The 57,671-nt window shown below is 58.6% G+C and carries 41 protein-coding genes (2 of these 41 cut by a window edge); 33 read left to right on the top strand and 8 right to left on the bottom strand.

What is annotated here, in order from left to right; genetic code table 11:
- The 4 genes from ACFQZG_RS04350 to ACFQZG_RS04335 form a co-directional block, all read left to right on the top strand.
- Nucleotides 1-922: the 3' portion of a GerAB/ArcD/ProY family transporter gene (locus ACFQZG_RS04350; RefSeq protein ID WP_378150262.1), read on the top strand. Its footprint begins 179 nt before the window's first position; only the last 922 of its 1,101 coding nucleotides appear in the window; its start codon lies beyond the left edge, outside the window; the stop codon is at nucleotides 920-922.
- On the top strand, nucleotides 912-2,366 hold the full coding sequence (locus ACFQZG_RS04345) for a spore germination protein (protein ID WP_378150260.1): 1,455 nt from the start codon (nucleotides 912-914) through the stop codon (nucleotides 2,364-2,366). The genes ACFQZG_RS04350 and ACFQZG_RS04345 overlap by 11 nt, the downstream gene beginning before the upstream one ends.
- Nucleotides 2,363-3,523, top strand: coding sequence for a Ger(x)C family spore germination protein (locus ACFQZG_RS04340; RefSeq protein ID WP_378150258.1), 1,161 nt, complete (start codon nucleotides 2,363-2,365; stop codon nucleotides 3,521-3,523). Before ACFQZG_RS04345 ends, ACFQZG_RS04340 begins: the two co-directional genes overlap by 4 nt.
- Nucleotides 3,524-3,770: 247 nt before the next feature.
- Entirely contained in the window at nucleotides 3,771-5,294 is a 1,524-nt protein-coding gene (locus ACFQZG_RS04335) for a malate:quinone oxidoreductase (protein ID WP_378150256.1), read from the top strand.
- A 52-nt stretch (nucleotides 5,295-5,346) separates the two neighbouring features.
- On the opposite strand, the gene ACFQZG_RS04330 is transcribed toward ACFQZG_RS04335, so the two are convergent.
- Both ACFQZG_RS04330 and ACFQZG_RS04325 read right to left on the bottom strand, forming a co-directional pair.
- Nucleotides 5,347-6,978, bottom strand: a complete 1,632-nt coding sequence (locus ACFQZG_RS04330) for a response regulator transcription factor (RefSeq protein ID WP_378150254.1) — start codon at nucleotides 6,976-6,978, stop codon at nucleotides 5,347-5,349.
- Nucleotides 6,978-8,696 carry a sensor histidine kinase gene (locus tag ACFQZG_RS04325; RefSeq protein WP_378150253.1) on the bottom strand — a complete coding sequence of 573 codons (1,719 nt, stop codon included), beginning with the start codon at nucleotides 8,694-8,696 and terminating at the stop codon, nucleotides 6,978-6,980. Before ACFQZG_RS04325 ends, ACFQZG_RS04330 begins: the two co-directional genes overlap by 1 nt.
- 236 nt (nucleotides 8,697-8,932) lie before the next feature.
- Here ACFQZG_RS04325 and ACFQZG_RS04320 point away from each other — a divergent pair, with 236 nt between their 5' ends.
- From ACFQZG_RS04320 to ACFQZG_RS04255, 14 genes are all read left to right on the top strand, one after another.
- Nucleotides 8,933-10,447: an extracellular solute-binding protein gene (locus tag ACFQZG_RS04320; protein ID WP_378150251.1), complete on the top strand. Its 1,515-nt coding sequence runs from the start codon at nucleotides 8,933-8,935 to the stop codon at nucleotides 10,445-10,447.
- A gap of 127 nt (nucleotides 10,448-10,574) precedes the next feature.
- Complete coding sequence (locus ACFQZG_RS04315) at nucleotides 10,575-11,687, top strand: ABC transporter ATP-binding protein (protein ID WP_378150249.1); 1,113 nt, start codon at nucleotides 10,575-10,577, stop codon at nucleotides 11,685-11,687.
- A gap of 15 nt (nucleotides 11,688-11,702) precedes the next feature.
- Nucleotides 11,703-14,678, top strand: coding sequence for an extracellular solute-binding protein (locus tag ACFQZG_RS04310; RefSeq protein ID WP_378150248.1), 2,976 nt, complete (start codon nucleotides 11,703-11,705; stop codon nucleotides 14,676-14,678).
- Nucleotides 14,675-15,646: a carbohydrate ABC transporter permease gene (locus ACFQZG_RS04305; RefSeq protein ID WP_378150247.1), complete on the top strand. Its 972-nt coding sequence runs from the start codon at nucleotides 14,675-14,677 to the stop codon at nucleotides 15,644-15,646. The genes ACFQZG_RS04310 and ACFQZG_RS04305 overlap by 4 nt, the downstream gene beginning before the upstream one ends.
- Before the next feature lies 1 nt (nucleotide 15,647).
- Nucleotides 15,648-16,520: a carbohydrate ABC transporter permease gene (locus ACFQZG_RS04300; RefSeq protein ID WP_378150246.1), complete on the top strand. Its 873-nt coding sequence runs from the start codon at nucleotides 15,648-15,650 to the stop codon at nucleotides 16,518-16,520.
- A gap of 40 nt (nucleotides 16,521-16,560) precedes the next feature.
- On the top strand, nucleotides 16,561-18,627 hold the full coding sequence (locus ACFQZG_RS04295; protein WP_378150244.1) for a YIP1 family protein: 2,067 nt from the start codon (nucleotides 16,561-16,563) through the stop codon (nucleotides 18,625-18,627).
- Complete coding sequence (locus ACFQZG_RS04290) at nucleotides 18,620-20,812, top strand: DUF5696 domain-containing protein (RefSeq protein WP_378150242.1); 2,193 nt, start codon at nucleotides 18,620-18,622, stop codon at nucleotides 20,810-20,812. The genes ACFQZG_RS04295 and ACFQZG_RS04290 overlap by 8 nt, the downstream gene beginning before the upstream one ends.
- Entirely contained in the window at nucleotides 20,809-21,705 is an 897-nt protein-coding gene (locus ACFQZG_RS04285) for a carbohydrate ABC transporter permease (RefSeq protein WP_378150240.1), read from the top strand. The genes ACFQZG_RS04290 and ACFQZG_RS04285 overlap by 4 nt, the downstream gene beginning before the upstream one ends.
- A 1-nt stretch (nucleotide 21,706) precedes the next feature.
- Nucleotides 21,707-22,696, top strand: coding sequence for a carbohydrate ABC transporter permease (locus ACFQZG_RS04280; RefSeq protein ID WP_378150238.1), 990 nt, complete (start codon nucleotides 21,707-21,709; stop codon nucleotides 22,694-22,696).
- 131 nt (nucleotides 22,697-22,827) lie between these two features.
- Nucleotides 22,828-24,225 carry an ABC transporter substrate-binding protein gene (locus ACFQZG_RS04275; RefSeq protein ID WP_378150236.1) on the top strand — a complete coding sequence of 466 codons (1,398 nt, stop codon included), beginning with the start codon at nucleotides 22,828-22,830 and terminating at the stop codon, nucleotides 24,223-24,225.
- Between the two features lie 120 nt (nucleotides 24,226-24,345).
- On the top strand, nucleotides 24,346-25,629 hold the full coding sequence (locus ACFQZG_RS04270) for an alpha-L-fucosidase (protein WP_378150235.1): 1,284 nt from the start codon (nucleotides 24,346-24,348) through the stop codon (nucleotides 25,627-25,629).
- A gap of 28 nt (nucleotides 25,630-25,657) precedes the next feature.
- On the top strand, nucleotides 25,658-31,201 hold the full coding sequence (locus tag ACFQZG_RS04265) for a LamG-like jellyroll fold domain-containing protein (protein WP_378150233.1): 5,544 nt from the start codon (nucleotides 25,658-25,660) through the stop codon (nucleotides 31,199-31,201).
- A gap of 87 nt (nucleotides 31,202-31,288) precedes the next feature.
- The gene (locus ACFQZG_RS04260) at nucleotides 31,289-35,167 is read left to right on the top strand and encodes a LamG-like jellyroll fold domain-containing protein (RefSeq protein ID WP_378150232.1); all 3,879 of its coding nucleotides are present in this window, start codon (nucleotides 31,289-31,291) and stop codon (nucleotides 35,165-35,167) included.
- Between the two features lie 33 nt (nucleotides 35,168-35,200).
- On the top strand, nucleotides 35,201-36,493 hold the full coding sequence (locus ACFQZG_RS04255; protein ID WP_378150230.1) for an alpha-L-fucosidase: 1,293 nt from the start codon (nucleotides 35,201-35,203) through the stop codon (nucleotides 36,491-36,493).
- A 137-nt stretch (nucleotides 36,494-36,630) separates the two neighbouring features.
- Here ACFQZG_RS04255 and ACFQZG_RS04250 read toward each other — a convergent pair whose 3' ends face one another.
- Complete coding sequence (locus ACFQZG_RS04250; protein ID WP_378150229.1) at nucleotides 36,631-37,461, bottom strand: helix-turn-helix transcriptional regulator; 831 nt, start codon at nucleotides 37,459-37,461, stop codon at nucleotides 36,631-36,633.
- A gap of 161 nt (nucleotides 37,462-37,622) precedes the next feature.
- On the opposite strand from ACFQZG_RS04250, the gene ACFQZG_RS04245 reads away from it, so the two are divergent.
- The 4 genes from ACFQZG_RS04245 (at nucleotide 37,623) to ACFQZG_RS04230 (ending at nucleotide 41,154) form a co-directional block, all read left to right on the top strand.
- Complete coding sequence (locus tag ACFQZG_RS04245) at nucleotides 37,623-38,447, top strand: phytanoyl-CoA dioxygenase family protein (protein ID WP_378150227.1); 825 nt, start codon at nucleotides 37,623-37,625, stop codon at nucleotides 38,445-38,447.
- An 87-nt stretch (nucleotides 38,448-38,534) separates the two neighbouring features.
- Nucleotides 38,535-38,819 carry a late competence development ComFB family protein gene (locus ACFQZG_RS04240; RefSeq protein WP_378150225.1) on the top strand — a complete coding sequence of 95 codons (285 nt, stop codon included), beginning with the start codon at nucleotides 38,535-38,537 and terminating at the stop codon, nucleotides 38,817-38,819.
- A 121-nt stretch (nucleotides 38,820-38,940) separates the two neighbouring features.
- Entirely contained in the window at nucleotides 38,941-39,900 is a 960-nt protein-coding gene (locus ACFQZG_RS04235; protein ID WP_378150223.1) for an acetylxylan esterase, read from the top strand.
- A 165-nt stretch (nucleotides 39,901-40,065) separates the two neighbouring features.
- Entirely contained in the window at nucleotides 40,066-41,154 is a 1,089-nt protein-coding gene (locus tag ACFQZG_RS04230) for an RCC1 domain-containing protein (RefSeq protein WP_378150222.1), read from the top strand.
- Nucleotides 41,155-41,236: 82 nt separating this feature from the next.
- Here ACFQZG_RS04230 and melA read toward each other — a convergent pair whose 3' ends face one another.
- Nucleotides 41,237-42,538 (bottom strand): alpha-glucosidase/alpha-galactosidase, encoded by a 1,302-nt coding sequence (gene melA, locus ACFQZG_RS04225; RefSeq protein WP_378150220.1) that lies wholly within the window; start codon nucleotides 42,536-42,538, stop codon nucleotides 41,237-41,239.
- Nucleotides 42,539-42,680: 142 nt separating this feature from the next.
- Here melA and ACFQZG_RS04220 point away from each other — a divergent pair, with 142 nt between their 5' ends.
- Entirely contained in the window at nucleotides 42,681-43,538 is an 858-nt protein-coding gene (locus ACFQZG_RS04220; RefSeq protein WP_378150218.1) for an AraC family transcriptional regulator, read from the top strand.
- Between the two features lie 25 nt (nucleotides 43,539-43,563).
- On the opposite strand, the gene ACFQZG_RS04215 is transcribed toward ACFQZG_RS04220, so the two are convergent.
- Nucleotides 43,564-44,436 carry a helix-turn-helix transcriptional regulator gene (locus ACFQZG_RS04215; RefSeq protein WP_378150216.1) on the bottom strand — a complete coding sequence of 291 codons (873 nt, stop codon included), beginning with the start codon at nucleotides 44,434-44,436 and terminating at the stop codon, nucleotides 43,564-43,566.
- A 145-nt stretch (nucleotides 44,437-44,581) separates the two neighbouring features.
- Between ACFQZG_RS04215 and ACFQZG_RS04210 the strand changes: the two genes are divergently transcribed.
- From ACFQZG_RS04210 to ACFQZG_RS04195, 4 genes are all read left to right on the top strand, one after another.
- Nucleotides 44,582-46,564, top strand: coding sequence for a beta-galactosidase trimerization domain-containing protein (locus ACFQZG_RS04210; protein WP_378150215.1), 1,983 nt, complete (start codon nucleotides 44,582-44,584; stop codon nucleotides 46,562-46,564).
- 106 nt (nucleotides 46,565-46,670) lie between these two features.
- Nucleotides 46,671-47,768, top strand: a complete 1,098-nt coding sequence (locus tag ACFQZG_RS04205) for a Gfo/Idh/MocA family protein (RefSeq protein ID WP_378150213.1) — start codon at nucleotides 46,671-46,673, stop codon at nucleotides 47,766-47,768.
- 33 nt (nucleotides 47,769-47,801) lie between these two features.
- Complete coding sequence (locus ACFQZG_RS04200; protein WP_378150212.1) at nucleotides 47,802-48,341, top strand: hypothetical protein; 540 nt, start codon at nucleotides 47,802-47,804, stop codon at nucleotides 48,339-48,341.
- Between the two features lie 476 nt (nucleotides 48,342-48,817).
- Nucleotides 48,818-49,969, top strand: a complete 1,152-nt coding sequence (locus ACFQZG_RS04195; protein WP_378150210.1) for a glycoside hydrolase family 88 protein — start codon at nucleotides 48,818-48,820, stop codon at nucleotides 49,967-49,969.
- A 70-nt stretch (nucleotides 49,970-50,039) separates the two neighbouring features.
- Here ACFQZG_RS04195 and ACFQZG_RS04190 read toward each other — a convergent pair whose 3' ends face one another.
- Together ACFQZG_RS04190 and ACFQZG_RS04185 are read right to left on the bottom strand one after the other, a co-directional pair.
- The gene (locus ACFQZG_RS04190) at nucleotides 50,040-50,930 is read right to left on the bottom strand and encodes an AraC family transcriptional regulator (protein ID WP_378150208.1); all 891 of its coding nucleotides are present in this window, start codon (nucleotides 50,928-50,930) and stop codon (nucleotides 50,040-50,042) included.
- A 6-nt stretch (nucleotides 50,931-50,936) separates the two neighbouring features.
- The gene (locus ACFQZG_RS04185; protein WP_378150207.1) at nucleotides 50,937-51,716 is read right to left on the bottom strand and encodes a helix-turn-helix domain-containing protein; all 780 of its coding nucleotides are present in this window, start codon (nucleotides 51,714-51,716) and stop codon (nucleotides 50,937-50,939) included.
- Nucleotides 51,717-51,836: 120 nt separating this feature from the next.
- Here ACFQZG_RS04185 and ACFQZG_RS04180 point away from each other — a divergent pair, with 120 nt between their 5' ends.
- The 6 genes from ACFQZG_RS04180 to ACFQZG_RS04155 all read left to right on the top strand — a co-directional run bounded on the left by ACFQZG_RS04180 (nucleotide 51,837) and on the right by ACFQZG_RS04155 (nucleotide 57,032).
- Nucleotides 51,837-52,154, top strand: a complete 318-nt coding sequence (locus tag ACFQZG_RS04180) for a DUF6171 family protein (RefSeq protein ID WP_378150205.1) — start codon at nucleotides 51,837-51,839, stop codon at nucleotides 52,152-52,154.
- Between the two features lie 4 nt (nucleotides 52,155-52,158).
- Complete coding sequence (locus tag ACFQZG_RS04175) at nucleotides 52,159-53,646, top strand: alpha-N-arabinofuranosidase (protein ID WP_378150203.1); 1,488 nt, start codon at nucleotides 52,159-52,161, stop codon at nucleotides 53,644-53,646.
- 198 nt (nucleotides 53,647-53,844) lie between these two features.
- Complete coding sequence (locus ACFQZG_RS04170) at nucleotides 53,845-54,627, top strand: phytanoyl-CoA dioxygenase family protein (protein ID WP_378150201.1); 783 nt, start codon at nucleotides 53,845-53,847, stop codon at nucleotides 54,625-54,627.
- Between the two features lie 29 nt (nucleotides 54,628-54,656).
- Nucleotides 54,657-54,881, top strand: a complete 225-nt coding sequence (locus ACFQZG_RS04165) for a hypothetical protein (protein WP_378150200.1) — start codon at nucleotides 54,657-54,659, stop codon at nucleotides 54,879-54,881.
- Between the two features lie 26 nt (nucleotides 54,882-54,907).
- A complete protein-coding gene (locus tag ACFQZG_RS04160; protein WP_378150198.1) occupies nucleotides 54,908-55,777 on the top strand; it encodes a helix-turn-helix domain-containing protein in 870 nt (289 codons plus the stop codon).
- 172 nt (nucleotides 55,778-55,949) lie between these two features.
- Complete coding sequence (locus tag ACFQZG_RS04155; protein ID WP_378150197.1) at nucleotides 55,950-57,032, top strand: glycoside hydrolase family 172 protein; 1,083 nt, start codon at nucleotides 55,950-55,952, stop codon at nucleotides 57,030-57,032.
- Nucleotides 57,033-57,411: 379 nt separating this feature from the next.
- Here ACFQZG_RS04155 and ACFQZG_RS04150 read toward each other — a convergent pair whose 3' ends face one another.
- A protein-coding gene (locus tag ACFQZG_RS04150; RefSeq protein WP_378150195.1) for a helix-turn-helix domain-containing protein crosses the window boundary here: on the bottom strand, nucleotides 57,412-57,671 show its end. 598 nt of this gene lie beyond the right edge of the window; 260 of the gene's 858 nt are visible here — the last part of the coding sequence; its start codon lies beyond the right edge, outside the window; it ends in the stop codon at nucleotides 57,412-57,414.

Here is a 57,671-nt window from a genome sequence, read left to right as displayed (position 1 = left end):
TATGAACACGTCCCGCCGGGAACCGCTTCTTCCTTGGGTGAAGCGCCATTTCGGTCCGTTCGCGAGCGGCGCCGTCGGCGTCGTTCTGGTCGCCTATTTGCTGTCGAACACCATGATATCCGTGAAGGATACGGTTACTTGGGTGGATGCGACGTTCTTGCCGGATACGCCGGGCTTCGTCATCGGCGCCGCCCTGAGCGTCCTCTGCTTCATCGCCGCTTACGCGGGTCTGTGGTCGATCGCCGTGTGCGCGGGCATGCTGCTGCCGTTCGTCGTCGTGCTCGAGGAGTTCGTGGTGTTCGCGAACTTCCCGCTCAAGAACTATCGCCACATGACGCCTCTGCTCGAGCATGGAATGAGCCCGGTCTGGAGCGGGCTCGTGTATACCGCGAGCGGAATCGCGGAGATCGTTCTCGTTCTGCTCGTCCAGCACCGGCTCAAGGCTAACGTTCGCTCGCGCGCGATCTACTGGGCGCTTGCGGTCGTCGTCTTCTTCATCTTGCAAGAGATGATCGAATCGATCGTCAATTTCGGCCCCTCGGAAGCCGCGGCGCAACGCTATCCTTCGTTCGAGCAGTGGGGACTCGTCACGCTCGGCAAGAGCGTCTCCCATCTCGACTTCCTATCGATCTACGAATGGCTGAGCGGCTCGTTCGTCCGAATTTCCCTTGGGGTCTATTTGGCGATCGAGCTGACGCGGACGAAGGGCAAAGCCGCCCGCAAGCTCGTGCTCGGCGCGATGTTCTCGTTCATGATCGCGGTGCCGCTGCTGCCGGTCAACGACTCGATGTTCGAACGGTTCCTGCGAAGAATGTATTACCCTTACTCGCTGGCGCTCATGGTCGCGGTCGTCCTTGTTCTGCTCGCGTTCTCGGCCATCGTCCGCGCGAAGGAAAGGGGACGGGCTTCCCATGCGCAATGAACGGCAGAACGCGAAGGAAGAGGAATTGCGCGAGTTGTTCCAAGGCTGCGCGGACGTGAAGTTCCAGCGCGTCGCTCTCGTCGGAGACGGGGAGGCCGGCGATTGGAACGCGCTGCTCGTCTATTGCGAAGGGTTGGCGGACGACAAGCGGATCGACCAGGCGGTCTTGCCGCAGCTCGATCGCCTGACGGCGGCGCAAGTGGCTGCCGGCCAGATCGGCAACCTTGCCTTCGAGCTTGTTCCGGGCGATAAGCAAAGCGTCGTCGATGCGGTGTTCGCCGGGAAGCTGCTGCTGTTATTCGATCGGGATCCGCAGCTCCGCTCGCTGGACATCGCGGATACGCCGCAACGGAAGCCCGAGGAATCGAACACCGAAGTATCGGTGAAGGGGCCGCGCGACGGGTTCACGGAACAGCTCGCGACGAACGTGGCGTTAATCCGCAAGCGGCTTCGGACGGAGTCGCTTCATTGCGAGCGGTTCGTCGTCGGGCGAAGAAGCCGGACGCAAGTCGCGTTGCTGTACGTGGACGACATCATTAACCCGGATATCGTCGCGAAGGCGCGCCAGCGGATCGTAGGCATCGACGTCGACGCGATCGTCGGAAGCGAGGAGCTCGCGGAGTCGATATCGGATGCTCCTTACCGGGTGTTCCCCTCGCTCGACTATTCCGGCCGGCCGGACTTCGCTGTCGAAGCGCTTATGCGGGGGCGGTTCATCGTCGTCGTCGACGGTACGCCGATGGTTCTGCTGGCTCCGACGACGCTGACGTCGCTGCTCAAGACGCCGGAGGATATCCACGCGTCGTATTTGTACGTCGCCGTCGAATCGTTGTTGCGGTTCACCGGATTGTTCGTCGGAATCTTATTGCCGGGCTTCTTCATCGCGCTGATCTCCTTCCAATTGGATCAGATCCCGTTCACGACGATCGCCACGATCATTAACGTCCGAAAGGGCATTCCGATTCCCGCGCCGCTCGAAGCGTTCGTCATGCAGGTCTTCTTCGAGATGTTCCGCGAAGCCGGCATCCGGCTGCCCAAGGGCGTCGGCCAGACGGTTACCGTCGTCGGGGGACTGTTCATCGGACAAGCGGCGATCGATGCCGGCCTGACTTCCCCGGCGATGCTCGTCGTCACGGCGCTGTCCACCGTGTCCACGTATACGCTGGTGAACCAGTCGCTAAGCGGCCTCGTCATGCTGCTGCGGATGTTCGTGCTCGCTTGCGCGTCGTTCCTCGGCATGTACGGTTTCTTCCTCGGGGTGTTCGGGATATTGCTCTACTTGTCCCGCCTGGAATCGTTCGGCGTGCCGTACTTGGCGCCGCTGTCTCCGCCCGTGCTGAAGGACATGCTGATGGCTCTTCTGACGAAGCCCCGAACGCTCGTGCGCGAACGGCCGTCCATCTATGCCACGAAGGACAAGGGCAGGAAGGAGGACGGCAAGTGAGGCGCAAGCTCGCGGCCGCGATCGCCGTCTTGTGCGCATGCACGCTGCTCGGGGGCTGCTGGGACATCAAGAACGTGGCCGACTTTAACTTCGTCACCGCGCTCGGAATCGATTACGACGATGGCAAGTATACGGTATATACCGAGTTGATGGATTATAGCGTCGTCGGCAATGAATCGCAGGACGGAGGATCCCAAGAACGGTCGAAGGTATGGGTGGGGCAAGGGACGGGGAACACGGTATACGAGGCGATTACGGAGCTGTACCGGACCGTGCAGCAGAATCTGTATTGGGACCATATCATGGCGATCGTTCTAAGCGACCGCGTGTTGAAGCAGGACATTCGCGTCTCCCTGGACGCGCTGGGCCGGTTTCCGCAAATCCGCTATACGTCCTGGGTGTACGGCACCCGCGAACCGATCGACAAGCTGTTCATGAGCGCTTCGTTCATCAACGTATCCCCGATCGCCACGTTGCTTCATAATCCGAAGGCGCTTTATCAGCAGCGCTCGGATATTTACCCGGTCCGGTTTCTCGAAGTGTCGGCCAACGACGGAGAACCGGGACAGACGGATATGATCCCCTCCCTGGGCATTACCGCCAAGGCTTGGAAAGACAACGACAAGAAGCAGCCGGTGCTGTACATCGACGGCGCTTACGCGCTCAAGGACGGCAAAGCCGACGATTATTTCGAGAACGAGCAACTGAAGGGACTGCGCTGGACGCAATCCGGAGGCAAGAAGCTGTATTTGCGCATCGAGAAGGAAGGGAAGACGCTCGGCATGGTCGCGTTGTTCCGGCCGCGCAAGAAGGTTCGCGTCTCTTCGGTAGGCGGGAAGCCGGCGTACGCCATGGATCTCGGGTTCACGGCGATCGTGGAGGAAGCGGCGGCGGACGTTACCTTGAAGGAAGTCGAGACGCTCGCGAAGAGTCGCATCCGGGAAGAGGTTCTGGCGACTTTCGAAGCGGGCGTCCGCGAAGGCGCCGATATTTACGGTCTGGAGCAGGCGGCTTACCGGCAGCGGAACCGTCTATGGAAGTCCGCCCGGTCCGCTCCGGCGCTCGCGGGAGCGGCGCCCGACGAGCGTTCGCTGACCAGCGTGAACGTGGCGATCAGATTTTTGCATACCGGCGCGTACGATATGCGTCCGGAATAATGACGTCCCGCATCTCGTCGGACAAGGCGGCTTCGAATTTCGAGGCCGCTTTTTTACGTGCGAAAGATAGGATGCGCGGGGAAGTTCTTCGTTGTTTACCAGCTTTTTAATAACTTATATCTATCATATAGATAGCAAATCCATATTAAACTCTATACCTAATAGTGATACACTATATAGAGTTGAGGACGATCAGTAGGTTATCTTATTTCTTCTGCGCAAATCTTACGATATAAGGACGGTAATCATGAGCAGCAACAGTCATACGCAATCGGACGTCATCTTAATCGGAGCCGGGGTCATGAGCGCGACGCTCGGTGCGATGCTGAAGGAGCTTGCTCCGGATTGGAAAATCACCGTGCTCGAGCGGCGCGCCGGCGCCGGCGAGGAAAGCTCCAACGAATGGAACAACGCAGGAACCGGGCATTCCTCGTTGTGCGAGCTGAACTATACGACCGAGAAACCGGACGGCTCCATCGATATTAGCAAGGCGGTTAAAGTCAACGAGGAGTTCCAGGTATCGAAGCAGTTCTGGTCGTATCTCGTCGACAGCAACCTGATTCGCAGCCCGCGCGACTTCATCGTGCCGGTGCCGCACATGAGCTTCGTGCAAGGAGACAAGGACGTCTCGTTCTTGAAGAGACGCCATGAAGCGCTGGCGAACCACGTGCTGTTCCAGGGGATGGAATATTCCGACGATCCGGCGAAGCTGGCGGAATGGATTCCGCTCATGATGAAGGACCGCAAGGCGGATCAACCGATCGCGGCCACCCGGATCGAATCCGGCACGGACGTCAACTTCGGGGCGTTGACGCGCAGCCTGTTCGCCAACTTGAAGCGCCAGAACGTCGACATCCAATATAACCGTCAAGTGAACGATATTAAACGCACGCGCGACGGCTCTTGGCAGCTCAAGGTCCGTAACGCGGACGGCGGCGCCGTCGAACGGCATACCGCGAAGTTCGTGTTCATCGGCGGCGGAGGCGGAAGCCTGCATCTGCTGCAGAAATCCGGCATCAAGGAAGGCAAAGGCATCGGCGGCTTCCCGGTCAGCGGATTGTTCATGGTGTGCAAGAACCCGGACGTCGTCGCGCAGCATCGCGCGAAAGTATACGGCAAAGCCGCGGTCGGCGCTCCTCCGATGTCCGTTCCGCATCTGGATACGCGGGTCATCGACAAGCAAGAGTCGTTGTTGTTCGGACCGTTCGCGGGCTTCACGCCGAAGTTCCTGAAGTACGGCTCGATGTTCGATCTGATTACGTCGATCAAGCCTCACAATCTGTTCACGATGATCGCCGCGGGCGTCAAGAACGTTCCGTTGACGACGTACTTGATCAAGGAAGTCATGCAGTCTAAGGAGAAGCGCATGGAATCGTTGCGCGAATTCATTCCGCAAGCCAAGAGCGAGGATTGGGATCTGCTCGTCGCCGGTCAACGCGTACAGATCATTAAAGACACGGCTGCAGGCGGCAAAGGAACGCTGCAATTCGGCACGGAAGTCATCAGCGCGGCGGACGGTTCGATCGCGGCGTTGCTGGGCGCATCCCCGGGCGCGTCCACAGCCGTGTCCGTCATGCTCGAAGTGATCCGCAAGTGTTTCCCGCAGCATCTGAAGGCGTGGGAGCCGAAGCTTAAGGAGATGATTCCGTCGTACGGCGTATCTCTCCAGAGTAACCCGGAACTGTTCGAGGAGATCCAGGCTTCGACGTCGCAAGCGCTAGGCTTAGGCGAGAGCGAGCCGGCGAAGGCCGCGCGCAGAACGGTATCTTAATAACGAAGAGTACTGACCCTGTAGGGGATCAGTACTCTTTTTTTTTTTTCGATCATAGCATTCGTTCCCTGTACTCCTGCGGAGTCAATCCGAAAAACTTCTTGAACATCTTAATGAAATGCTGCGTCTGATTGTAGCCGAGGCCGGCAGAGATATCGTATACTTTGATGCCCTTGTTCTTCAGAAGGACGACGGCCTTTTCCATGCGAATCCGAAGCACGTAATCGCTGTAGCTTTCCCCGGACTCCGACTTGTAGATGCGGGACAAATAGGAAGGATGCAAGAACACTTTCTGGGCGACCGTCTGAATCGAGACGTCGTCGCTCAGATTATTCTCCACGTATTCGTTAACTTGCTTCACGATGGACGCGTGGGAATGCTGGCGCTCCCGGTCGACGATGCCGGACAGCATCTCGAGAATTCGGAACGTCCACTCCCGCAATTGCTTGACGGTCTTGAAGGAGAGTCCCCCGACGACCTTCTCGTATTCCGGTCCGATCAATTCGACAAGCCGCTTGCGGTTTTTATGCGCGATATAAGTCAGCATGCCGCAGATTTCCAAATAGGCTTCAAGGATATGTTCCTCGGACTCGGACCAGTCGCGCACCAATTCATCGAATATTCGTTCCAGCTTAGCATGCAACTCTTTCCATTGACCCGCTTCGATTAACTGCTTCAACGTCGGAGGCTCGTAGAGACTGGAGAAAAACGAGATCTTCTGGCTGCTTTCCGCGCCTTTGAGCGTCATGAAGAACGCCCGGTCGTTGCCGATCCGTTGGCGAAACGCGTACAGACAGTTCTGGTAGTAGTATGGAGCCTCCCGAGGGAAATCGAACCAATCGCTGACGAGCGCCGAGATGCTGCCCTTGAGATACGCTTGAACGTAGTGCTGCAGCGAGACGGCGCATTGTTCCAGCCGCTGTTGCCGCTTCGCTTCGTCCGCCGCCGGAGCGTAGAGTTCTTCCTTGCAGGCGATCAGCAGCACGAGGTAGCCGTAATCGTCCCGGCAATGCCAGAGGACGAAATCGTCATGGAAAATTTCCGCGGCGATATTCCCGATCGCGTATTCGTAAAGCGTCACGCTCTGCTCGTCGCTTGCGGCGAACGAGTCTTCCAATCGGATAAGCGCCATCGCCGCCGGGGAACGCACGGGGAACGGAATGTTGTACAAATCGAGCTTGTCGCGCAAGGCCGCGTCGGGAATCGGCCGGCGCTGCAGCAAGTCCATCAGCAGGTTTTGCTTCAAGACGGGCAGGTGCTGATTCAGGGCGGACATCGCCCGTTGGGTCGAGATGATTTCCTTCCATTCGATCTCTTTCTTCTCTAATACGCCTCGAATCGAGACGATAAGGTCTTCGTCGGGAACCGGTTTGAGCAAATAATCTTCCACGTCTTGCTTCAGCGCTTCCTTGGCGTATTCGAAGTCGGCGTAACCGGATAACAGAATGATTTTGGTCGTCTTCCAGCGATCGCGGATTTCCTTGATCAATTCCAGGCCGGACATGACGGGCATGCGAATATCGGTAATGACCAGGTCGACGGGCGCCGAACCGAGAATTTCCATGGCATCGAAGGCGGAATAGGCTTTGTGGACGTGTTCGACGCGCAAGTCGCTCCAGGGCAGCGTCTTCGCCATGCTGTCCACCAAATGAGGGTGGTCGTCGACGATCAGGACTTGAAACATCAAGGATTCCCTCCGGTTTCGTCGATTCGCGGCCAATGCAGCGTCACGCGCAATCCGCCTTCGAGGCGGGGTTCGAGCGTTACGCCCGCATCCGTACCGAATCGGTACTTCAATCTCTGATGCACGTTCCATAAGCCGCAGCCCATCTCTTCCTCCAACTGCTGCTCCAGCTTCTGACGCAGCAGGTCCAGCTCCTCCGGAGACAGCCCCGCGCCGTTGTCTTCCACGACGAGGCGGTTGTCTGCTTCCGTCCGTTCTCCCCATACCAAGAGCATGCCCCAATCCATTCGGGGCTCGATGCCGTGGACGATCGCGTTCTCGACGATCGGCTGCAACAGCAGCCGGGGGATCCGAAGCTCCATCATTTCCTCGGGAATCCGGAATTCGAATTCGAAGCGTTGCATTTGCAAGGTCTGGATCGTTAAGTAGTGGCGGACGAGATCCGTTTCTTCCCGAATCGTCGTTTCCTGGTTTTCCACGCGGGTCGTATACCGGTAATATTGGCTCAGGTTGAGCGTCATCCGGATCACCGCCTCTTTCTCGTCCAACTCCGTCATGCTCTTGATGAAGGCGAGAGAGTTGTAGAGGAAATGCGGATTGATCTGGGACTGCAGCTGCTTCAGCGTCGCTTCCCTGGAGCGGATTCTCTCGTTGTATACGTTCTCGATCAGTTGCTCGATTTGGGAGGCCATCTGATTGAACCGATGGAACAGATAGCTGAATTCGTTCTGTCTGCGGTTCGATAGCCGAACGGAGAATTGCCCGCGTTCAAGCTTCCTGACGCCTTGGAGCAGCTGCGATACCGGCACCTGGACGTTCCGGTATAGCATCAAAGCGAATACGACGCTCATCGCGAGCAGCATCGCGATCGATGCGTAGAAGAGCAAGGAGCTGTTCTTGATCGGACTAAGCCGGTACTCGAGAGGCACGTAGTCGACGAGAACCCAATTCAGCATCTCCGACTTGACGTAGTTGACCATGTATTGGCGGCCTTGAAGCTGAACGTATTCCGTGCCGCTCTTGTCCGGGTCCCGTTGGTCCAGATAGCTCGCCACTTCCAAGGAGAGTACGGAATCCGCGGTACGGTTCAAGATCGAATGATCGCCTTCGCGATAGAAGAAAGGATCGTTCTTGCCTTTCATCTTGATCTGGTCGAGCATGTTCCGAATGTTGTCCACCGTGAAGCTTACTTCGACGATAAGCCGCGATCCCGGATACACGGTATGCTTGACGAACTGCTCGACGAGCGCGCCGTTCTCAGACGTCTCCCGGTACTTCCATTCCTTCGTGATCTTCTCCGGCGCGAACATCTCCGCGTAATCGGCTTCGTTCAGCGTCGTGACGCCCGTGCCGGCGGAAGGGGAATAGACGGTGAACTGATTCGTCCAGTTGCTAGACGCGCCGGATAGTCTGAGCTTCTCGATAATGTCCTGCTTAATGACGACTTTCTCGTAGTTGGTTTCTTTCTCGTTAATATGAATCAGATCGTCAACGACTTGGAAGCTGCCGATCGTGTTGGCGGCGAGCGTCAGTTGTTCGACCGTCATCTCCGCTTGTTTGAGCAGGAAGCTCAAGTGCTGGAGGTTGGATTCCTTCACCTCGTTGCGGACGACGTCCACGCTGACGCGGTTGGAGTACGTATACAGGATCAGAATCGGGATCATAAGCAGGACGAGCATCAGAATCAGCCTGCGGAAAATCGACATTTTCACCGGCATTCCCGGGCCTCCTCATAATTCGCGACGGCGATTTACGGCGATGAATCTATTATACTATGATTTTTTCGCCGCAAGTTCGCCTTGGGAGCAACAGGTCGCCAAAACAGCATGAAAGTACTGAAACCGTCATGTCGCTGTTCAAATAAACCGTTTACGATACAATTAAGAAGAGTTGCTCCGATAAGCTCTTCGCGATCGGAACCTCAATATGCTCCATTCGCCGGGAGGTTCGTTGCATGGTTCAGCGTCTAAGCAAGCGCATTCGTATGCAAAGCCTCGTTCTCGTTGCCGCCGCGACCGCGCTGTCGGGTTGCCAAGACGGATCGGGACCGGGCGACGGAAACGCCGAAGCGGCGAAGAAGCCGTTGGAGGTCACTTGGATGAACGTCGCTTACGGCGCGCCTCCGCAAGGGGGGGACGCGGTCGGCAAGCGGATCGAGCAGGAGACGAACACGAGGATCAGCTGGCAATGGGTGCCTTTGAACGGCTATAAGGAACGGCTTAACGTAGCGTTGAATACCGGGGACCTGGCGGATATTACGCAAGTGCCCACGAGCAACCCGATCTACGAGACGGCCACGAACGACGCGATCAAAGCCGGCGTCTTTCATGACCTGACGCCTTACTTGACCGGCGAGAACCTGAAGAAGTATCCGCATTTGGCCGCTTATCCGGACTCGATATGGGACAATATGCTTTACAACGGTAAAATATGGGGAATCCCGCGCCATCCGAATCCGCCGATCTTCACGACGATACATATTCGCAAGGACTTGCTGGACAAAGCCGGGTTGCCGGCGCCGACGACTTGGGAAGAGCTGACGGATACGCTTCTGAAGCTGAGCGACCCTCCGAATATGTACGGAATGGCGATGAAGTCCACGTCGAGCGCCGACATCATCGCGAACGCAATTACCGGCATACAGAATTGGGAGGTGGATCAAGACGGCAACTTCGCCTACCGCGACTTTATGCCCGACTTCAAAGTCTATCTGAAATGGCTCAAAATGTTGTACGACGCCGGCGCGCTGCATCCCGAATTCCCGATCGTCGAAGGAAGCGAGACGGACCTGTTCAAGCAAGGCCATTACGCGGCGATCGCATCCAACACGCATATGTTCACGATACCGGATTGGCTCGAGGAGCTTGAAGGCAATGCGCCGGGCGCGGACGTGCTTACGCTGAAAGTGCTGAAGGGACCGAAAGGCTACGCGACGTCGGTGGCGACGGGCTCGTGGACGAATCTCATGATCAGCTCGAAGGTGCCGGAAGCCGATATAGACCATCTGCTGCGATTGATCGACTTCACGTCGTCCCAAACGTATCAGCAGTTAGCGTTGTACGGCGTCGAAGGGATACATTACGAGAAAAAAGACGGGGTCGTCGTTAAAAACGCGACGTATAAAACCGAAGGCATCGAGGCGTATACGTGGAACGACGGTACGTATACCGGGGCGGACAATTATCTGCTATGGAACGCCGATCCCGCCAGACTGAAACGGTATAAGGAAGTATTCGAAGACTCGCAACGGAAATCGACGTACTCGAATCCCGCGTTCAACTTGTCTTCGCCCGCCTTGGGCGAGACGTGGGGGGATTTGACCAGAGACTTGGAGAAGAACAAAGTCAAGTTCGTCATGGGGGTTCTCTCGGAAGCGGAATGGGACGCTTACGTCGCCAAGATCTCGACATCCGCGGAGTTCAAGACGATTACGGCGGAGCTGAAGACGGCGTACAACAAGTATAAGTAAAGCTTGTCTATCGCGAATAACCGCTTAAAGGTTTGCGCCCCGCGCAAGCTCCTTTAAGCGCGCCCGAAAACGGGTACCGAAAGCAATAAACATATCCGGTCACGGATTATCGGGAGGGCGGCAGGGCATGGCCGAAGTCAAGTTCCATCACGTATACAAGCAATACCGGTCGGAGAAAAAACCGTCGGTCAACGACTTTCATCTGGAAATCGCGGACGGGGAGTTCGTCGTCCTCGTCGGTCCGTCGGGCTGCGGGAAAACGACGACGCTGCGGATGCTGTCCGGGCTCGAGGACATCTCGGACGGCGAAATCTATATCGGGGACCGGTTCATCAACTACGTCTCGCCCAAAGACCGGGATATCGCGATGGTGTTCCAGAATTACGCGCTATACCCGAATTTGACGGTGTACGAGAACATGGCGCTCGGCTTGAAGCTGAGAAAGACGGCGAAGCACGACGTCGAGCTGAGGGTGAAGAAGGCCGCCAAAATTCTCGAGATCGCGAGTCTTCTCCATAAAAAGCCGAATCAGCTGTCCGGCGGGCAAAAGCAAAGGGTCGCGTTAGGCCGGGCTATCGTCCGCGAGCCGGAAGTATTCCTCATGGACGAACCGCTGTCCAACCTCGACGCCAAGCTGCGAACGCAGACGAGATCCGAACTGATCCGGCTGCATCAGGAACTGCGAACGACGACCGTATACGTCACGCACGATCAGACCGAGGCGATGACGATGGGCTCGCGGATCGTCGTCATGAAGGACGGCGTCATTCAGCAGGCCGATACGCCCGAATCGATATTCGCCCATCCGGCCAATCTGTTCGTCGCGGGCTTCATCGGCTCGCCGGCCATGAACCTGATCGAGGGGGCGATCGACGAGGAAGCGGGCGCGTACTACTTCCGCAACAAACGGCTGCGCCTTCGCATTCCCAATGCCTACCATGCGTTCCTGCCTTCCGCTAGGCGGCGCGGCGTCGTGATGGGAATACGGCCCGAGCATGTCGTCGTCGAATTCGTCCCTTCCGATCCGGAAGAAGGAAAGTTCGGCGCGAGAATCGACATCGTCGAACGGATGGGCTCCGATTCTTATTTGTACTTGAGCCTCGGAGATATTCGCGTCATCGCCAGAGTCGTCGAGTCCGGTACCCGTTATCATGCCACCGACAAAATCGACATCGGGTTCCAAATGGAGAAGGCGCACTTCTTCGATGCGGAAACCGGACGAAATCTAGGCATTTTCTAACCGCGGAGGTACGCCATGAAAGTACGGAAATGGATGGTCTATTCGGCGTTACTCGCCGCCGTAGCGCTCGCATACGTCGTCCGCGATATCGGCGGGAGAGAATCGTTCCCGGTCGTCGGCGCGGCGGGGCTCGACGTCGGAACGAAGGACGAGGATGGGCTCTCGTACTACGCGGACGTTGAGAAGGCGTATGCGGAGCAAGGGATTTCCCTATACGAAGGCGCTCCGGTCGAACTGGAACCGACGGCTTATTCCGATGCTTCCGAAGATGCGGATATTCGCGTCTCCGCCGATGCGGAGGCGGGAGGCGATGTGCTCGAATGGAGCAACGGGGCGGGTTGGGTGGAGTGGACGGCTGACGTTCCGGCCGACGGGCTGTACGAACTCGAAATCTCGTACCGGCCGACGGAAGAGAACAGCAGCAGCTCCGTATTCTATTCGCTCTCGATTGACGGGGCCGTTCCTTATTCGGAAGCGAAGAATCTGGAGTTTCTGAAGCGCTGGCGAGATAAGGACGTTCCTTACCGCAAAGACTCGCTCGGCAACGAAACACGTTCGATGCAGGTGGAGAACGCCGGCTGGAAGACGGACCGCCTATCGAACTACGGAATCTCGTCCGTCCCGCTGCGATTCTATCTGTCGCAAGGCAAGCACGCATTGCGCTTCGCCGCCCGCAACGAGTCCATGACCTGGGGGACGATCCGGTTGGCCGCTCCCGTCGACGTTCCTGCCTACGAACGATATTCGAATCTGAACGGCGAGTTCGTGGACGACGCGGATGCTTCCTGGTATGCGTTAGTCGAAGGGGAACGGTACGACCAGAAGTCGCATCCGTCCGTGCAGACGGGCAGCCAGAACGAGCCGCACGTGTCGCCGGACGGGAAAGGCCGCATGCTGTACAACATCTTGGACGGACAGCGATGGAAGAACGCCGGCGAATGGGCGGAATGGTCCATCGAGGTACCCGCCGACGGACTATACGAGATCGACGTGAAGTATTACCAAAGCTTCGTCGGCAAAGCGAAAGTATTCCGCAGCGTGCTCATCGACGGCGAAACCCCGTTCCGGGAATTGCTCGACTACCCGTTCGTCTATAACGGCAAGCTGGAAATCCATACGCTCGGCACCGCGTTCGGCGAACCGTTCCTCTTCCGGCTGAGCAAGGGGAAGCATACGATTCGGCTCGTGGCGGATACGTCGCCTCTCTATCCGGTGTTCCTTTCCTTGCAGGGCGCGACGCAGAAGCTATACGACATCGAGCAGAAGCTTCGCAAGCTGACGGGCGATTACGGGACGAACACGGGAGATCTTAACCGTACGTGGGATATGAAAGCTTACGATCCGGACCTGGAAGCGAATTTGACCGAGATCAAAGCGCAGATGCAGCTGTCGATGGAATATTTGGACGGCTTGAACCAGAGCAAGACCGACGGGACGCAAGCGCTCAAGGTCGGCATCGTCATCCTCGGAGAGCTGCTGAAGGACGTCGATCAAGTGCCCAACAAGCTGGGCAAGTTCTCGGATTTACGAATGCGGATCGGGTCGTGGATGGATAAGCTGCTTAAGAACGGAGGCTTGTCCGTCGATTTCATCGTCGTCCGCGAGCCGAACGCCAAGACGCCGTTCAAGGAAGCGACGACGGCCAACAAAATTTCGTACACGCTGCTGAATTTCGCGAGGACGTTCACGTTGAATTATAACGAGCGGGATTTGAACGACAAGGATGCCGTCGTGGTATGGGTGGGCCGAGGAAGGGACTACGCGTCCTTGCTGCAGGAGATGATCGACCAGGAGTTTACGCCGCGAACGGGCATCAAGGTCAACGTTAACTTTATGCCGGACGCCAGCGCGCTGACGCTCAGCAATGCCGGCGGCGACCAGCCGGACGTGGCGCTAGGGCTGCCGCAGGACGTGCCGGTCGATTACGCGATGCGCGAAGCGTCCACTGATTTGTCGCAATTTTCTGACTTCAAAGTGACGGCGGAAAGGTTCCATCCCGGCGTCATGCGGTCCTTCGCGTACGATGGCGGCGTCTACGCGCTGCCGGAAACGCAATCCTATCCGTTGCTGTTCTATCGCAAAAGCATTCTGAAATCGCTCGGGTTGACGGTGCCGGACACGTGGGACGATCTCCGGAAGCTGTTGCCGACGCTGCAGGAGAACGGAATGTACTTCTATTACAGCTCGAAGCAGGAGAGCGGAACGTCCTACAATCCGAAAAATTTCGCCCCCTTCTTCTATCAGAACGGCGCGGAGTTCTATACGTCGGACGGGTTGAAGCCCGCGTTCAATAGCGAGCAAGGATACGCCGCGTTCTCGCAATGGACGGAGCTGTTCGGCAAGTACGATCTGCCGATGGAAGTGGAAGCCTTCTTCCAGAACTTCAAGCTCGGGACGATGCCTCTAGGCATCTCGGATTTCAATACGTACATCCAGCTTCTCAACGCGGCGCCGGAAATTCGCGGCGATTGGGGAATCGCTCCGATGCCGGGAACGATGCAGGCGGACGGGACCGTAGCCAGATGGGCGATGAGCACGATGACCGCGGGGATGATTCTCGATAAGAGCGACAAGCAAGAGCAGGCGTGGCGGTTCCTCGAATGGTGGACGTCCGCGGACGTTCAGCTGCAATACGGCAACGCGATGGAATCGTTCTACGGACCGGAGTACCGCTGGAACACGGCGAACATGAAAGCGATGGCGAGCATGCCATGGCCGGCGGCGGACATCGCGGCGATCAAGGAGCAGAACCGCTGGGACCGCAACGTGCCGTTGTTGCCGGGAGGGTACTTCCTCGCCCGCGAGATGGAATTCGCTTGGAACCGGAGCGTCGTGCAGAACGTTCCGCCGAAGGACTCGCTCGACCGCGCGTACGTCGCGGTCGAGCGGGAGATGGCAAGGAAGAGAGAGGAACTGGGCATCGCGGACGATCGCAAGCCGGCGTTCGCGACGGTCGAGCATCCGTTCGATTGGGAGGAGGCGCTGAGATGAAACCGGCATCGACGATATTGAAACAAACGCCGGCGAGAGTCCGGGGCATGAAGCTCCCCCTCGCCAATCCGTTCAAGGCAATCTGGAGAGAGCGCGTCGCCTATCTGTTCATGACGCCGTTCCTCCTATGCTTCTGCGCGTTCATTCTCATCCCCGTCGTCGTCGCGATAATGATGAGCTTTACTTCCTACGACGCGTTCCGCGCGCCCCGCTTCGTAGGGTTCAGTAATTATATCTCGCTGATTACGCAGGACACGGTGTTCATCAAGTACGCGCTTCCCAATACGATCAAGTTCGCGTTCTTCGTCGGACCGATCGGCTATATGCTCACCTTCGTTCTCGCTTGGCTCGTCTATCAGTTGCCCAAGAGCATCAGGGACATCGTGACGCTGGCGATATACGCGCCTTCGATCGCGGGAGGCGTCGCACTCGTCGTCGTCTGGCAGGCGGCGTTCAGCGGAGATTACGCGGGGTATTTGAACAACTTTCTTATGCACAACGATTGGATCCAGACGCCGATCCTATGGCTGAAGAACCCCGAATATCTACTGAACGTCATGATCCTCGTGACGATCTGGATGGGATTCGGCGTCGGGTTTCTGGCAATGCTCGCCGGGTTCGACACCGTGAACAAAGAGCTGTACGAAGCGGGCCGCATCGATGGAATCGCCAATCGCGTACAGGAGGCTTTCTACATCACGATTCCGTCCATGAAGCCGCAAATGCTGTTTAGCGCGGTGATGGCCATCGTCGGCACGCTCAAGGCGGGAGCCATCTCCGTCCAGCTAACGGGCTTGCCCATCACGTACCAATACGCGGGGCATCTCATGCTCAATCATATCGACGACTACGCGTACATCCGGTTCGAGCTAGGATACGCCTCGATGTTATCGGTCGTGCTGCTCTTGTTCTCCTTCGTCGCGATGAGATTATGCTACCGGCTGTTCGGTCCGAAGGAAGGTGATTGAGATGGCAAGCATCGTCCGGCAAATCCGGAGGCTTACGCTGTTCGAAGCGCTGCTGCTCTGCGGATTGCTGCTGCTCGCGGCCTTCATGTCGCTGCCGATCGTATTCATCGTCAACCATGCGTTCAAGCCGTTCCACGAGCTGTTCCTGTTCCCGCCGACGTTCCTCGTGAAGGAGCCGACGCTGCAAAACTTCCACGAGCTGTTCACGCGCCCGGTCGCCAAGATCGTGCCGTTCTCGCGGTACTTGTACAACAGCGTGATCGTAACCTCGCTATCGATGTTCGCGGTCATCTTGTCCAGTTGCATGGCCGCCTACGTGCTGTCGAAGCTGAAGTTCGGCTTGAAGAAGGTCGTCATGGCGACGATCATGCTGGCGCTCATGTTCGCGCCCGAGACGGTCTCGATTCCGCGGTATTTGATCATCGGCTGGCTGCAGCTGAACAATACGTATTTCGGCCATATATTGCCGTTCGTCGCCTCCCCCGTCGCGGTGTTCCTGATCAAGCAGTTCATCGATCAAATTCCGAACGAGCTGCTGGAGGCGGCCAAAATCGACGGAGCGTCCGAGTTGCGCGTGTTCGTGCGCATTATCGTTCCGCTGACGATGCCCGCGATCGCGACGATCGCCATCATCACATTCCAGGGCGTATGGGGCGATACGTCGGCCTCGACGCTGTTCATGCAGGACGAGACGATGAAGACGCTGCCGTACTTCATCATGACGCTGACGAGCGCGATGAACGCGGGCAACTCCGTCGCGGGCCAAGGCATGGCGGCTGCCGCGGGCTTGCTCATGTTCCTGCCGAACCTGATCATCTTCTTGTTCGCGCAGCGGCGGATCATGGAGACGATGGTGCATTCGGGCGTGAAATAGCTCGCGTTCGGAGCCGCGGAGAGAGAGAGGTGTAACTACGATGAAGCGCAAGCTGTTATCCCTATTCAGAATACCGGCGCTGCTGGCCGCGCTCGTCTTGTTCCCGGGCACAGTCTCGGCGTGGCAGCCTTACGATACGTTCTACGTGTCCCACGGCACGGGCGGCGCGGGGACAAGAGTGTACTGGATGCAAGACGTGTACGCCGTAGCCATGACCGTCGTAGGCCGCGAAGACCGGACGTTGAAGCAACCGGCGGACTTGTTCGTTGCCGGGAACGATCACCTGTTCGTCGCCGACAAAGGCAATAACCGGATCGTCGAGTTCGATCGGAACGGCGAGTGGATCCGTCAGATCGGCGATACCGACGGACCGGGGGCGCTCAAGGCGCCGGAAGGCGTATTCGTCGGGAGCGGAGGCGAAGTGTACGTCGCCGATACGGGCAACCAGCGCGTGGCGGTGTTCGGCGCGTCGGGCCAATTCGCGAAGGAATACAAGAAACCGGCAGAGGGCTTGCTGCCCGCTTCTTACTACTTCATGCCGACGAAGGTCGTCGTGGATGCCCGGGACGTGATGTACATCGTCTCGAAGGGTTCTTACCAAGGCATCGTACGGATGGATCGAAGCGGAGAGTTCACCGGGTTTTTCGGAGGCAACAAAACCGCCGGAACCTGGTTGGACAGCATCAAGCGCAGATTTTTCACGAAGGAGCAGATGGCCAAGGAAGAGCTGAAGCGGCCGCCGGAAATCAACAACGAGACGATCGACGGCGACGGGTATATATTCGCCATGACGACGGGCGTGTCCAACGATCAGATCAAGAAGCTGACGGCCGGAGGCGTGAACCGGTTCAAAGGTCTCCATACGGCGAAGTTCGCGGATTCCGACCAGATCGCGGACATCGCGACGGACGCGGACGACTTCTTCTACGTGCTCGACCGGAAGGAGAGCAAGTGGGATTCGATGATTTCCATCTACAGCCCCGGCGGCACGCAGCTGTTCACGTTCGGAAGGACGGTTAAGGAGCCGCAGCAACGCGGCGTGCTCTCGTACCCGGCCAGCTTGGGCATCGACTCCGGGCACAGGCTGTGGGTGCTCGATTCGGACCAGGGGCTGCTCCAGGCATACGACCGCACGGCGTTCGGAGACGCGGTAATGACGGCGGCGGCGGACTACTATATCGGAGACTACGAGAAAAGCGAAGAAAACTGGAACAAGGTGCTGTCCCTTAACGAAGTGATCGGTTTGACTTACGTCGGACTCGGGGAAGCGGCACGGAAAGAGGGGCGAATCGAGGACGCGATGGCGTATTTCCGAATGTCGTACGACAACGTAGGGTATTCGGAAGCGTTCTGGACGTACCGGCTCGGCTGGATTCAGACGTATTTCGGCTACGCCGCGGGCATCGTCCTGCTGGTAGGGATCGGGTACCGTTACGGGCGCAAGAGACTCGCCAAGACGATATCGGACAGAGCTCCCGATGCGGTCAAGCGCATCGGCCGGGAGCTGAAGGATGCCTGGCGGACGATGTTCCATCCGTTCGACGGTTTCTACCGGATCAAAGGCCGGAAGCTGTCGCCGTTCACGATGCTGATCCTGTTAGGGCTCGTGGCGCTCATGAAATGGGCCTCGCTCTATTGGACCGGCTTCATCTTCCATCCGTATAACCTGGATCGGATCAAGCCGTTGCAGGAGCTTGCGACCTTCCTCGCTCCGTTCTTCGCCTGGGTCGTCGCCAACTACTTGGTCAGCACGGTCAAAGACGGGGAAGGACGCTTCAGGGACGTTGCGCAGTCAAGCCTGTTCGCTCTGCTGCCCTACGTCTTCCTGACGCCGTTCGCGATCGTATTGTCCCGCATGCTCGTGCTGGAGGAAGGCATTCTCGTATCCTCGCTGCAGTCGGTCATGTGGCTATGGATAGGCGCGTTGTTCGTCGTAAGCTCGCAAGTCATCCATAACTTCGAGTTCATCGAGAACGTGAAGAACAGCGCCATTACCGTCTTGACGATCGGGATTCTATTCTTGTTCGCGACGGTTACGACGGGGCTGACCTACAATCTATCGGACTTCATCTATCAAGTGTATAAGGAGGCGACGGTCTTTGGTTAACGGGGGGATGCGAAGACGTAAGCTGTGGCTCATCGCGGGCGCCGCCGCGGCGGCAGTCTGCATCGCGCTCGCGGCAAGGCTGCTTCTCGCGCCGTCCGTCTCGGGCAAGCTGGACATCGCGGCGTACGCGCCCGCCGAGATCGCGACTCCGACCGGGGAGAGCTGGCAGCCGGGTGAAGCCGACGCGCAAGGCTTCGCCGTCGCAGCCCGAACGGAAAGCCTCGAGCTGCGGCTCGACCCGGCGACGGGGCAAGCGAAGGTGACGGAATTGCGTTCCGGCAACGTATGGTTGGGAAACCCCTCGCCGGAGGAATTGGAACAGGAGACCGTCGGCGGAATTCTGAAGACGAACCTGCGGTCGCCGTTCGTGCTCGAATATTACGAGACGTCCAAAGTCCAGCGGTTGGTCGTGAACGCCATGGAGCCGAGCGTGCGGGTCTCGTTCGCCCGGATGGAACAAGGCGTCGCCGCCAACTACGAAATCGGCAAGCTGGGCATCCGGTTCAGCATGCTCTACGAGTTGACCGAAGACGGCGGCTTCCGGGTATCGATTCCGGCGGGGAGCATCGCCGAGAACGGCAAATTCCGCATCCTGTCGATCGATCCGCTTCCGTTCTTCGGAGCGGCGAAAGACGACGGCGACCCGGGCTATCTGTTCGTTCCGGACGGACCGGGAGCGTTGATCCGGTTTCCGAGCGAGCGGGAACAAGTCGGCAAGGGCTATTTCCAGTACGTCTACGGACCGGAGATCACGAACAAGACGTTCGGGCCGGTCACGGTATCGATGCCGGTGTTCGGGATGAAGCGCGGGAATGGCGCGTACGTAGCGGTCATTGCCGCCGGGGAGAAAGCATCGGCGGTCCGGGCGATGCCTTCGGGCATCGTCAGCAAGATGAACGCCGTCAACGCCCGGTTCTTCTACCGCGAAGAGTACGACCGGCGGCTGGACTTGGGCGGACGGACGATCCGCGTGTTCGAGGACGACATGTTGAAGGAAGACCGGGTCGTTCAATACATGTTCTTGGACGGCGAGGACGCGGATTACGCGGGCATGGCCCGACGATACCGGGATTACTTGCTCGACCGAGGAGAACTGGGACCCGCGATCAAGCCGCAAGCGAACGTCCCGTTGCACCTGACGCTCGTCGGCGGGGATACGATTTATTACGGCAGCCGGCGCTACGAGGCATCGACGACGTTCCGGCAAGCGGAGGACATCCTGACGCAGCTGAAACAAGCCGGCGTGAACGACGTCCGCGTCGCCTTCGACAATTGGCAGAGCGGGGGAAGCTTGACGCGCGGCTTAGGCTTCGACGTCGAGAAGAAGCTCGGAGGGGCGTCCGGGTTGAAGTCGTTCGTAAGCGCCGCGCACGAGCTCGGGTACACGGTTAACCTGTTCGCCGATTTGGTGCAGGCGGATTCCGAAGGGCTGAAGCTGTCGCCCAAAGCGTACGGGATCCGATCGGCCGAAGGCGAGGTGCTGTTCGACGACGAGTACTATTTCCTGAATCCGAACTTCACGTACAACTTGGCCGAGGACTTGATCCGCGGAGCGAAGAAAGTAGGCGCGGACGGCATCACCTACGACCGGATGGGCAGCCTGCTGTTCCGCGACCGCAACTCGAAATATACCTATACGAGAAACGATACGGCGTATTTGTACGGGGAAATCCTGGACCGGACGAAGGAACGATTGGGCTCGGCGGGCATCGACCTCGGCAACGCGTACGCGCTGCGATCCGCAACCGACATTTTACGGCTGCCGTCCGAGACGCACGGGTTCTACGAAGTCGACGAGGCGGTGCCGTTCTACCCGATCGCGATTCACGGCAACGTGACTTATTCGATGACTTCGGGCAACGTGCGCAGCCATTACGAGGACGAATTCCTGAAGTCGATCGAATACGGCGCGGTTCCGTCGTTCGAGCTGACATGGGAGAGCACGCGCACGCTCATGGATACGAAAACATGGGGCTTGTTCTCGAGCCGGTTCTCGCAATGGAAAGAGAAAGTCGTCGAAGAGTACGCGCAGTTCAACCGGCTGGCATCCGTCGCCGATCAGCCGATCACCGGCCATTATCGCCGAACGGAAGGCGTCTACGTAACGGAATACGCGAACGGCACCTCCGTAGTCGTCGATTACAACGACAAGTCGTTCCGCGTCGAGGAAGGGGGGCGGCCATGATCAACCAAGCCAAGCATCGGCGGAGATCGAAGTTTGTGTACAAATGGAAAAGCCACGGGAGCGCCTATCTGTTCATGCTGCCCTGGATCGTCGGGTTTTGCGCTTTCATGGCTTTTCCGATCGGCTGGTCGCTCTACTTAAGCTTCCAGAAGGTGAATCTGACGGCCGGAGGCGGATTCGCTTACACGTACGTCGGCTTGCAAAACTTCAAGGACGCGTTGTTCAAGGACAACGAATATCCGATCGAAATCTTCACCTTCTTCCAGCAAATGATTCTGATGATTCCGATCATCATCGTCTTCTCGCTGTTCGTCTCGCTCATGCTGAACCAATCGTTCAAGGGGAGGTTCGTCTACCGGGCGATCTTCTTCCTGCCGGTCATCTTCTCGACGGGCCAAGTGCTGACGGAGCTGTTCCGGCAAGGCGCGGGCGACGTGCCGTTCCTGTCCCAGTACGGCGTCGACGCGTACATCAAGGAGCATTTCAGCGCCTCGATGGCGGGAACGGTGTCGGAGCTGCTCGGCATGATGATTCTGATTCTATGGTCGTCCGGCGTGCAAATTCTGATCTTCATCGCCGGCTTTCAGACGATCTCGAAGTCGATCTACGAGGCGGTCCGAATCGACGGAGCGTCGCCGTGGGCGAGCTTCTGGAAAATCACGCTGCCCGGCATCCGGCCGTTCATCGGGCTCAACCTGCTGTACACGATGGTCGATCTGTTCACGTTCCCGTTCAATCCCGTCATGGAACAGATCAAGAAGAACATGTTTAACGTTTCTACCGGCTATGGATACGCAAGCGCGCTAGCCTGGTTTTATTTTCTGCTCATTATTCTATTGATCGCTATGATCCTATGGTTCATGAATCGGTCCACTCGGGGAAAGGAGGGCTAACGTGAGAACGGAAACGGCCATCGTAACGAACCTGAAGCGGTATTCCGCCCGAACCCGCCGTCTGCTCGTCGGCAAGCGTGCCCAGCATGCGAAGCTCCTGCTTCTCGGCAAGCATATGAACGACGGCGTCATCGCCAAGCTGTTCCTGTTGTTCATGCTCTCGATCGTCGCCTATTTGTATCTCCAGCCATTCTTCTACATGATCTCGACGATGATGAAGTCGCTCGCCGACCTGCTCGACCCGACGGTGCAATGGATTCCGCGCGAAGCCGACTGGAGCAACCTGTCCAAGGCATACAAAGGCTTGAAGTATCCGGAATCGATCGCCAACACACTCATATTGGCGATCGTCCCGTCTGTGATATCCGTGCTCATCTGCTCGTTGACGGGCTATGCGCTGGCCAGGCTTCATTTTCCGGGGAAAAAGCTGCTCTTCGGACTCATTTTCCTGACGTTCCTCATTCCTCCGCAAATTATCATTATTCCGCTTTACGTGGTCTATAGCAAGCTAGGCTGGCTCGACACGCCGTTCGTCTTCATCGTTCCCGCGCTGTTCGGCCAAGGGGTGAAGAGCGCGCTGTTCATCATTATTTTCCGTCAATTTTTCCTGTCGCTTCCCAAAGCGCTGGAAGAGGCGGCGATGATCGACGGGGCGTCGTTGTTCCGCCTTTTCTTCCGAATCATCCTGCCGTTGTCCGTACCCGCCTGTCTCGTCGTCTTCCTGTTCTCGTTCGTCTGGCTGTGGAACGAAGGCTACTTGTCGTCGATGTTCCTCTCGCACGACTTCACGCCGCTATCGATCCGGTTAGCGAATCTGGAGACGGAAATATTCGGCAAGGCGCCGAGCGTGGAAATGCTGGCCGCCAATCCGGTAACGGAGGGGACGAAGATGGCAGGCGCGTTCCTGATCGTGTTCCCTCCGCTGCTTGTCTATATGATCGCGCAAAGATGGTTCGTCGAAGGCGTAGAACGGACCGGATTGGTCGATTGAAGCGCATGGGATATTTCGTCCGGAGGTGATGCCGACGTAGGATCGGCAAGTTGCAACGGTATCGCAAGGGGTTATGCAAGGCGTAAGGCAAGGGGCATCGTACCCTATCACATTCATTGGGAGATGAGAACATGTATGCAAACAAAATAAGATTATCCCTGTTCGCGCTAATCCTGGTTACGGTAATGCTCGTTACCGCCTGTTCCAACGGCAATAACAACGCCAGCCCTTCCTCGAGCGAACCGGCCGCCACGACGGAGCCGTCGGAGACGACAAGCGCTTCTCCAAGCGCATCTCCGAGCGAAGAGGCGCCTGCCGAGCCGGTTACGCTCCGCCTGCTCGTCTGGGGACCCGAGCTGTGGACGAAGACGATTCCGGAGAAATTCCACGAGAAATACCCGAACATCACGCTGCAGGTCGAGCACATCGACGGCGGCGACAACGCGTCGATTCTCGAGAAGCTGACCGCCATGAGCGCGGCGGGCACGCCGGCAGACATGACATGGGTACCGGCCATTCCCGGGTTCATGAAAGACGATTTGCTCGTCGACTTGACTCCTTACATGGAATCCAACCCCGTATTGGCGTCGGCGCAGCTGTCCGATCCCGTTAAAGCCGCGCTTTCCTGGAAAGGCAAGCTGGTGGCGCTGCCTCGCGCCGTGGACGCCCACGTTATTTTCGTCAACAAAGATTTGCTCGCCAAGCACGGCGTCGACATGCCGACCAAAGACTGGACGTGGGACGACTTCCGTGAAATCGCCAAAAAAGCGACGGACGCGAGCGCCGGCGAATACGGGCTGGCTTCCGGACCGTTCAACTACATCACGACGCCTCAAGTGTACGCCGTATCCAACGGCTTGACTCCTAACCTGAACTTCATGAACGCGGATTGGTCGCAAAGCATGATCGCCGATCCGAACGTACTCTCGGCCGTTCAATGGTACGGCGACTTGGGATGGGTCGACGGTTCCCGTCCGAACGAGCAGCAATCGACGGAAGCCGGCATCGATCCGAACGGCTGGGGCAGCTGGCTGTCCGGCAAAATCGCCTTTGACATCATGGGCACTTGGGAAGGCAACGCCCGCAAGCAAGGCGCCCAATTCGATTGGGACGTCATTCCGTTCCCGAACGGCTCGAACGGTTCGGTCGGTTACAACGCGATTTCCCCGATGGGCATTCTGAAAGGCACGAAGCACGAGAACGAAGCCGTGCAATTCCTGGCTTGGCTGCTCTCGCAGGACGGACAGCGGATTCTGATGTCCGACGGCAACATTCCGCTGACGGCGGATCCGGTATTGTGGGACGAAGTGTCCAAATCCGGCGGCTGGGAAGGCAAGAACATCAAGGAAGCGGTGCAAGCCGACAGCTGGCTGCGCACGGTCGTGGGCGAGGAGAAGTACATCCAATGGTGGTCGGGAGACACCGGCACGATCTTCAAGAACGGCGGAGACTTGAGCGTCTTCCAGAAGTGGGGAGAAGAATTCAACGCCGCGGCTCCCGCATTGCGCCAAGAAATGGGCTTGGAATAATCCCGCGACGGTCTGATCGCGATACGCGGGCATAACGGACGTAATCGGAGAGCTGGGCCAGACCTCATCGGTTCGGCTCCCGAACGTTCCGGTTCGAACTCGGACGGGAGGCTTGGTGACGTGAACGCAAGGGGACGGGCAAGACCGACGCCGCAGCAGGCAAGCTGGCAGGATCTGGAGACGGGGTTGTTCTGCCACTTCGGGATGAACACGTTCTATGGCAAGGAATGGGGGGACGGCACCGAGGATCCGGGCAGGTTCGATCCTTCGGCGTTCGACGCTCGGCAATGGGTGAAGGCGGCGCAAGACGCTGGTTTTCGCTATTTGATCTTGACCGCGAAGCACCACGACGGCTTCTGCCTGTGGCCGACGGCAACGACGGAGCATTCGGTCAAGGCGAGCCCTTGGCGGGAGGGCCAAGGCGACGTCGTCCGCGAGGTGGCGGACGCTTGCGCGGAAGCCGGGTTGCCGTTCGGCTTGTATTTGTCGCCGTGGGACCGGCATGAACCTCGTTACGCGGATAAGGATGCTTACGACGATTTGTATTGCCGGCAGTTGACCGAGCTGCTCACCGGCTACGGTCCGCTCGTGGAAATCTGGTTCGACGGCGCGGGCTCCGAAGGCAGGTCGTACGATTGGCCTCGCATCATGGCGCTCGTGGAGAAGCATCAGCCCGAAGCGATGACGTTCAATATGGGGAGGCCGACGATCCGCTGGGTCGGCAACGAAGACGGCGTCGCGCCTTATCCGTGTTGGAACGAGGCGGATTCGGCGCGGGCGAGCATGTTCACGAAGGATATGCTCGCATGGCTGCCGGATACGCCGGCTTGGGTGCCGGCGGAATGCGACGTGCCTATTCGCGAGGGGCGCTGGTTCTGGCATTCCGGCGAGGAAGACCGGGTGAAATCATTGGAGCAGTTGCTTGATATCTATTACCGTTCCGTCGGGCACGGCGCGAACTTGCTTCTGAACATCGCGCCCGACGATCACGGATTGCTGCCCGAAACGGACGTTAACCGTGCGCTCGAGCTGAGCAAGGAGATCGAACGAAGATTATCTCGATCGGTCGCGGAGACGGATGGAGCCGGACGCGAGTTGCTCCTCGAATGGAACGTTCCTAGCGCGATCGACCACGCGATTATTATGGAGAGGATTACCGAAGGCGAACGCGTGACGGAATACGCGCTGGACGCCAGGACGCCCGAAGGGCGATGGGTGCGGGTTTCCGCGGGGACGGCGATCGGACATAAGAAGATCGATCGATTTCCTGCGGTTACGGCGAACGGATTGCGTCTTACGGTCGCTGCCGCGACGGATACGCCGCTCATCCGGCGATTGGCTTGCTTCGGAGCGGGAGACGAAAAAAGGATCGGCAGGTTGGACGACGAAATAGCGGAAGCGTAAGTCCAATTGAGGAAGGAGTTAATCATGCATGAGCGGAACTGTTTCGACTCGTAAGCTGATGTCCGTCCTACTCGTTTGTACATTAATGATGTCCATGTTCTTAGGCGTGACCGGTTCGCCGACGCCCGCGAGCGCGTCGGTGCCGAATCCGACGCAGTCGTATTCGTTCGACGAGGGTCAGGGCGCGAGCGCGGCCGATGCCGTCAGCGGCAATCCGCACGCGATCACGGGGACTCCGTCATGGGTCGCGGGCCATTCCGGCCAGGCGCTCGACTTCGACGCGCAGACGACGTCCGTCGTCATCGACCCGATCGACAAGACGACGTTCACGATGGCCGCATGGATTAAGCCGAGAACGTACGCTTACAACTACTTTATCGTGGGGCAGGGGATATCCGGATCGCAGCCTTATATGTTCAATTGGTGGGTCAATAATGGCAAGATGTATTTCCTGCTCAGCGATTCGTCGGGCAACGGATACAGTCTATGGCCGTTCTCGACCGCGGATAACTCCATACCGCTGAACGAATGGACGCACGTGGCCGTATCCCGAACCGGCAACGAATTCAAGATGTACGTGAACGGCGCGTTGGCCGCAAGCAAAACCGCGTCCGGAACGATTGACTTGACGGGCAACCCGAACCCGTTGCGGATCGGCGCCCAGAACACGTCGAACAACCAGCCGATGGGCGTGTTCGACGGAGCGATCGACGAATTCAAAGTGTTCTCGCAGGCGCTCACAGCGGCGCAAGTGCTGGAAGCGATGGGCGGCGGAGGCGACGGAGAGCCGCAGCCGGAGCCGGAGACGACGTATTACGTCGACTCGGCGGGAGGCAACGACGCCAATGCGGGGACGAGCGCGAACGCGGCCTGGCAGTCGCTGGCCAAAGTCAACGGCACGACGTTCCAACCGGGAGACCGAATTCTGTTCAAAGCGGGCTCGTCGTGGACCGGTCAGCTGTGGCCGAAGGGTTCGGGAACGAGCGCCAAGCCGATCGTTATCGACAAGTACGGCACCGGCGCCAAGCCGGCTTTCCATGGTGCGGGCCAGGTTCAGGAGACGGTGAAGCTGTACAACCAGCAATATTGGGAGATCAACAACCTCGAGATTACGAACACGGCCGCGCAGCGGGCGACTCGCCGGGCGGTATGGATCGAGGCGCACGATACGGGCGTCACGCGTCATATTCACTTGAAGAACTTGGACATCCGCGACGTCAGCGGCCAGACGGCCGTTCAGGATCTCGAATCCGGCGGCATCATCGTGCGCGTCACCGGAAGCGCGACGCCGACGAAGTTCGACGACGTGCTCATCCAGGACAATACGTTCACCGACGTGGACGCCACGGGCATCTTCATCCGCAGCGACTGGCGCAACCGGGCGACGAGAACCGACGGTTCCGGTCCATGGCTCGGCATGACGAACATCGTGATCAAAGGGAACAGCCTGAACCGCACGGGCGGGGACGCGATCATCGTGTGCGAGACCGAATCGGCGCTGATCGAGCATAACGTGGCGGCGTATAGCTATTACGATTCGGTCGGATACCATGCGGCCATCTGGGCGATCAACTCGGACAACGCGCTTTTCCAATACAACGAAGCGCACCACACGCAGAACACGCTCGACGGCATGGGCTTCGACATCGACGAGCTGTGCAACGGCTGCGTCATGCAGTACAACTACAGCCACGACAACGCAGGCGGATTCATGCTGCTCGTCGGGCAGCGCGGCGGGGACGGCCAAGGGTACGACCAGAACGGCATCGTCCGCTACAACGTGAGCGAGAACGACGGGACGGCGCTTATCCAAGCGGTCGGGCGGATGCAGAACTACCAGATCTACAACAACACGTTCTACACCGGCGAAGGGATGAACGTGCGCTTCCTGATGGCGCCGGACGGGAACAACTTGCCTCAAGGGACGCTGAGCTTCAAGAACAACATCATCTACAATCTGGGGCAGAACATGACGTACTACTGCGGCAACGCGACTTGCGCGTACGATTCGAACACGTACTACGGCAACCACGATCCGAGCGAGCCGGCGAACGACCCGCATAAGCTGACGACGGATCCGATGCTTGCGGCGCCCGGTACTGGCGGCACGGGCGTTGCGACGGCCGATGGCTATAAGCTCCTCTCCGGCTCGCCGTCGCTTGGCAGCGGAACGATCGTGTCCGGCAACGGAGGCAAAGACTATTGGGGAAATAACGTCTCCGCTTCCGTCTCTCCGAACCGGGGCGCTTACGGCGGCCCCGGTATCGCGGCGCCCGTAACGGGCACGCCGATTCCGAACAAGGCGATAACCGTCAACGGCACGCTCGACGATCTCGGCGCGGTTCCTGGCATCGACTTGGCGTCGCAAGGGACGGTCCAAATGACGGGGTACGGCGGAACGGGGGACTTGAGCGGCAACGTCTGGGCGACGTGGGACAACGACAAGCTTTACTTGTCAGCGCGCATCCATGACGATACCCAATCCCAAACGGCGAGCGGAACGAACACGTGGCAAGGCGACGGCATTCAATTCGCCGTATCTCCCGGCGCGCCGGGCGACGAGCAAACGTGGTACGAATACGGCATCGCCAAGACGCCGAGCGGGGATCAACTATACCGTTGGACGGGGATTGGCAAAGCCGCCGGCCTCGTAACGAACGCGCAGCTGTCGATCTCGCGCAACGAGTCGGCGCACGACACGGTATACGAGCTCGCGCTGCCATGGTCGGAGCTCTCTCCGATCGTCCCCGCTGACGTCTCGTTCAGCCTGTCGCTGCTCGTCAACGACAACGACGGCGCGGGCCGCGAAGGTTGGATCGAATGGGGCGGAGGCATCGGCGGCACCAAAGATTCGGCATTGTTCAATCCGGTGTCGCTGGTCGGCGCCGTCAGCCGAACGCTTACGGGCATCTCGATTAACGAGCAGCTGCAATACAGCGCCAGCCCGGTTTCCTTGACCGTGACGGGAAGTTACTCCGATAGCACGACTGGGCCGATAACCGGCGCGCAATGGACGACGAGCAACGCGAACGTTGCTACCGTCTCGAACGGCGTCGTCACCTTCGTCAGCCAGACGGGCTCGGTCACGATCACGGCGGCCTATCAGGGCCGGCAAGATTCGGTAACGTATACCGGGACGACGACGCCAGGTTCGAACTTGGCCAATCAGGCTGCGGCGATCGTCTCTTCCGCCGCCAACGGCAACGTCGGCGCGCGGGCATTCGACCAATCCGCCGGGACGAAATGGGAAAGCGAATATTCGGATCCGCAATGGCTGATCGCGGATCTCGGCAAACCTCATTCGATCAACCGGACGAAGCTCGTCTGGGATCCGCAAGCTTACGGCAAGAGCTTCAAAATACGCGTATCCAACGACATGATCCAATGGACGGACGTCTATTCGACCACGAGCGGCAACGGCAGCGCGGTGGACGTCTCGTTCTCACCCGTCCAAGGCAGGTTCGTGCAGATGTACGGGACGAAGCGCGGCGGAGGCACGCCTTACGCCGTATCGGAATTCGAAGTGTATGGCAACGAAGTCCCGTATACGCCGCCGGCCGTGGCCGCGCCGCTGCCGCTGCTGCCGATTCCGACGAGTCAGCAGATCGCCTATCAGAAAATGGAGACGATCGCTTTCGCCCACTTCAACATGAATACGTTCACCGATAACGAGTGGGGCAACGGCAGCGAAGACGAGGATTTATTCAACCCGACCGATTTCGACGCCATGCAGTGGGCGACTGCTCTGAAGGATGCCGGCTTCAAGTTGCTCATTCTGACCGCCAAGCACCATGACGGCTTCGCCTTGTGGCCGAGCGCCTATACGACGCATGACGTCGCCAGCAGCTCGTGGCGGAATGGGCAAGGCGATGTCGTACGCGAAGTGGCGGACGCCTGCGCCGCGGTCGGCATCAAGTTCGGCTTATACGTCTCCCCTTGGGATATGCATGAATCGACCTACGGTTCGGGCCAGGCGTACAACGACTTCTTCGTGAACCAACTGACGGAGTTGATGACGAACTACGGGGAAATCAGCGAAATCTGGTTCGACGGGGCGAAAGGGGAAGGCACGCCGCAGGAATACGATACCGACCGCTGGTACTCGGTCATTCGCCAGCTGCAGCCGAATATCGTCATCTGGGGCAGCCCGGGCGACGCCCGATATATCGGCAACGAGGCGGGAATCGGCAGCGAGACGAACTGGAATAAGGTCATTCCGCAGCAGCCGGGCAATCCTTACTGGTCCCCGAACCATTACGGCGAAGGGTTCCCGAACGGGACGTACTGGCAATCCGGAGAGGCGGACGTTCCGCTCCGTCCGGGCTGGTTCTATCACAGCTACCAGGATACCCAACTGAAGAGCTTGGCTTCGCTCGTCAATATCTATCAAAAATCGGTAGGACGAGGCAACAACCTGCTGCTGAACGTGTCTCCCGACCGCAGAGGCAAGCTGCCGGACGGAGATATCGCGAGGCTGATGGAGCTGCGCGATTGGATCGACGAAGCGTACGGCACGAACTTGGCATCGGGCGCGACGGCGACGGCCAGCAACGTCAGAGGCGGTTCCTCCGACTACGCCGCCGGGAAGCTCATCGACGGTAGCTATGATTCGTATTGGGCAACGGACGACGGCGTGACGACAGGCTCGTTCGAACTGAATTTCGGCGCGGCGAAGACGTTCAACGCGGTCGTCTTGCAGGAGTATATCCCGCTCGGTCAGCGCATCTCCGGCTTTAACGTTCAAATATGGAACAACAACGCGTGGGAGACGGTCGCGACGGGGACGACGATCGGCTATAAGCGCATCTTGACGTTCGCGGACGCCACTTCGACCAAGTTACGCGTCAACATCAACTCGTCGCAAGCTTCTCCGGTGATGAACTTCGCCGGCGTCTACGATATCGGCGACTCCGGTTCCGGAGGATCCAGCCAGGATCAGAACCGCGAGCAATATTTCGCTTTCAACGAAGGGCAAGGCAGCGCGACGACGGATGCCGTCAACGCCAGCTCGCATCCGATCGAAGGCAGCTATTCGTGGGTAACCGGCAGATCGGGAGCGGCGCTCGAGTTCAACGGCTCCAACACGTCGGTCGTCACGGACTCGATCGTCAAATCGAATTTCACTCTGTCCGCTTGGATCAAACCGTATTCGTACGGTACGAACCGGCTCATTCTCGGCCAAGGGCAAGTTGGAAGCTCGACGAACATGTTCAACTGGTGGATCGTCGACGGGCATATGGAGTTCCTCATGAGCGACGAGCTCGGGAACGGGTATATGCTATGGCCGCTCGCGACGGCGAGCAATTCGGTTCCGTTAAACCAGTGGACGCACGTGGCGGTGTCGAAGTCGGGCACGCAATTCAAGCTGTACGTCAACGGCCAACTGGTCGTTACGAAATCTTCCAACGCGGATATCGTGCAGGTGAACAACCAGAATCCGCTCAGAATCGGCGGACAGAACGCCGGTATATCCGCGGGAGAAGTGTTCCATGGGGCGATCGACGAGCTAAGGACGTACCCGAGGACGTTAACCGACCAAGAAATTCTCGCGCTTAGCCAGGTCGGTTCTTAAGCGAAATCCGCTCTTGCCGGGGCGCTGAATCCGCAACTCGGAGCAGCGCTTCGGGAGAGCTACCTTATCGAAGGGAGGATTGCGAGTATGATCTTCGCAAGTAGACGGGTATCCGCGATGTTGATCGCGATCATCTTATGTTCCTTAATGCTGGAAAGCGCGTGCACGCCCGGCGCGGCGCGCGGAAACGCGGCCGGAGCCGAACAATCGGGCGGGAAGACGTACTACGTCGATGCGGCAAGCGGCAACGACGCCAACGCCGGGACGAGCGCGAATGCGGCCTGGCAGTCGCTGGCCAAAGTCAACGGGACGACGTTCCAACCGGGAGACCGAATTCTGTTCAAAGCGGGCTCGTCGTGGACCGGTCAGCTGTGGCCGAAGGGTTCGGGAACGAGCACCAAGCCGATCGTTATCGACAAGTACGGCACCGGCGCCAAGCCGGCTTTCCATGGTGCGGGCCAGGTTCAGGAGACGGTGAAGCTGTACAACCAGCAATATTGGGAGATCAACAATCTCGAGATCACGAACACCGCCGTCGAGCGGGCGACGCGCCGGGCGGTATGGATCGAAGCGCACGATACGGGCGTCACGCGCCATATTTACCTGAAGAACTTGGACATCCGCGACGTCAGCGGCCAGACGGCCGTTCAGGATCTCGAATCCGGCGGCATCATCGTGCGCGTCACCGGAAGCGCGACGCCGACGAAGTTCGACGACGTGCTCATCCAGGACAATACGTTCACTGACGTGGACGCCACGGGCATCTTCATCCGCAGCGACTGGCGCAACCGGGCGACGAGAACCGACGGTTCCGGTCCATGGCTCGGCATGACGAACATCGTGATCAAAGGGAACAGCCTGAACCGCACGGGCGGGGACGCGATCATCGTGTGCGAGACCGAATCGGCGCTGATCGAGCATAACGTGGCGGCATATAGCTATTACGACTCGGTCGGGTACCATGCGGCCATCTGGGCGATCAACTCGGACAACGCGCTTTTCCAATACAACGAAGCGCACCACACGCAGAACACGCTCGACGGCATGGGCTTCGACATCGACGAGCTGTGCAACGGCTGCGTCATGCAGTACAACTACAGCCACGACAACGCAGGCGGATTCATGCTGCTCGTCGGGCAGCGCGGCGGGGACGGCCAAGGGTACGACCAGAACGGCATCGTCCGCTACAACGTGAGCGAGAACGACGGGACGGCGCTTATCCAAGCGGTTGGGCGGATGCAGAACTACCAGATCTACAACAACACGTTCTACACCGGCGAAGGGATGAACGTGCGCTTCCTGATGGCGCCGGACGGGAACAACTTGCCTCAAGGGACGCTGAGCTTCAAGAACAACATCATCTACAATCTGGGGCAGAACATGACGTACTACTGCGGCAACGCGACTTGCGCGTACGATTCGAACACGTACTACGGCAACCACGATCCGAGCGAGCCGGCGACCGATCCACACAAGCTGACGACCGATCCGATGTTCATCGGAGCGGGTTCGGGCAGAACGGGCAGAGGGACCGTCGACGGATACCGGTTGGCGGAAGGGTCGCCGGCGCTCGGCAGCGGAACGTTGATCTCTGGCAACGGAGGCAAGGACTATTGGGGGAATACCGTCTCTTCTTCGCGCGTTCCGAACAGAGGCGCGTACGACGGCCAAGGAACGGAAGAAGAGAACGTCGGCGGGGGCATCCATAGCTACGTATTCGACAGGGACGGCGAGGAGGCCAGAATGATCTGGTCGGCGGAGCCGAACGCCGTATCGGTCAAGACGAACAAGCGATTAACGGTCGCGGACGCCGAGGGGGATTCCCGCTCGTATGAACCGGACAATGGCAACTTTGTTTACTTATCGACTTCCGTCATGCCTCTAGACGTGAGCGGCAGAGCGATCAGCGTCGAACAAGGCGGCAAATACGCGCTGCGGGCCGACGACGCCTTTGTCGGCGACGACGTCTCGCTGACGCTGACCGTCGACAATTCGCGGCCGCCTCGCGCTCCGATCGACGGCAAGCTCGCATTCGGCGAAAGCGTCGTTCCTTTCCGGGCCGGACCCGGGGAAACGGTCGAAGTCGAAGCCGCGCTTCCCGGGTTCGATACGGCCGGGAGCAAGCGATTGGCGGGCGATATCTTGAACGGCGGCAAGCGCGTCGGAAGGGTGAGCGCGAATATCCGAGTCGAGGATCCGATTCGGTTGCAGGCGAAGCAAGTGCTGAAGGACGGAGCGGAGGCGCTGCGAATCGAAGCGTCGAACGTATCCGACCGAAGCCGCATCGCGGAGAGCATAGCGTGGACGATCGGCGACGCGTCCGGAACGTTGACGCCGAACGCGGCGATCGCGGCGGGCTCCGCGTTCGAGACGGATTTGCCTTTGGCCGGATTCGAACCGTCCCGCACCTATCCGGTGACGATCACGCTGCGGATGGCGGACGGCCTGACGTATGCATACGAAGGTAACGTATCGTTCTTCGCTACGTTGACCGAGATGCGCATCGTCATCGACGGCGTTCCGGACGATTTGGCGGCGATTCCCGCCATCCGCTTGACCGAGCACGGGACGGTACGGATGACCGGCTACGGCGGTGAATCCGACTTGAGCGGGGACGTATGGCTCACTTGGGACGATGAGCACTTGAACGTATCCGCCGCGATCCGCGACGACGCTTTCTCGCAAGAACAATCGGGCAGCCAGATTTGGCTGGGCGACGCCCTGCAATTCGCCGTTTCTCCCGGAATGCCCGGCGATTCCGCGGACATGTACGAGTACGGCATGGCGCTCACGCCGGATGGTCCGCAGCTGTATCGCTGGTCGGGCATCGGACTGCCGGGCGGTTTGGTCGAGAACGCGGAGCTTTCGGTGACAAGGGACGAAAGCGCGAAGGAAACTTACTACGAGCTGTCTCTTCCGTGGACGGAGCTTGCGCCGATCGATCCGGAAGACGGTCTGTTCAGCTTGTCTCTTCTGGCTAACGACAACGACGGTTCTGGCCGGAAAGGCTGGATCGAGTGGGGCGCCGGGATCGGCGGCAGCAAAGACCCGTCTTTGTTCATGCCGGTACGCCTTGACGGGCCCGTCGATCGGCTTCCGGTATCGATGAAGATCAACGATCCGTTGGCGTACAGCGCCATTCCGCTGACGCTGACGTTGACGGGGACATACGACGACGGCTTTGCTTCGCGGATCACGCACGCGGCGTGGGAGACGAGCGACCCGGCCGTCGCGACGGTTCATCGGGGCGTCGTAACGTTCACGGGCCGCAAAGGCTCGGTAACCATCACGGCTTCGTACGAAGGATTGGAGGCTTCGGCCAGCGCAGCGATCGAAGAGCTCGGGCAATATTATCCGTTCGACGAAGGCCAAGGGACGCGGACGACGGACAGCGTGGGCGGGGTCGCCCGCGACATCGAAGGTGAACCCGTTTGGGTCGACGGGAAAAAGGGCAAAGCGCTGTTCTTCTATGGGAATTCCGTCCGGATCAACCCGATAGCCGACGAAGATTTCACGTTCATGGCGTGGATCAAGCCGGCCTCCGACTCCTATAACCATATGATCCTCGGACAAGGCGTTACCGGCAGCCAAGCCAATATGTTCAACTGGTGGATATCGAACGGCCAAATGTATTTCCTCGTTAGCGACGCGGAAGGGGCGGGTCACGGAATGTGGCCGTTCAACACGGAGCCGGGTTCCATCCCGTTGAACGAGTGGACGCACGTGGCCGCGACTCGGGAGGGCAACGAGTTCAAGCTGTACGTTAACGGCGCGAACGTATTGAGCAAATCCGTCGATTACCATCAGAATCAGCTCCTTAATCCGAATCAGTTCCGGATCGGCGCGCAGAACGGTCCTTCCGGCGGACCGTCCGAAGGGTTCCACGGCGCGATCGACGAACTGCGGCTGTATCCGAGAACGTTGACCGACGAAGAGATTTTCGCATTAAGCCAGGTCGACTCCTAAAACGATGAATAACGAAACGGAGAGAGGCGCACAATGGGCGATCTGCTCGCAAATGAAGAAGAAGTCGTGCAAGACGGCGTTCACGGATACAGCGACGGCAAAGCATGGATTCGTCCGACCGATCCGCTGCTTCGCGAGAGGCTCGAATGGTTCCAAGACCAGAAGCTCGGGATCATGATGCATTGGGGGCCCTACTCGCAGCTGGGAGTCGTCGAATCGTGGGCGCTTAGCGACGAGGACGCGCATTGGTCCAGAAGCGAGATCGATTGGGAGACCGACGGGGAAGAGCTGAAGCGCCAATATTTCGGCTTGAACCGCACGTTCAACCCGGTGCGCTTCCGACCGGAAGCATGGGCGGACGTCGCGGCGCGCGCCGGCTTCAAATATTTGGTGTTCACGACGAAGCACCACGACGGGTTCTGCATGTGGGATACGCGGACGACCGATTACAAGGCGACCGGACCTGACTGTCCTTTCCATACCCATAATTACGCGGATATTTGCAAGCACGTCTTCGACGCGTTCCGCGCGAAGGGATTGGCGATCGCGGCGTATTTCTCCAAACCCGACTGGCATTCTCCGTATTATTGGGCGCCAGAATACCTTCAACCGGGTCTTTCGCGTCGAGGTCCGTCGTACGATCCGGCAGCGCATCCGGAGCTGTGGGAGAAGTTCGTACGATTCACCCACGATCAACTGGAGGAATTGCTGACGCAATACGGTCGAATCGATGCGCTATGGCTGGACGGAGGCTGGGTTCGACAAGAAATCCATGGGCGGGAAGGGGGCCAAGATATCCGACTCGCGGAAGCCGTCGAGCGGGCTCGCCGCACCCAACCTTGGCTGCTCGCCGTCGACCGTACCGTCGGTGGCCCGTTCGAAAATTACGTCACGCCGGAGCAAACCGTTCCGGATCAGCCGTTGTTCGTTCCGTGGGAGAGCTGCATTACGATAACGGAAGCTTTCTCCTATCGTTTCGAAGACGATTGCAAGCCGACGCGTCAGCTCGTGCATCTGTTGCTCGAAGTCGTAGCGAAGGGCGGCAACTTGGCTTTGAACGTCGCGCCGCAGCCGGATGGCCGTCTGCCGAGCCGCGCGCTCGAACGGCTCGAAGAGCTGGGCGAATGGATGAGCGTCCATGGCGAAGGCATCTATGGAACCCGAATATGCGAGCCGTACTTCGCCGACGATTGCGCGTTCACGCGCAAAGGCGACGTCGTATACGGATTCAAACTTTATCGGGACCCGGCGCCATTAAGAACGGACGAAGTGTTTCTTCCTTACTGCGACGATGTCGCCTCGATCGAGCTTTTGTCTACGAACTAACGGCTTGCGTTCGGGCGCGCGACGGAAGGTTTGACGATCCGGCTTCCCGCGTCGTGTATGACGAAAGACGTAGCTCCGTTCGCCGTGGGCTTCAGGATTCGCAGGGGGTAGGCAATCGAATGAAAAGCTTGACTCGCCTAACGAGTTGAGGGAGCTCTCCCGATGCTTCGTCTATAATCTCGGGGAGATAAGCCGAAGTACTGTTTGAACAGCTTGGAAAAGTGGAATTCGTCGTAAAAACGCAGCGCCGCGGCGATCTCTTTCACGGAGGCGCTCGTCGTCTCGAGATTAGCTTTGGCCGAGGCGAGCTTCAGCTCCAGCGTATATCGGCTTGGGGATTTGCCGGTCCGTGCGCGAAACCGCTCGTAGAAGACGGTGCGGGACAATCCGCTGCGCCGCACGAAGTCTTCCATGTCGGCCGAGCCGGCGATGTTCTTATGCATCTCGTATAAGACGTCGTCCAGCTCCGGATAGCGGCGAGTGCCCTCGCTCGTCTCCTGTTCTTGCGCGAATAGCAATAGCAATTGCTGCAGCTTCAGCTGCGTCGCGAATTCATAGCCTTTGGGCCGGATAATCAAGTCGTCGATGAGCCGTTCGCATATGCGAACGGCTTCCGGCATTGCGGACGACGATACCGGCACTCCGATCGGCAAGTCCAGTCGCCGCGCCATGTCTAGCGTATCCATATGGATGAAGTAGAACTTCCAGTCGCCGTCCGGACAGAAGTAGGCGCAGGATTCTCCGCGCGGCACGAAGACGAACGTGCCCGGATGAAGCTCGCGACGCTCTCCGCGCAATTCCAGCACGCCTTTCCCTTCGAAGGTCGCGAACAAGCCCGGCACGTGGAAGCCTTCGGGCCTATGGTTGCGATAACTCGCGTCGGCGTGTACTTTCCATATCGTATCGAACCGACACTCCGGCAGCGGAGATTCGGTTACGAGAGAGTAGGGGATATCCATGAAAGCCATGCGGGCTTCCTCCGATCGGTTTATACATGTAAGCGTGAATAATCGACGTTATCGCTGTTTATTTACGTACGATTATACATGAAACGGCAAAGTCGATCCATGGAGAATCGGGCCGGTTCGCACTACAATGAAGCTATAACCGATTCGAAGGGGCGATACCTATGTGGGTCAAAGTAGGCAGCAGGGAACTGGAGCTAGGCGGAGAACACTTAACGAACCTGAGAAGCTCGAACGAGCTGTTGCACGATATCGACGCGTTGCGCGGAAGGTTGGCCGAAGACGGCTACTTGCTCCTGCGCCGCTTCCACGACCGGGAGCAGGTGCTGACGGCGCGGAAAGCGGTGCTGGCCAAGATGGATAAGCTCGGCAAGCTGGACAGGGACACGCTGCTCGAGGAAGGCGTGATGGCGGACGGCAGCAAGTCGTTGTTCTTCGGAGGGACGAACGAGGATTTGCCAGAGCTGCTCGGCGTGCTGAACGGCGATCATATCATGCGTTTCTTCGACGAGCTGCTCGGCGAGCAATCGTTGACCTACCATTACAAGTGGCTTCGGGCCGTCGGCAAAGGCGATTATACCGGCGCGCATTACGATATCGTCTATATGGGCCGCGGAACCGAGAACGTATATACGGTCTGGTCGCCGCTCGGGGATATCGATTACGCGATGGGCGGACTCGCGATCTGTCTCGATTCCCACAACTTCGATAGCTTGAAGAAGTCATACGGCAAGAAGGATTCGGATCGCGACGGCATCGGACACTATACGGACGATCCGCTCGTCATCACGGAGAAGTTCGGCGGCAAGTGGGCGACGGCGGAATTCGAAGCCGGAGACATTCTTATTTTCGGCATGTTCCTTATGCATTGCTCGCTGGAGAATACGACGAACGCCTACCGGCTTAGCGTGGACACGAGATACCAGTCGGCCTTCGAGAAGATCGACGAGCGCTGGAGCGGCAAGAAGCCGAAAGGACATTTCAGCTAAACGACACGACTATGGAACTACGACTTGTCGCGACGAGTTTGCTATAATGGAACCAACGAATTCGTAGCAGCGACAAGGGGGACGCAGATGATTTTTTCTCGCGAATTGTCCATCATGAACGTCATGGAACCGATCGTAAGCAATATCTTCGAAGACCATTTCATGAAGCCGGGCCTATTGTCGTGCGCGTGCGACAAATGCCAGATCGATATCGTCGTGTTGGCATTGAATCACCTGCCTCCGCGGTATACGTCGAGCCAAGCGGGCGAGGCGTACATTAAAGCGACCTACCAAGATCCGCAATTGCAATCCGACATTCTCAGAGAGCTTACGAACGCGGTGAAGGTAATCGAGCTGCGGCCGAATCATTAGCTCATCGTTCCACACGATCCGATACGATCCGATACGATCCTAACCGAATAGATCATAGTCGCACTCGCCGCCTTATGATAAGATGGGGCTAAAACTTGGTTAGCGAAAAGGAGATTCGATCATGCCGCAAGTCGATATGCCGCTAGAGCAGTTACGAGAGTACATGGGAACGAACCCCCGTCCCGCCGATTTCGATGCTTACTGGGATCGCGCGCTCGCAGAGCTTCGCGCCGTGGACCCGCAAGTCGAGCTCGTGCCGAGCGCGTTCCAGACGCCGCAAGCCGAATGCTTCGATCTATATTTCACGGGCGTGCGCGGAGCGCGCATTCATGCCAAGTACGTTCGCCCTCGCAACGTGCCCGAGCCGCATCCCGCGATCGTGCAGTTCCACGGGTATTCGGGCAACGTCGGCGATTGGACAGACAAGCTCGCTTACGCTTCGTTAGGCTTCTCGGTGCTGGCTATGGATTGCCGCGGCCAAGGCGGCCTCTCCGAGGACGTCGGAGGCGTGAAGGGCACCACGTACCAAGGCCACATCGTTCGCGGTCTGGACGATCATCCGGATAATATGCTGTTCCGTCACATTTACCTGGACACCGCGCAGTTGGCCGGCATCGCGCTCGGGCTGCCGGAAGTCGATCCGGAGCGCGTATACGCGGCCGGCGGCTCGCAAGGCGGCGCGCTGACGATCGCTTGCGCGGCGCTCGAGCCCCGCGTGAAGAAGCTCGCGCCCGTGTTCCCGTTCCTGTCCGATTACAAGCGCGTGTGGCAGATGGACTTGGCGAAGGACGCCTATGCCGAGTTGCGCACGTATTTCCGCCACTTCGATCCGCTGCACGAGCGGGAGGACGAGATCTTCGAGAAGCTCGGCTACATCGACCTGCAGCATCTCGCTCACCGGATTCGCGGCGACGTGCTTATGTTCGTCGGCCTCATGGACACGATCTGCCCGCCGTCCACGCAGTTCGCGATCTACAATAAGATTACCGCGAACAAGCAGACGGCGATCTATCCGGACTTCGGTCACGAGCATCTGCCGGGCCATACGGACAAGACGATTCAGTTTTTCTTGAAGGATTAATACGAGAGATAGCAAGGCTATTAGAAACCCCAGTGCGAATAGGCGCACTGGGGTTTGTTAATGAAATGGGATTTATTCTCTTTTTCGCGATAATGAAAAGGTATTTGTATCCAATTGTCGAAAGGACTAGAATCAACGATCTTTCTCAAGGAGCAATATCCTCTATTGAAAACAAATCAGATTAGAATATTCATGGGTATTAGTCTACTTGTTTCAGTCTTTCTTCTAGGAGGATGCAAATATACAGGACCGGTTAAACATCATCCGGTAACTAACCTAGAGGAAGTACAATCTTTGTATAACGGACCTGTGTTAATCACAACGAAAGGTAATGTAATCATCCGGAAAAGTCAGTTGGTTCATGCGGAAGATGAAGATGCTGGAGCACTTGACACCGCTGGTTCTCATTTCGTTCAAATCGATCGACTTGATAGCGTAATAAAAGTCGTTAGAGGCGAGAGTCGATACTTCGCGCTTAAAAAGAACGGAAGCGTTTGGTACTGGGGAGAACCGCTGAAGTATGAAGATGAGGGAGGGATATTCAATTCCCCTCCGCAAGTAAAAGCGGCGACGAAATTTCCCTATGCGGATGACGTTATGAATCTGTGGGGATCAGGCGATGGATTAATCTATCAGAAGAGAGATGGAACCGTATGGGGCTGGAAGGCCTCGGATTGCCGGTTACCAACAAGTAATGAAATGCGCAAACTTGATCTTGCAAACCAAGAGGAAATAAAAAAGTCCAATACAGCTGTACAACCCTATCATTGGTTGGATCATGCAATGGTTGTCGGAGGTTGTATGACCGGAATCAAAAGCAACGGGACTGTCTGGGAAACCTATGAGGGATCACCTTCCATGATACGCGGACTATCTGACATCGTGGATCTTCAAGAAGGAGAAGACTATCATTACGCATTGGACAAAAATGGAGGCGTGTGGACTTGGGGGACCGCGAAGTCGGATGATTACCAGCTCGTGGGCACCGAGGTAGTACCTATTATTGCTGATTCGCGGGGCAATAAAACTTTGCAGAAACCGATTCTGCTTATGGATCAAATCATCGCGATTAGCGGAGCATTCGGTCTTAAACAGGACGGCACAGTGTGGTATCTAGGTAGTCGAACTAGACTTGGATTGCTTCCTGACATTGCGCAAATCGGCGGAAATGCTTATGAAGTAGTCGCGCTTGCGAACAATGGGGATTTATTTAAAGCTGAATCCAATGGAGATACCCTAGCATTATATCCATGAAGAGAAAACTCATCGTACCTACGTGTGAATTACTAAGGGTCTGTAAAGAGATGGTTGCAATCTCTATACAGACCCTTTCGTTTTACTTAAACTTCGGCAGCCAGCTGCCGTGAGCTTCGATCAAATCGTCGCACAGCGAGACGATGTCGTCCATCGACAGCTCGGCGGCCGTGTGCGGATCGAGCATCGCGGCGTGGTAGATGTGCTCCTTCTTGCCGGTCATCGCGGCTTCGATCGTGAGCAGCTGCGTGTTGATGTTCGTCCGGTTCAGCGCGGCGAGCTGCGGCGGCAAGTTGCCGACGTACGTCGGCGTGACGCCGTTGCGGTCGACGAGGCAAGCGACTTCGACGCACGCTTCGCGCGGCAGGTTCGCGATGAGGCCGCCCGTATTCATGACGTTGCCGCCGATCTTGAACGGCACGTCCGTCTCGATCGCTTCCATGATGTAGGATGCGTACTCGTGCGAACGATGATGGACGAGATCTTTATCGTGTACGAGCTCGTCGCGCATTTTTTTCCAATTGGCGATCTGGTCGATGCAGCGGCGCGGGTACTCGTCGAGCGGTATATTGAAGCGCTCGATCAGCTCCGGATAGTTGCGCTTGATGAAGTACGGATGGTACTCGGCGGTATGCTCGGACGACTCGGTGTTGTAGTAGCCGAACTTCAGCATGATCTCGTAGCGCACCATGTCGAAGTGGGATTCCTTCTGCTTCTCGGCCGCGCGGCGTTTGATCTCCGGGTACAGGTCGACGCCGTCCTTCGTCACTTCGAGCAGCCAAGCCATGTGGTTGATGCCGGCGATCTTCGCTTTGACGCCCTTCGCGTCGATGTCGAGATCCCGGAACAGGCGCGGAACGCAGTCTTGCACGCTATGGCACAAGCCGACCGTGTTAACGCCGCCGTACGTGTTCATGACGTTCGTCAGCACCGCCATCGGGTTCGTGTAGTTCATGAACAGCGCGTCCGGACATACTTCGCGAACGTCCGCGGCGAAGTCGAGCATGACCGGAATCGTGCGCAGGTTGCGGAAGATCCCGCCGATGCCGATCGTGTCCGCGATCGTCTGGCGCAGACCGTATTTCTTCGGTACTTCGAAGTCCGTGATCGTACAAGGGTCGTAGCCGCCGACTTGGATCGCGTTGACGACGTACTTGGCGCCGCGAAGCGCTTCCTTGCGGTCCGTATACGCTTTCACTTCGCAGGTGCTGCCGGCCGTCTTCTTCAGGTTAAGCAGAATGCTCTTGGAATCTTCCAGTCGCTCGCGGTCGATATCGAACAGGGCGATTTCGAATCCTTGCAGCGCCGGAGTCTGCATGACGTCTCCGAGTACGTTTTTGGCGAATACGGTGCTTCCCGCACCTAGGAACGTGATTTTGGACATCGGAATGGCTCCTTCAAGTTGGGATGGATGATATCTCTACTATAGGATCGCGACGGTAGAAATCCCATGGAGAAAATACAGATACATATGGAGGAATGTAAGGTGTTTGAGGTACACTAGACTTAGAGAGGGGGCGAGCGGAATGTTTCCGGATCACTATATGATGGAGGTCGGATTCAACGCTTACCGCAAGCCGAGCGAACTATCCGTTATAGACTGCGGGCATGGGAGACCGGTAGGCCGCCATAAGATCGGTCCGACGATACACGATTATTATCTGATGCATACGGTCAAGTCCGGCCATGGAACGTTCACTTGCAGAGGGACGGAGTACGAATGTAGCGCGGGGGACACGTTCATGATCTATGCGGGGGAGCTGATCAGCTACGAAGCGGACGCGAGCGATCCGTGGGAATACGTGTGGACGGGCTTCGTCGGAAGAGCGGCGGGAGAGTTGCTCCGGTCCGCGGGCGTGACGCCGGATCGTCCGGTGGCGAGCGGCGCGACGGACGATCTGTACGGGTATTACGAGAGAACGAGGAGGACGCTGCTCGATGCAGAGCTCCCGTCGTTGGTAGACATGGAGTGCGCCGCCTATCTTCGGCTCATGATCTACGAGCTCGGCAAGAGCAACCGGGAGCGGTTGTCCGAAGAAGGGGCGGAACGATCCGATGCGGAGAAGCGCGTACGTTACGCGGCGAGCTTCCTGAAGAAGCAATACGCCCAGCCGATCGCCATCGAGTCGCTGGCGAGCAGCCTCGGCTACCATCGCGTCTACTTCTCGAACTTATTCAGGAGATACATCGGGAAGTCCCCGAAGCAATACTTATACGACGCGCGCATGGAGCAGGCGGAATTGCTGTTGACTTCCACATCGCTGTCGGTCGAGCAGATCGCGGGCTCCGTCGGCTACGGCGACCCGCTCTACTTCTCCAAGCACTATCAGCGGTGGAGCGGCGTCGCGCCGACCGCCTACCGGAAGCAGAAGCGACATGATTAAGCGCGAGAGGTTCTTCGACTTTTGTTTACGTGAGCCCGAGCCGGCTGCTACGGTATTGTCCGGGCGTCGCGCCGGTCTTGGCGCGGAACAGCCGGATGAAGTAGTTGTAGTCGCTGACGCCGACCGTCTCCGCGATAAGCGGCACGGGCATGGAGGTCGCGGCGAGCAGCTTCTTCGCCTCCTCGATCTTCCAATAGTGAACGTATTGCGTCGGGGTCATGCCCGTATGCTTCTTCAGGCAGCGGGACAAGTACTCCGCATTGAAGTGGAATTCCCGCTCGAGACGAATATCCGCGTAAGGCTCTCGTGCGCGCTCCCGCAAATACGCTTCGAGCTTCCGGCTCAGCAAGAGCGAAGGGGAAGCCTTCGATTCGGGGCGAAGCCCTTGCTGCAGCGCGACCAGCAAGTCGGTCAGCCCGGCGTGCAGCGCGAGTCCGTTCCGGACGTCAAGCGATCGCGAGGCGGCGATCATCCGGTCCAGCACCGGAACGACGAGGGCCGCGTCGAACTTCGCCCACTTCGGCAAGTACATCGCGTATTGCCGAGGCGAGCTGTCCGCGTCGGTGCCCGCGGGCAGCACGGCGTTCCAGACGATCTGGCGATTGTCGACGAGCCGGGAGCCGCCTTCGTGAAGGAAGTGCACCCAATACACTTCCGTATCTTCCTCGCACGGGCGATATCCGGCGTGCGGCTTGCCGGCCTCGAGGACGAGCAAGTCGCCCGAACCGATCGCGTATTCGGTATTTTCCTCCCGCATGTACAGCGTCCCTGTCCTGACGAAGAGCAGATCGTAGACGTTGAACGTCCGCTCGAAATGCTGCATGCCCGGCTGCCAGACGGAATGTCCGACGGTCATGAATTGCGGCAGCGGCGGATAGTTCAACTCCAAGCAATCCATCCGTCATCCCCCTCTATTATCACGGTATCTCTATGCCCAATCGTAACGTCGATTCCGTGCTATGGCAAGTCGGTTTCTTCCCTATCGGATCCTGTGGCGTTAAGACTACATTAAGAGGGTAGGAACACCGAAAGGGAGAGATACGATGCGATTCAGACAAGTACATCTCGATTTCCATACGTCGGAAGCGATTGCGGGAATCGGCAGCCGGTTCTCGAAGGAACAGTTCCAATCCATGCTACTCGAAGGTGGAGTCGATTCCATAACGGTTTTCTCCAAGTGCCACCACGGTTGGGCGTACCACCCGTCGGAAGCGAACGAGCGCCATCCCGGGCTCGACTTCGACTTGCTAGGCGCGATGATCGAAGCGGCTCACGAGATCGGCGTGAAGACGCCTGTCTACTTATCCGCGGGGCTGGACGAGAAACTGGCGCGGCGGCATCCCGAGTGGCTCGTTCGCGACAAGGACGATCGGACGACATGGGTGCAAGGCTTCATGCAGCCGGGCTATCACCTGTTCTGCATGAATACTCCTTACTTGGATATTCTGCTCGCCCAGGTCGAGGAAGTCGTGCGCCATTATGATGCCGACGGCATCTTCCTCGACATCGTCGGCGTGCAGCGTTGCTATTGCCAATATTGCGTTCGCGATATTCGCGCTGCAGGCTTGGATCCCCGCGACCCGGCCGTCATCCTGGCGCAAGGCGAGCGTACGTACGCAACTTACGCTGAGAAGATAAGCCAAGTCATCCACGGCATCAAGCCGGGACTCGGCATTTTCCATAACGGGGGTCATATTCGCAGAGGCAGAAGAGATCTCGCAAGGATGAATACCCATCTCGAGCTCGAATCGCTGCCGACCGGAGGCTGGGGCTACGATCACTTCCCGCTGTCGGCCCGGTACGCCCAGACGCTCGGCATGGAGTTCCTCGGCATGACGGGTAAATTCCACACGTCGTGGGGGGAATTCGGCGGCTACAAGCATCCGAACGCGCTTCGGTACGAGGCGGCGCTCAACTTGGCGAACGGCGCGCGCATCTCGGTCGGCGACCAATTGCATCCGGACGGCCTCATGGACGAAGCGACGTACAAGCTCATAGGGGCGGCCTATCGGGAAGTCGCGGAGAAGGAAGCATGGGTGGTCGGCGCGTCCAACGTCGCGGATGTCGCCTTGCTGTCGCTCGAAGCGATCGGGGCGCATGCGACGAACGACCAATCCGATTTCACGGGACGTTCCGACGCGGGGGCCGTGCGGATGCTGCTCGAAGGTAAAGTATTGTTCGACGTCGTCGACGCGGAAGCGGACTTCCGTCCTTACAAGGTCGTCATTCTGCCGGACGAAGCGACATTGACTCCGGCGCTCGCCGCGAAGGTGAACGACTTCTTGGCGGGCGGCGGCAAAGTGCTGGCGACCGGCCGTTCCGGTCTGGACGCGTCCGGAGAAGCGTTCGCCATCGATCTCGGCGCGAAGTGGCTCGGCGAGAACGGTTACCGTCCGGATTACTTCCGGCCCGCGTTCGAGCTGACGAGTCTCGCCGGCGCGGCGTTCGTCTTCTACGGCAAAGGCCAGCGGGTCGAGTTGGATGGGGGCGTCGCGCTAGGCGTCAGGGAGAATCCGTACTTCAACCGCGACGTGTTCGCGTTCAGCTCGCACCAGCATACGCCGAACGCGAAGCAACCCGTCGGTCCGGGCATGATCGAGAGCGGCAACGGCATCTATATCGCTTGGAACGTGTTCGAGGATTACGCGACGAAAGGCAGCTTGGTATTGAAGGAAACGGTGCTCTACGCCATCGATCGGCTGCTCGGCGAATCGCGCACGCTTCGGACGAGCTTGCCCGCGCAAGGGATCGCGACGGTGCAACGCCAGGCCGCGGACGACAGGTACGTCGTTCACTTGCTCTATGCGTCTCCGGTCCGGCGCGGCGAAGGCGTGGAAGTGATCGAGGATCTGTTGCCGGTGTACGATACCGAGGTGACGTTGCGGCTGACTGGCAACGTGGAGAGCGTCGTGCTCGCTCCGCAAGGCGAGAAGCTGGCTTACGACGCGCGGGACGGCTTCGTACAGTTCAGCGTACCGGATCTGACGTGCCATCAGATGATCGTCGTGCAGACGAAAGAGCAATAAAAGCGACAAATCTATACCGTTTAGAGGATGTATATATCGGACTCGCTGTGCAATAATCGAGGTATTGCAACAATACATTTCGCACGCGCAGAGGAGACGGTAGTCGGTGGAGAAGCTTAAAGCAGGCATTATCGGCACGGGGAACATTAGCGGCATCTACTTCCAGAACGGCAAGCGGTTCGAGTCGCTGGAGATCGTCGCTTGCGCGGATCTCGACGTGGAACGCGCCAAGGCGAAGGCGGCCGAGCACGGCGTCAAAGGCTATTCGGTCGAAGAAATGCTGGCCGATCCGGACATTCAGCTCATCATCAACCTGACAATACCGCAAGCGCACGCCAAAGTATGTATCCAAGCGCTCGAAGCGGGCAAGCACGTATACGTCGAGAAGCCGCTGTCCGCGACTCGCGAGGAAGCGGCGCAAGTGATGGAGACGGCGAAGCGGCTCGGCCTGCGGGTCGGATGCGCGCCGGACACGTTCTTAGGCGGCGGCATCCAGACGGCCATCAAGCTGCTCGAGGACGGCTGGATCGGCACGCCGATCGGGGCGACCGCGTTCATGCTCGGAGGAGGTCCGGAGGGCTGGCATCCGGCGCCGGAATTCTTCTACCAGAAGGGCGGCGGTCCGATGTTCGACATGGGACCTTATTACTTGACCGCGATGGTCGCGATGTTCGGGCCGATCAGGCGCGTGACGGGATCGGCGCGAATCTCTTATCCGGAGCGCACGATCACGAGCCAGCCGAACTTCGGCAAGAAGGTGACGGTCGAGACGCCGACGCACGTCGCGGGCATTCTCGACTTCGAATCCGGACCTGTCGGTACGATTCTGACGAGCTTCGACGTGAAGGGGCCTTCCGTTCTGCCGCGTATCGAAGTATACGGCAGCCATGGGACGCTGCTCGTTCCCGACCCGAACACGTTCGGCGGTCCGGTTCGTATCTGCCGCGCCGGCTCGAGCGAATGGTCGGATATTCCGCTGTCGCACGGCAAGTCCGAGAACGCGCGCGGCGTCGGAGCCGCGGAGATGGCGAAGGCGATCTTGACCGGCCGCGATCATCGGGCCAGCGGAGACCTTGGCTACCACGTGCTCGAAGCGATGTTCGGCTTCCACGATTCGTCCGAGCAAGAGACGCATTACCGGATGAAGACGACGTGCGCGCGGCCGGAACCGATGCCGATCGGGCTCGCCGACCATGAAGTGTAACCGGAGCGGGTTATCGGTTAAGGAGGAAACGTATTGAGTCGCGATACGGAGCGCGTACCCTACGGCTATGAGCCGCCGCCGGAGCGGGAGAAGGGGACGCTCGTCTATTACGATACGTTCGAGGACGCGACGGACGACGGGATCGCGGCAGCCGCCGCGTTCGCGCGCGACCGGTCGTTCGCGAGGCTCGTGCTTCACCCGATCCACGAGGAGACCGCGAAGCGAATGTTCAAGTCGCCGGTAAGTCCGTATTATCGACGGGAGAAGTTGCTCGTCCAGTGGGTAAGCGAGTTCGGTCGCCGCGGCAACGTGACGATCGACGGCTGGGAGGGCAAACGCAAGAAGTATACGCCGATGGAAGCATCGCTCCGCCATTGGACGGAGACGCTGCCAGGCCCGCATTTTCTGTTCGTCTCGCCGGAGATCGCGAATTCGTTCGCTTCGTTCTCTTCGTTCGAGGAATGGATCGTCCGCATCCGGCTCGTCTTGACGCACGAACCGGCGGCGCTCCATCCGCGGCTAGCTAAGTATGCGCACCGATGGGAGACGGCGGGTTCGAAGGAAGAGCGATAGCGGAATAGGGAAGGCGGCGCGGATGCGCCGTCTTTTTCTGTCTATGCGCAGGCGAGCTGGCTACAACGTTACCACATGGCACTAATCCTACAGCTGCCGCCACTGCCGCGGTTTAACGTTATCACATGGCGCTAAACCGCGGTATACCGCTACTGCCCCGGTTTAACGTTATCACATGGCGCTAAACCGCGGGATACCGCCTCTGCCCCGGTTTAACGTTATCAAATAGCGCTAAACCGCGGTATACCGCTACTGCCCCGGTTTAACGTTATCACATAGCGCTAAACCTGCAGCTGCCGCCACTGCCCCGGTTTAACGTTACCACATGGCGCTAAACCGCCGGATATCGCCGTCACACCATCCTCGTTGCGCAATTTATGAACATTTTCGAGCCTTTTTAGACCACTTATCCGCCCGGACACCCTCTATAATGTTCATAAGAATTCCAATGTGATACGAAAAGGGGACGAGCGGAAATGGCGAACGGCAAGTTGAACGAGGTGGATCTTCGCTGGCTGGATGACACGATCGGGAAGATCAAGTCGAAGATGGACTGGGTTAGCGTCAAGTCGCGCGACAAAATTCCGTATACGACCGTGAACGGAGCGCATGACGACCGCGCGGCGATCGACGGGACCGGGGACATTTGCTGGTGGACGAACGGCTTTTGGGGCGGCATGATGTGGCAGCTGTATCACGAGACGGGTGACGGGAAGTACGCGGCGGCCGCGAAAGCGTCCGAGACGCACTTGGACCGCTGCTTCGATCTCTTCTACGACTTGCACCACGACGTTGGATTCATGTGGCTGCCGACGTCCGTCGCGAGCTATCGCTTGACGGGCGATCCGGATTCGCGCCGAAGAGGGCTGCATGCGGCCAACCTGCTAGCCGGACGGTTCAACCTGGCCGGAAGCTTTATCCGCGCCTGGAACGATCACGGCGAAGGCGATACGCGCGGGTGGGCGATCATCGACTGCATGATGAACTTGCCTCTGCTGTACTGGGCGTCGGAAGAGACGGGCGATCCGCGCTTCAAGCAGATCGCGGCCAAGCACGCCGACACGACGTTGTCCGCCTTCGTCCGGCCGGACGGATCGGTCAACCATATCGTCGAGTTCGATCCCGAGATCGGCGGCGTCGTTCGAACGTACGGGGGACAAGGCTACGAGGAAGGTTCTTCGTGGACGAGGGGGCAAGCGTGGGGATTGTACGGCTTCTACATGAGCTACAGACATACCGGCAACGACGCCTACTTGCAGGCGGCGAAGCGGATCGCGCATTATTTCATGGCGAACATTCCGGACGACGGCCGTATTCCGGTCGATTTCAGGCAGCCGGCCGAGCCGCTGCTGACGGACGATACGGCGGCGACGATCGCGGCGTGCGGTCTGATCGAGATCGCCAAGTCCGTCGGAGTACTCGAGAGCGCGTCGTATCTAAGCGCGGCATTGAAGCTGCTCAAGGCGGTCGATGAACGCTGCGACTGGTCCGAGTCGTCAGACGCGATCGTGCAATTCGGCTCGGAGGCGTATCACCGGCCGCGTCACCACCATCCGATCGTGTACGGGGATTATTACTTCATCGAAGCCGTATTCAAGCTGAAGGGCGACGATCTGTACTTGTGGTAATCTAGCGCGAAAAAGGCGAATCCGCACGACGAACAAGAGAAGCGAGCCTCCTTCCCAGGGGCTCGCTTCGCTATTCGCGGGTCTCGAAGGCTTGCCTCGAGGCGTTGCGGTACTTGTGCGGCGTCGTGCCGATCATCTTCTTGAACGCGCGGATGAAGTACGACGCGTTCGGGTAACCGACGTCGGCGGCGATCCGCTCCACCGCCAGCGGCGTCGTGTCGAGCAACCGGCACGCTTGCTTGACGCGGCGGGCGACGACGTAGTCGGACAAGCTGCTGCCCGTCTCGCGTTGGAATAACCGAGACAAGTAGAACTTGGACAGGTGAAGTGCCTCCGCGACGTCCTCGAGCCGGAAATCTTCCGAATAATGTTGCTCGATCCATGCCATCGCGTTCTCCGCGTGCGAGAACGGACGGATGTCCCTTGGAGATCCTGCCGCGCCGATCGAATTACCGTCGGTCGGCATCGCCTCGAGCAGTTGGAGCATGAGCATCGTCATGTCTTCTTCGCTCAGCGGGCGTTCGTTCGCCCGAACCTTGTTGCCGTATCGCTCGAACAGCCGTCCGACGAATTCGGCTTCCGCCTCCAGGTCGATCGCTTCCGACGCGAGCCGGCCTTTCCATAGATGCTCGAACAACGCGCGGCGAGCGCGGAACGGCTGCAGCGCCCGGTCGAAGAACAACGGATCGAAGAACAGGAGCGTTCTCTCGTACGGCGTGCGCTCGCTGACGTTCGCGAACACTTTGTGAAGCTGATAGGGCTGGAAGAAGAACAGCCGTCCCGGGCGCATCTCGTACGTCTTCTGATCGACGATGACGAACCCGTTGCCTTCGTGAACGTACAGCGCTTCGCAGCACTCGTGCCAATGGTAATAGCCGGGGTACCCGGAGGTCGAGCGCGTCCGGGGCTCGAATTGCATCGGGCGGCCTTGCAGCAGAACCGGATCGAACAACGTACGCATGCGATGCTACACCTCCGACTTGAACTGCCCCGGCGTGACGCCAACGAACTTCTTGAATTGCCGCATGAAGTGCGTGTCGTACTCGTACCCGCACCTCGCGGCGATCTCGGAGACGGACAGCGTGCTGTTCGCGAGCAAGTACTTGGCGTACTCCAATCTGCCGTTGATCCGGTCCGTACCGACGGAGCAACCGAATAGATCCTTGTAGAGATGTTGAAAATACGACTTGCTCAAGTTCACGCGAGCGGCCAGCTCCTCGACGGACGCCTGCCATTGCGGCGTCTGGTACAGCTCGTCCCGCAGCTCCGAGAACCGGCGGTAATAGCGGCCCGGCTGGTCGGGCAGACTTCCGAGCTCCCGCAGCTGGCACAGCTTCAGGAAGAACGCCCGCAGCTCCGCGTCGACGACGCGCTCTCCGACCGGGCCGCCGAGCTTGCGGATGCGCTGCAGCTCCACGACGCCCCGCGTAATCATCGACGGATCGACCGCTTGCACGAGCGTGTCGAGCGGGAAGCCTGCCTCGTTCAGCAGCTCCTCCAGCTCTTCTCCTTCGCAGTGGAACCAATCGTTGACGAACGGCATGTCCGATTCCTTGTAGAATTGCGGCGTAGAGGGCCGGTACAGAATATAGGAACCGCCCTCGGCGACTTGCGACACGCCGTTCAGGACGACTTCCGACCTGTTCTTGAACAGGACGAAAGCATAATTGCCGGCGCCGTTCGGCCGATCAATCGTAAGTCCTTTCGGGTGCACGTAACGGTATCCGCAGCTCACCAATCGAATCATCGCGCATCCCCTATCTCCGTCTAAGCGAAAAGCACGAAAGGTTAGTATTTCTTATCATAATCGATTGTTGCGCCTACCTCAATCTTTTACAATCGAGTTGATTCTACGAAAGAAGCCGGGGTGATCGATATCGCCGAAGCGAACGCGTCCGCCAGGGACGGCTGCAAAGGCTGCTCGGCCAGCGTCCATGCGGGCGAGGATCAGATCGGGCGGCTGATCGCCAGAATCCGGCCCGAGCATCGGGTATCGGACGAGCATTACGCATCGCGGCTCGAAGCTTGCCGGACGTGCGACAGTCTGGCGTACGAATCGACCTGCATGCATTGCGGCTGCTTCGTCCGAGTGAGAGCCGTATTCAAAGACAAAGGATGTCCGCACCCGAACGGAAACGCGCGGCTTCGCTGGACATCCGCAGCGACACTTAACGAGGAGGCATGAGTTCATGATGAAAGCGGTCGTACATGCGGATTGGACGGTAGGAACGATCAATCGTAACATTTACGGGCATTTCGCGGAGCATTTGGGCAGGTGTATATACGAGGGGCTATGGGTAGGCGAAGAGTCCGACATTCCGAATACGGACGGCCTTCGCAACGACGTGATCGAGGCGCTGCGCGAGCTCCGGGTTCCGGTTCTTCGCTGGCCCGGCGGTTGCTTCGCCGACGAGTACCATTGGCGGGACGGCATCGGCCCGAAGGCCGACCGTAAGATGATGATCAATACCCATTGGGGCGGCGTCGTGGAAAATAACCATTTCGGCACGCACGAGTTTTTCCGTCTGTGCGAGCTGATCGGTGCGGAGCCGTACATTTGCGGCAACGTCGGCAGCGGCACCGTGCAGGAAATGTCCGAGTGGGTCGAGTACATGACGAGCGACGCCGATTCCCCGATGGCGAACCTGCGCCGGGCGAACGGCCGGGACAAGCCGTGGAAGCTGAAGTACTTCGGCGTCGGCAACGAGAACTGGGGCTGCGGCGGCAACATGCTGCCGGAATACTACGCCGACCTGTATAACCAATTCCAGACGTACGCGCGCAATTACGGCGACAACAAGCTGTATAAGATCGCCGGCGGAGCGAACTCGGACGATTACAAGTGGACCGACGTGCTCATGAACAAGTCCGAGCGCCATATGCACGGCCTAAGCCTGCACTACTACACGGTTCCGGGCACGTGGCAGAACAAAGGCTCGGCCACCGAGTTCGGCGAGCGCGATTGGTTCGTTACGATGCAGAAGGCCGCCAAGATGGACGAGATGCTGACCCGGCACAATACCGTCATGGACCGTTACGATCCGGACAAGCGAGTCGGCCTGATCGTCGACGAATGGGGCACGTGGTTCGACGTGGAGCCGGGGACGAACCCGGGGTTCCTGTACCAGCAGAACACGATGCGCGACGCGCTCGTCGCCGCGTATCATCTGCACGTCTTCCATAAGCATAGCGACCGGGTTCAGATGGCGAACTTGGCGCAGATGGTCAACGTGCTGCAAGCGGTCGTGCTGACGGAAGGCGATCGGATGCTGCTTACGCCGACGTATCACGTCATGAAGATGTACAACGTCCACCAAGACGCCGAAGCGTTGGCGGTCCATGGCGAATTCGGACGATTTGCGGTCGAAGGCGAGAGCGGCTCGCTCGCGCGGGTCGGCGTCACGGCGTCCAAGAAGGACGGTGTCGTGCACGTGAGCCTGTACAATATGCACCCTTCGGAAGGCGCGGAAGTGTCGCTCGAGCTGCGCGGCGTCGTGGGAGATCACGATTGCGTCGGCACGCTGTTGGCTGCCGATTCGAACGGGGCGCACAACACGTTCGAGCAGCCGGAAGCGGTTAAGCCCGTTCCATACGAAGGCGCGAAGCTGTCGAACGGCACCATGCAAGTCGTTCTTCCTCCGGCGTCCGTAGCGGTCTTCCGCATGGAACCGAAGTAATCCATATACGTTACGAATCGCCCCGAGGCGCCCATGCGCTCCGGGGCGATCGTCGTTCTATAGGGCGCTCCGCCCGGACCGTTCCGCCAGGCGTAAATCGTACCGAGAATGGTGGAATTCCTTCATGGAGTAAGCGGCGGCGATGACGGACAATGAGGATAAGATTCATCATCCATCTTATCTTAAGGGGCTGTTCCGATGAGCATCGCGAATTCCGGCGCGCAGGTCCGATTGACCGAGGCGCAACTGAAGCAATACGACGAGCAAGGCTTCATCGTGTTCGAGGATTTGTTCGGAGCGGAGGAGATCGACGAAGTCCGCGGCATCATCGACGCGTTCGACGAAGCGTCCGAGCGGGAGCTGCAGGCGAAGAAGAAGGAAGACTTCATCAGCGCGGCCGGCACGATCAACTTCACCGTGAACGTCAACTTCCGCGATCCGCGGTTGCAAGCGTTCATCGCCGATCGGCGCTTCGTCGACATTACGACGACGCTTCTCGGTCCGGATACGAAGCTGTACTGGGACCAATCGGTATACAAGCGGCCGGAAGGCGACAGGGAGTTCCCTTGGCATCAGGACAACGGCTACGTGCCGACCGATCCGGTCGAGTACGTGACGTGCTGGCTCGCGCTCGAAGACGCCACGATCGAGAACGGATGCATCTGGGTGCAGCCGGGCACTCATAAGAAGGGCTTCGTCAAGCACGTTTGGACGGACATCGGCTTTATTTGCTACTACGGCGACGTCGAGGGGATTCCGGTGCCTTTGAAAAAAGGGAGCATGGTCGCGTTCAACTCGCTGCTGTTCCATCGCAGCAAGCCTAACTTGACAAAGGACCAGACGCGTAAAGGCTACGTCATCCAATATTCGGTCGACGGCTCGCGCAATCCGGATACGGGCGAGGTGTTCAAGAACGGTCCGCTCATCGCCAAGGACGGCAAGCCCGCCTACGAGGGCTTCGTTCCTCGGGAGCAATGTTGACCGTTCCGGGGCCTGAGGATCGCTGCTCCGTGAGAATTTCATGCTGCATCAACAACTTGACGCAGCATCGGTACGGCGGCAAGCTGAACGAGCTGGCCGCCGAAGGGGCGGACATCGCGCTGGAGCGCTGCCATAACCAATGCGTCGGCTGCAGGCGGTATCCGGCTTTTATGGCGAACGGCCTATGGCATGCGGTTCCGAATCCGGAACATTTCAAGGAGACGGTCTATGCAAAAGCAGGGGACGTGCGGTAACGTGGAAGTACCGGGGTGATGGAACGATGTCAACGAATCCGATCGATTGGGCGCAAGGACCGTGGTCCGTCCAACTGCAGACGGTCAGCCGGGCGCCGTACGACCGGCTCGCGATCGAGGGGCGCGTATTTCCGAATTGGATCATCAGCTTCGTCAAGGAAGGCGACGTAACGACCGGAACGGGAGGCGAGACGCGACGCGTGCGAGCGGGAGACGTCATGCTTCATCCGCCGAACCTGCCTTTCTCCGAACATGCCGATCGATCCGGCACGCACTTGTGGATGCAGGCGAGCATTCGTTGCGCCCATCAATTCGATCTGCTCCTCATGTGCCGCATCGCTCCGGTCGTTGCCGTGCCGGACCCGGCGAAGTTCGAGGCCGCGTTCCTGAAGTTGCTCGCCGTATGGAACGACCCGAACGCGACGTTCCGGGACATGAAGCTGACGAGCGGCATGCTCGTCCTGCTGGAGCAGATTATGCTCGGCTGGGAGAAAGCCGGTCGTCCCGAACGATCGGAAGCGTACCAGACGACAGGCGACCGCTTCGCCGGGCTCGTCGGCCAGATGTCCGCGCGAATGGCGGAGAGGCTCGGAAGGGACGAGCTTGCCGCGCTCGTCAGCCTGAATCCGAATTACTTGGACCGCGCGTTCCGGAAGCGGTACGGGCTGACGCCGATGCAGATGCTGCGGGACATGCGGCTGAAGCGCGCGATGCAGCTGCTCGAGCGCGGCGACGATACGCTGGAATCGATCGCGGAGGACTGCGGCATGACGGACGCTTCCTATCTTTGCAAGCAGTTCAAGAAACAATTCGGGCTGTTGCCCAGCAAGTACCGGGACGCCGTCCGCAAGTCGCGGGCCGAGGATCTGTATATCGGGCGATCGGAACGTTCATAGGGGAAGCAGCCGCGCGAAGACAGCCATAAGGCTGTCTTTTTTATGAAAGTCTGTCACTTTAATAACTACTTGCGGGTTGGCGGAAGGGATTCGTCGCCGAACGTAGAACGGCTTAATCGTAAGGCTACCTTAGCGAATGATTACCGACAGACACCTAAAGGAGATGTAACGGATGAACGGCTTCAACGGATTGAACATGGGACTGGGCAACTTGGCGACGCTGTCGAACGCGAAGACGAGATCGATCAGCGCGGAGAACTTCAAGGGCGAGAAGGGCAAAGGAGGCATGGCGACCGCCGGTACCGGCACGCATGCCTCGCAGTATCTGGGACAAGGCTGGAAGGTGTCTCCTTCGGTCGACATCCAGCCGGGCGAAGTGCTTACGATCGCGGACATCGAAGGGCCGGGCGCGATCCAGCATGTCTGGATGACGTGCCACCCGGATTCGTGGCGCAATATGATCGTGCGCATGTATTGGGACGGCGAGGAGAATCCTTCCGTCGAGGTTCCGATCGGCGATCTGTTCTGCAACGGCTGGCGGGAGAGAGTCAACGTCAATTCGCTGCCCGTCGCGGTTAACCCCGCGGGCGGCTTCAATAGCTATTGGCAGATGCCGTTCCGCGGGTCGGCGAAGATCACGGTCGAGAACGCGATGCCGGAGAAGACGACGCTGTTCTATCAGATCGACTACACGCTGACGGACGTTCCGGAAGACGCAGCCTACTTCCACGCCCAATGGCGGCGCGAGAATCCGACCGGCGACAAGGTTCCGTACACGATCGTCGACGGCATCACGGGCAAAGGCCACTTCGTCGGCACGTACCTCGCCTGGCAGGTGAACAACAACGGATGGTGGGGAGAAGGGGAGATCAAGTTCTTTATGGACGGAGACGGCGAGTTCCCGACGATCTGCGGCACGGGGACGGAGGATTACTTCGGCGGCGCGTGGAACTGGGAGCATCCGCGCGGCGAGTACGGTACGTATTCGACGGCTTATCTAGGCATGCACCAAGTGATCAAGCCGGACGGCCTGTACAGCAGTAATCAGCGGTTCGGCATGTACCGATGGCACGTCATGGACCCGATCCGGTTCGAGAGCGACCTGCGCGTCACGATCCAGGATCTCGGCTGGCGCGCCGGTTGGACGTACTTGACGCAGCGGAGCGATATCGCGTCGACGGCGTTCTGGTATCAGGCGGAGCCTCACAATCCTTTCCCGCCGCTGCCGGGCAAGGACGTACGGGAAGTGATCTAGAAGAGAAGGACGCCAATCTCGACGAGATTGGCGTCCGTTTTTTTCATATCGGCGCTGTTCGCGCCTCTGTTCCCTCGGTATTCGATTATCACATACACGCTGCGCCGATTGCACAATATTGGGGATTGTATTCGGTTTTTCACATCCATTTCGCGCCGAGTACTCGATTCCGGGATTGTATTCGATATTCTAGTTATAATCGGACGCATCCGCTCAATCTCGGGAATTATATTTGATTTACCGAATACAACTTCGCTTTTCAGGCTTGATAAGAACAATATGGTCGGTTTATCATACACATCCCGACGGCTGCGTCATCTCACGCGAGACCGCCAACATCGACACGCGCGGGGAAGGCACGAAGAGCATGTCGCTCCGATCACCCGTTCCATTTGCGATACCGCGTCGGGTTCGTGCCGGTCACCTTCTTGAACGTCCGGTTGAAGTGGGCGAACTGCTCGAAGCCGACCCTCTCGGAGATGTCCGTCACTTTGGCGTCCGTGTTGGCGAGCAACTGCTGCGCTTCGCGTACGCGCGTCAGGTTGTGGTAGCCGACGACGGTGAAGCCGGTCACCTTCTTGAACGTCCGGCTCAGGTAAGTCGGGCTCATCGCGAACCGTTCGGACAGCTCCGCCAGCG

The sequence above is a fragment of the Cohnella sp. GCM10027633 genome (assembly GCF_042675445.1).
Lineage (GTDB): Bacteria > Bacillota > Bacilli > Paenibacillales > Paenibacillaceae > Cohnella.
Note: the sequence above shows the minus strand (reverse complement) of the source record. Positions and strands in the feature narration are given on the sequence as shown.

What these genes read in the sequence shown, in the direction of transcription:
- ACFQZG_RS04345 (WP_378150260.1), top strand. Translation starts at nt 912, where the DNA reads ATGCGCAATGAACGGCAGAACGCGAAGGAAGAGGAATTGCGCGAGTTG.
- ACFQZG_RS04335 (WP_378150256.1), top strand. Translation starts at nt 3,771, where the DNA reads ATGAGCAGCAACAGTCATACGCAATCGGACGTCATCTTAATCGGAGCC.
- ACFQZG_RS04330 (WP_378150254.1), bottom strand. Translation starts at nt 6,978, where the DNA reads ATGTTTCAAGTCCTGATCGTCGACGACCACCCTCATTTGGTGGACAGC.
- ACFQZG_RS04325 (WP_378150253.1), bottom strand. Translation starts at nt 8,696, where the DNA reads ATGCCGGTGAAAATGTCGATTTTCCGCAGGCTGATTCTGATGCTCGTC.
- ACFQZG_RS04320 (WP_378150251.1), top strand. Translation starts at nt 8,933, where the DNA reads ATGGTTCAGCGTCTAAGCAAGCGCATTCGTATGCAAAGCCTCGTTCTC.
- ACFQZG_RS04315 (WP_378150249.1), top strand. Translation starts at nt 10,575, where the DNA reads ATGGCCGAAGTCAAGTTCCATCACGTATACAAGCAATACCGGTCGGAG.
- ACFQZG_RS04310 (WP_378150248.1), top strand. Translation starts at nt 11,703, where the DNA reads ATGAAAGTACGGAAATGGATGGTCTATTCGGCGTTACTCGCCGCCGTA.
- ACFQZG_RS04305 (WP_378150247.1), top strand. Translation starts at nt 14,675, where the DNA reads ATGAAACCGGCATCGACGATATTGAAACAAACGCCGGCGAGAGTCCGG.
- ACFQZG_RS04300 (WP_378150246.1), top strand. Translation starts at nt 15,648, where the DNA reads ATGGCAAGCATCGTCCGGCAAATCCGGAGGCTTACGCTGTTCGAAGCG.
- ACFQZG_RS04295 (WP_378150244.1), top strand. Translation starts at nt 16,561, where the DNA reads ATGAAGCGCAAGCTGTTATCCCTATTCAGAATACCGGCGCTGCTGGCC.
- ACFQZG_RS04285 (WP_378150240.1), top strand. Translation starts at nt 20,809, where the DNA reads ATGATCAACCAAGCCAAGCATCGGCGGAGATCGAAGTTTGTGTACAAA.
- ACFQZG_RS04275 (WP_378150236.1), top strand. Translation starts at nt 22,828, where the DNA reads ATGTATGCAAACAAAATAAGATTATCCCTGTTCGCGCTAATCCTGGTT.
- ACFQZG_RS04265 (WP_378150233.1), top strand. Translation starts at nt 25,658, where the DNA reads ATGAGCGGAACTGTTTCGACTCGTAAGCTGATGTCCGTCCTACTCGTT.
- ACFQZG_RS04260 (WP_378150232.1), top strand. Translation starts at nt 31,289, where the DNA reads ATGATCTTCGCAAGTAGACGGGTATCCGCGATGTTGATCGCGATCATC.
- ACFQZG_RS04255 (WP_378150230.1), top strand. Translation starts at nt 35,201, where the DNA reads ATGGGCGATCTGCTCGCAAATGAAGAAGAAGTCGTGCAAGACGGCGTT.
- ACFQZG_RS04250 (WP_378150229.1), bottom strand. Translation starts at nt 37,461, where the DNA reads ATGGCTTTCATGGATATCCCCTACTCTCTCGTAACCGAATCTCCGCTG.
- ACFQZG_RS04245 (WP_378150227.1), top strand. Translation starts at nt 37,623, where the DNA reads ATGTGGGTCAAAGTAGGCAGCAGGGAACTGGAGCTAGGCGGAGAACAC.
- ACFQZG_RS04240 (WP_378150225.1), top strand. Translation starts at nt 38,535, where the DNA reads ATGATTTTTTCTCGCGAATTGTCCATCATGAACGTCATGGAACCGATC.
- ACFQZG_RS04235 (WP_378150223.1), top strand. Translation starts at nt 38,941, where the DNA reads ATGCCGCAAGTCGATATGCCGCTAGAGCAGTTACGAGAGTACATGGGA.
- melA (WP_378150220.1), bottom strand. Translation starts at nt 42,538, where the DNA reads ATGTCCAAAATCACGTTCCTAGGTGCGGGAAGCACCGTATTCGCCAAA.
- ACFQZG_RS04220 (WP_378150218.1), top strand. Translation starts at nt 42,681, where the DNA reads ATGTTTCCGGATCACTATATGATGGAGGTCGGATTCAACGCTTACCGC.
- ACFQZG_RS04215 (WP_378150216.1), bottom strand. Translation starts at nt 44,436, where the DNA reads ATGGATTGCTTGGAGTTGAACTATCCGCCGCTGCCGCAATTCATGACC.
- ACFQZG_RS04210 (WP_378150215.1), top strand. Translation starts at nt 44,582, where the DNA reads ATGCGATTCAGACAAGTACATCTCGATTTCCATACGTCGGAAGCGATT.
- ACFQZG_RS04195 (WP_378150210.1), top strand. Translation starts at nt 48,818, where the DNA reads ATGGCGAACGGCAAGTTGAACGAGGTGGATCTTCGCTGGCTGGATGAC.
- ACFQZG_RS04190 (WP_378150208.1), bottom strand. Translation starts at nt 50,930, where the DNA reads ATGCGTACGTTGTTCGATCCGGTTCTGCTGCAAGGCCGCCCGATGCAA.
- ACFQZG_RS04185 (WP_378150207.1), bottom strand. Translation starts at nt 51,716, where the DNA reads ATGATTCGATTGGTGAGCTGCGGATACCGTTACGTGCACCCGAAAGGA.
- ACFQZG_RS04175 (WP_378150203.1), top strand. Translation starts at nt 52,159, where the DNA reads ATGATGAAAGCGGTCGTACATGCGGATTGGACGGTAGGAACGATCAAT.
- ACFQZG_RS04170 (WP_378150201.1), top strand. Translation starts at nt 53,845, where the DNA reads ATGAGCATCGCGAATTCCGGCGCGCAGGTCCGATTGACCGAGGCGCAA.
- ACFQZG_RS04160 (WP_378150198.1), top strand. Translation starts at nt 54,908, where the DNA reads ATGTCAACGAATCCGATCGATTGGGCGCAAGGACCGTGGTCCGTCCAA.
- ACFQZG_RS04155 (WP_378150197.1), top strand. Translation starts at nt 55,950, where the DNA reads ATGAACGGCTTCAACGGATTGAACATGGGACTGGGCAACTTGGCGACG.